Origin of the sequence: Limimaricola variabilis, assembly GCF_014195545.1 — a bacterium.
GTDB classification, from domain to species: domain Bacteria; phylum Pseudomonadota; class Alphaproteobacteria; order Rhodobacterales; family Rhodobacteraceae; genus Limimaricola; species Limimaricola variabilis.
Genome location: NZ_JACIBX010000009.1, coordinates 111,753 through 168,330, shown reverse-complemented (window position 1 = coordinate 168,330; position 56,578 = coordinate 111,753). Strand labels below are relative to the sequence as shown.

At 68.5% G+C, this 56,578-nt stretch carries 50 protein-coding genes (1 of these 50 running past the window's edge); 15 read left to right on the top strand and 35 right to left on the bottom strand.

The features are described from left to right. Positions 1 to 80: 80 nt before the first annotated feature. The 4 genes from FHS00_RS12795 to FHS00_RS12780 form a co-directional block, all read right to left on the bottom strand. A complete protein-coding gene (locus FHS00_RS12795) occupies positions 81 to 863 on the bottom strand; it encodes a gamma-glutamyl-gamma-aminobutyrate hydrolase family protein (protein WP_183474297.1) in 783 nt (260 codons plus the stop codon). Between the two features lie 126 nt (positions 864 to 989). Then, positions 990 to 1,418: a GlcG/HbpS family heme-binding protein gene (locus FHS00_RS12790; RefSeq protein ID WP_183474294.1), complete on the bottom strand. Its 429-nt coding sequence runs from the start codon at positions 1,416 to 1,418 to the stop codon at positions 990 to 992. After that, the gene (locus tag FHS00_RS12785) at positions 1,418 to 3,586 is read right to left on the bottom strand and encodes a malate synthase G (protein WP_183474293.1); all 2,169 of its coding nucleotides are present in this window, start codon (positions 3,584 to 3,586) and stop codon (positions 1,418 to 1,420) included. The genes FHS00_RS12790 and FHS00_RS12785 overlap by 1 nt, the downstream gene beginning before the upstream one ends. Before the next feature lie 135 nt (positions 3,587 to 3,721). Next, positions 3,722 to 3,979 carry a hypothetical protein gene (locus FHS00_RS12780; RefSeq protein ID WP_183474291.1) on the bottom strand — a complete coding sequence of 86 codons (258 nt, stop codon included), beginning with the start codon at positions 3,977 to 3,979 and terminating at the stop codon, positions 3,722 to 3,724. Between the two features lie 122 nt (positions 3,980 to 4,101). Between FHS00_RS12780 and pepN the strand changes: the two genes are divergently transcribed. The 3 genes from pepN (at position 4,102) to FHS00_RS12765 (ending at position 8,330) form a co-directional block, all read left to right on the top strand. After that, a complete protein-coding gene (gene pepN, locus FHS00_RS12775; protein ID WP_183474289.1) occupies positions 4,102 to 6,654 on the top strand; it encodes an aminopeptidase N in 2,553 nt (850 codons plus the stop codon). A 91-nt stretch (positions 6,655 to 6,745) separates the two neighbouring features. Then, positions 6,746 to 7,306 carry a type 1 glutamine amidotransferase domain-containing protein gene (locus FHS00_RS12770; RefSeq protein WP_183474285.1) on the top strand — a complete coding sequence of 187 codons (561 nt, stop codon included), beginning with the start codon at positions 6,746 to 6,748 and terminating at the stop codon, positions 7,304 to 7,306. A 160-nt stretch (positions 7,307 to 7,466) separates the two neighbouring features. After that, entirely contained in the window at positions 7,467 to 8,330 is an 864-nt protein-coding gene (locus FHS00_RS12765; protein WP_183474283.1) for a lysophospholipid acyltransferase family protein, read from the top strand. Between the two features lie 3 nt (positions 8,331 to 8,333). On the opposite strand, the gene FHS00_RS12760 is transcribed toward FHS00_RS12765, so the two are convergent. Together FHS00_RS12760 and FHS00_RS12755 are read right to left on the bottom strand one after the other, a co-directional pair. Further along, complete coding sequence (locus tag FHS00_RS12760; RefSeq protein WP_246391301.1) at positions 8,334 to 9,140, bottom strand: transglycosylase SLT domain-containing protein; 807 nt, start codon at positions 9,138 to 9,140, stop codon at positions 8,334 to 8,336. 155 nt (positions 9,141 to 9,295) lie between these two features. Continuing rightward, positions 9,296 to 9,955 carry a transglycosylase SLT domain-containing protein gene (locus FHS00_RS12755; protein ID WP_183474279.1) on the bottom strand — a complete coding sequence of 220 codons (660 nt, stop codon included), beginning with the start codon at positions 9,953 to 9,955 and terminating at the stop codon, positions 9,296 to 9,298. A 222-nt stretch (positions 9,956 to 10,177) separates the two neighbouring features. Here FHS00_RS12755 and gatB point away from each other — a divergent pair, with 222 nt between their 5' ends. The 3 genes from gatB (at position 10,178) to FHS00_RS12740 (ending at position 12,885) form a co-directional block, all read left to right on the top strand. Further along, positions 10,178 to 11,701 (top strand): Asp-tRNA(Asn)/Glu-tRNA(Gln) amidotransferase subunit GatB, encoded by a 1,524-nt coding sequence (gene gatB / locus FHS00_RS12750; RefSeq protein WP_183474277.1) that lies wholly within the window; start codon positions 10,178 to 10,180, stop codon positions 11,699 to 11,701. 20 nt (positions 11,702 to 11,721) lie between these two features. Next, entirely contained in the window at positions 11,722 to 12,132 is a 411-nt protein-coding gene (locus FHS00_RS12745; RefSeq protein WP_183474275.1) for a DUF4177 domain-containing protein, read from the top strand. Between the two features lie 105 nt (positions 12,133 to 12,237). After that, positions 12,238 to 12,885: a J domain-containing protein gene (locus FHS00_RS12740; RefSeq protein ID WP_183474273.1), complete on the top strand. Its 648-nt coding sequence runs from the start codon at positions 12,238 to 12,240 to the stop codon at positions 12,883 to 12,885. A gap of 70 nt (positions 12,886 to 12,955) precedes the next feature. Here the strand turns inward: FHS00_RS12740 and FHS00_RS12735 are convergent, their stop codons facing one another. Both FHS00_RS12735 and FHS00_RS12730 read right to left on the bottom strand, forming a co-directional pair. After that, a complete protein-coding gene (locus FHS00_RS12735) occupies positions 12,956 to 13,648 on the bottom strand; it encodes an anti-sigma factor (protein WP_183474270.1) in 693 nt (230 codons plus the stop codon). Continuing rightward, the gene (locus tag FHS00_RS12730; protein WP_183474267.1) at positions 13,645 to 14,199 is read right to left on the bottom strand and encodes a sigma-70 family RNA polymerase sigma factor; all 555 of its coding nucleotides are present in this window, start codon (positions 14,197 to 14,199) and stop codon (positions 13,645 to 13,647) included. Before FHS00_RS12730 ends, FHS00_RS12735 begins: the two co-directional genes overlap by 4 nt. A gap of 172 nt (positions 14,200 to 14,371) precedes the next feature. On the opposite strand from FHS00_RS12730, the gene cobS reads away from it, so the two are divergent. From cobS to FHS00_RS12705, 5 genes are all read left to right on the top strand, one after another. Next, positions 14,372 to 15,358: a cobaltochelatase subunit CobS gene (gene cobS, locus FHS00_RS12725; protein WP_183474264.1), complete on the top strand. Its 987-nt coding sequence runs from the start codon at positions 14,372 to 14,374 to the stop codon at positions 15,356 to 15,358. Between the two features lie 2 nt (positions 15,359 to 15,360). Continuing rightward, a complete protein-coding gene (locus FHS00_RS12720) occupies positions 15,361 to 16,068 on the top strand; it encodes an aspartate/glutamate racemase family protein (RefSeq protein WP_246391299.1) in 708 nt (235 codons plus the stop codon). 76 nt (positions 16,069 to 16,144) lie between these two features. Next, complete coding sequence (cobT, locus tag FHS00_RS12715; protein WP_183474259.1) at positions 16,145 to 18,013, top strand: cobaltochelatase subunit CobT; 1,869 nt, start codon at positions 16,145 to 16,147, stop codon at positions 18,011 to 18,013. Further along, on the top strand, positions 18,013 to 19,830 hold the full coding sequence (locus tag FHS00_RS12710) for an aminopeptidase P family protein (RefSeq protein ID WP_183474243.1): 1,818 nt from the start codon (positions 18,013 to 18,015) through the stop codon (positions 19,828 to 19,830). The genes cobT and FHS00_RS12710 overlap by 1 nt, the downstream gene beginning before the upstream one ends. A gap of 30 nt (positions 19,831 to 19,860) precedes the next feature. Next, positions 19,861 to 20,202: a DUF427 domain-containing protein gene (locus FHS00_RS12705; RefSeq protein ID WP_183474240.1), complete on the top strand. Its 342-nt coding sequence runs from the start codon at positions 19,861 to 19,863 to the stop codon at positions 20,200 to 20,202. A gap of 9 nt (positions 20,203 to 20,211) precedes the next feature. On the opposite strand, the gene FHS00_RS12700 is transcribed toward FHS00_RS12705, so the two are convergent. The 13 genes from FHS00_RS12700 to FHS00_RS12640 form a co-directional block, all read right to left on the bottom strand. Next, entirely contained in the window at positions 20,212 to 21,891 is a 1,680-nt protein-coding gene (locus FHS00_RS12700; protein ID WP_183474237.1) for a chloride channel protein, read from the bottom strand. A gap of 375 nt (positions 21,892 to 22,266) precedes the next feature. After that, a complete protein-coding gene (gene recN, locus FHS00_RS12695) occupies positions 22,267 to 23,940 on the bottom strand; it encodes a DNA repair protein RecN (protein WP_183474234.1) in 1,674 nt (557 codons plus the stop codon). A 38-nt stretch (positions 23,941 to 23,978) separates the two neighbouring features. Continuing rightward, complete coding sequence (locus FHS00_RS12690; RefSeq protein WP_183474335.1) at positions 23,979 to 24,821, bottom strand: outer membrane protein assembly factor BamD; 843 nt, start codon at positions 24,819 to 24,821, stop codon at positions 23,979 to 23,981. Positions 24,822 to 24,967: 146 nt separating this feature from the next. Next, positions 24,968 to 25,903 (bottom strand): UDP-3-O-acyl-N-acetylglucosamine deacetylase, encoded by a 936-nt coding sequence (gene lpxC, locus FHS00_RS12685; RefSeq protein WP_183474231.1) that lies wholly within the window; start codon positions 25,901 to 25,903, stop codon positions 24,968 to 24,970. Between the two features lie 192 nt (positions 25,904 to 26,095). Next, positions 26,096 to 27,796, bottom strand: a complete 1,701-nt coding sequence (gene ftsZ / locus FHS00_RS12680; RefSeq protein ID WP_183474229.1) for a cell division protein FtsZ — start codon at positions 27,794 to 27,796, stop codon at positions 26,096 to 26,098. Between the two features lie 178 nt (positions 27,797 to 27,974). After that, positions 27,975 to 29,303, bottom strand: a complete 1,329-nt coding sequence (gene ftsA / locus FHS00_RS12675) for a cell division protein FtsA (RefSeq protein ID WP_183474226.1) — start codon at positions 29,301 to 29,303, stop codon at positions 27,975 to 27,977. Between the two features lie 24 nt (positions 29,304 to 29,327). Beyond that, positions 29,328 to 30,215 (bottom strand): cell division protein FtsQ/DivIB, encoded by an 888-nt coding sequence (locus tag FHS00_RS12670; protein ID WP_183474222.1) that lies wholly within the window; start codon positions 30,213 to 30,215, stop codon positions 29,328 to 29,330. Further along, the gene (locus FHS00_RS12665) at positions 30,203 to 31,117 is read right to left on the bottom strand and encodes a D-alanine--D-alanine ligase (RefSeq protein WP_183474219.1); all 915 of its coding nucleotides are present in this window, start codon (positions 31,115 to 31,117) and stop codon (positions 30,203 to 30,205) included. Before FHS00_RS12665 ends, FHS00_RS12670 begins: the two co-directional genes overlap by 13 nt. A gap of 97 nt (positions 31,118 to 31,214) precedes the next feature. Beyond that, a complete protein-coding gene (murB, locus tag FHS00_RS12660; RefSeq protein ID WP_183474216.1) occupies positions 31,215 to 32,144 on the bottom strand; it encodes a UDP-N-acetylmuramate dehydrogenase in 930 nt (309 codons plus the stop codon). Next, positions 32,141 to 32,377: a DUF2484 family protein gene (locus FHS00_RS12655; protein WP_183474213.1), complete on the bottom strand. Its 237-nt coding sequence runs from the start codon at positions 32,375 to 32,377 to the stop codon at positions 32,141 to 32,143. Before FHS00_RS12655 ends, murB begins: the two co-directional genes overlap by 4 nt. Beyond that, the gene (gene murC, locus FHS00_RS12650; protein ID WP_183474211.1) at positions 32,374 to 33,777 is read right to left on the bottom strand and encodes a UDP-N-acetylmuramate--L-alanine ligase; all 1,404 of its coding nucleotides are present in this window, start codon (positions 33,775 to 33,777) and stop codon (positions 32,374 to 32,376) included. The genes FHS00_RS12655 and murC overlap by 4 nt, the downstream gene beginning before the upstream one ends. Before the next feature lie 17 nt (positions 33,778 to 33,794). Beyond that, complete coding sequence (locus tag FHS00_RS12645; protein ID WP_183474207.1) at positions 33,795 to 34,901, bottom strand: UDP-N-acetylglucosamine--N-acetylmuramyl-(pentapeptide) pyrophosphoryl-undecaprenol N-acetylglucosamine transferase; 1,107 nt, start codon at positions 34,899 to 34,901, stop codon at positions 33,795 to 33,797. Next, complete coding sequence (locus tag FHS00_RS12640) at positions 34,901 to 36,067, bottom strand: peptidoglycan glycosyltransferase FtsW (RefSeq protein ID WP_183474204.1); 1,167 nt, start codon at positions 36,065 to 36,067, stop codon at positions 34,901 to 34,903. The genes FHS00_RS12645 and FHS00_RS12640 overlap by 1 nt, the downstream gene beginning before the upstream one ends. 152 nt (positions 36,068 to 36,219) lie before the next feature. Here FHS00_RS12640 and FHS00_RS12635 point away from each other — a divergent pair, with 152 nt between their 5' ends. After that, positions 36,220 to 37,410, top strand: a complete 1,191-nt coding sequence (locus tag FHS00_RS12635) for a BaiN/RdsA family NAD(P)/FAD-dependent oxidoreductase (protein ID WP_183474201.1) — start codon at positions 36,220 to 36,222, stop codon at positions 37,408 to 37,410. 48 nt (positions 37,411 to 37,458) lie between these two features. Here FHS00_RS12635 and murD read toward each other — a convergent pair whose 3' ends face one another. From murD to FHS00_RS12590, 9 genes are all read right to left on the bottom strand, one after another. Beyond that, entirely contained in the window at positions 37,459 to 38,856 is a 1,398-nt protein-coding gene (murD, locus tag FHS00_RS12630) for a UDP-N-acetylmuramoyl-L-alanine--D-glutamate ligase (protein ID WP_183474198.1), read from the bottom strand. An 18-nt stretch (positions 38,857 to 38,874) separates the two neighbouring features. Further along, positions 38,875 to 39,957 carry a phospho-N-acetylmuramoyl-pentapeptide-transferase gene (gene mraY, locus FHS00_RS12625; RefSeq protein ID WP_183474195.1) on the bottom strand — a complete coding sequence of 361 codons (1,083 nt, stop codon included), beginning with the start codon at positions 39,955 to 39,957 and terminating at the stop codon, positions 38,875 to 38,877. A 5-nt stretch (positions 39,958 to 39,962) separates the two neighbouring features. Next, positions 39,963 to 41,405: a UDP-N-acetylmuramoyl-tripeptide--D-alanyl-D-alanine ligase gene (locus tag FHS00_RS12620; RefSeq protein ID WP_183474192.1), complete on the bottom strand. Its 1,443-nt coding sequence runs from the start codon at positions 41,403 to 41,405 to the stop codon at positions 39,963 to 39,965. Continuing rightward, entirely contained in the window at positions 41,402 to 42,904 is a 1,503-nt protein-coding gene (locus FHS00_RS12615) for a UDP-N-acetylmuramoyl-L-alanyl-D-glutamate--2,6-diaminopimelate ligase (protein ID WP_183474189.1), read from the bottom strand. Before FHS00_RS12615 ends, FHS00_RS12620 begins: the two co-directional genes overlap by 4 nt. 16 nt (positions 42,905 to 42,920) lie before the next feature. Next, positions 42,921 to 44,705, bottom strand: coding sequence for a peptidoglycan D,D-transpeptidase FtsI family protein (locus FHS00_RS12610; protein ID WP_183474186.1), 1,785 nt, complete (start codon positions 44,703 to 44,705; stop codon positions 42,921 to 42,923). Next, entirely contained in the window at positions 44,702 to 45,061 is a 360-nt protein-coding gene (ftsL, locus tag FHS00_RS12605; protein ID WP_183474183.1) for a cell division protein FtsL, read from the bottom strand. The genes FHS00_RS12610 and ftsL overlap by 4 nt, the downstream gene beginning before the upstream one ends. Beyond that, positions 45,058 to 46,032 carry a 16S rRNA (cytosine(1402)-N(4))-methyltransferase RsmH gene (gene rsmH / locus FHS00_RS12600; protein ID WP_183474180.1) on the bottom strand — a complete coding sequence of 325 codons (975 nt, stop codon included), beginning with the start codon at positions 46,030 to 46,032 and terminating at the stop codon, positions 45,058 to 45,060. The genes ftsL and rsmH overlap by 4 nt, the downstream gene beginning before the upstream one ends. 4 nt (positions 46,033 to 46,036) lie before the next feature. After that, positions 46,037 to 46,531: a cell division/cell wall cluster transcriptional repressor MraZ gene (locus FHS00_RS12595; protein ID WP_183474177.1), complete on the bottom strand. Its 495-nt coding sequence runs from the start codon at positions 46,529 to 46,531 to the stop codon at positions 46,037 to 46,039. Between the two features lie 683 nt (positions 46,532 to 47,214). After that, a complete protein-coding gene (locus tag FHS00_RS12590; RefSeq protein WP_183474174.1) occupies positions 47,215 to 48,312 on the bottom strand; it encodes an Mrp/NBP35 family ATP-binding protein in 1,098 nt (365 codons plus the stop codon). A 318-nt stretch (positions 48,313 to 48,630) separates the two neighbouring features. Between FHS00_RS12590 and FHS00_RS12585 the strand changes: the two genes are divergently transcribed. After that, positions 48,631 to 48,840: a DUF1127 domain-containing protein gene (locus tag FHS00_RS12585; protein ID WP_183474171.1), complete on the top strand. Its 210-nt coding sequence runs from the start codon at positions 48,631 to 48,633 to the stop codon at positions 48,838 to 48,840. A gap of 804 nt (positions 48,841 to 49,644) precedes the next feature. Then, entirely contained in the window at positions 49,645 to 50,250 is a 606-nt protein-coding gene (locus FHS00_RS12580; RefSeq protein ID WP_183474168.1) for a LysE family translocator, read from the top strand. Between the two features lie 69 nt (positions 50,251 to 50,319). Here FHS00_RS12580 and FHS00_RS12575 read toward each other — a convergent pair whose 3' ends face one another. From FHS00_RS12575 to mgtE, 5 genes are all read right to left on the bottom strand, one after another. Then, positions 50,320 to 51,069 carry a YebC/PmpR family DNA-binding transcriptional regulator gene (locus tag FHS00_RS12575; protein WP_183474165.1) on the bottom strand — a complete coding sequence of 250 codons (750 nt, stop codon included), beginning with the start codon at positions 51,067 to 51,069 and terminating at the stop codon, positions 50,320 to 50,322. A gap of 73 nt (positions 51,070 to 51,142) precedes the next feature. After that, a complete protein-coding gene (locus FHS00_RS12570) occupies positions 51,143 to 52,921 on the bottom strand; it encodes an SLC13 family permease (RefSeq protein ID WP_183474162.1) in 1,779 nt (592 codons plus the stop codon). A gap of 38 nt (positions 52,922 to 52,959) precedes the next feature. Then, positions 52,960 to 53,793, bottom strand: coding sequence for a TIGR00282 family metallophosphoesterase (locus FHS00_RS12565; RefSeq protein WP_183474159.1), 834 nt, complete (start codon positions 53,791 to 53,793; stop codon positions 52,960 to 52,962). A gap of 136 nt (positions 53,794 to 53,929) precedes the next feature. Beyond that, complete coding sequence (locus tag FHS00_RS12560) at positions 53,930 to 54,487, bottom strand: 5-formyltetrahydrofolate cyclo-ligase (protein WP_183474156.1); 558 nt, start codon at positions 54,485 to 54,487, stop codon at positions 53,930 to 53,932. Further along, a complete protein-coding gene (gene mgtE / locus FHS00_RS12555; RefSeq protein WP_183474153.1) occupies positions 54,484 to 55,872 on the bottom strand; it encodes a magnesium transporter in 1,389 nt (462 codons plus the stop codon). Before mgtE ends, FHS00_RS12560 begins: the two co-directional genes overlap by 4 nt. 110 nt (positions 55,873 to 55,982) lie before the next feature. Here mgtE and guaD point away from each other — a divergent pair, with 110 nt between their 5' ends. Beyond that, positions 55,983 to 56,578, top strand: the 5' end (the start) of a protein-coding gene (gene guaD / locus FHS00_RS12550) for a guanine deaminase (RefSeq protein WP_183474150.1). It continues 694 nt past the right edge of the window; the window shows 596 of its 1,290 coding nt (coding positions 1-596); its start codon is at positions 55,983 to 55,985; its stop codon lies beyond the right edge, outside the window.

Here is a 56,578-nt window from a genome sequence, read left to right as displayed (position 1 = left end):
AAGAAACGCACCCTAAGCGCGCCTCCCCTTCACCATTCCTGAAATACGCAAATCCCCCGGCCACCGCCGGGCACAAGGCCTCAGGCGCTGCGCCGCGCCGATGTCGCGGGCTGCTTGCGCGCGGCCCAGTCGCGGGCCGCCTCGCCGAAGGCCTCGAACAGCGGACGCGACACCGGGTCGTCGCCGCCCTTCCATTCGGGATGCCATTGCACCGCCATGGTGAAGCCCGGCGCGCCTTCGACATAGAGTGCCTCGGGCGTGCCGTCGGGGGCGTGGCCGTCGATCACGATGCGGCGGCCGGGGCGGTTCACCCCCTGCCCGTGCAGCGTGTTGGTCAACACCTCGCGCGCGCCGAAGAGCCGATGGAACGGGCCGCCCTCGGTCAGCGTCACGACGTGGCGAAGCGCGAACTTCTCCTCGAGCGTGCCGTCGGGCGGCATGCGGTGATTGGTGCGCCCCGGCAGGTCGCGGATCTCCGGGTGCAGCGAGCCGCCCATCGCCACGTTCACCTCCTGGAAACCGCGACAGATGCCGAGGAAGGGCTGCCCACGCTCGACGCAGGCGCGCACCAGCGGCAGGGTGATCGCGTCGCGCGAACGGTCGAACGCCCCATGCGCGGGGGTCTCCGGCTCGCCGTATTCATCGGGATGCACATTGGGCCGCCCACCGGTGAGCAGGAAGCCGTCGCAGACCTCCAGCAGTTCCTCGACCGAGACCAGCTTGGGGTCGGCGGGGATCACCAGCGGCAGCCCGCCCGCGACCTGTGACACGGCCGAGGAATTCATCGCGCCGCCGCCATGGGTGACGTAATGGCCGTCGATGACGTGGTTGTTGCCGATGATGCCGATGACGGGACGGGTCATGATCGCTCCGGTTGCTGCCCCTTACAGATATACAGCCGAACCCTTCGTGAAAAGCATCGCGCGGCCCGGGAGACCCGGGCCGCGCGCACATTCGCCGTCAATCACGGCACAATCGAGCGGTGACGCTCAGGCGTCGCCCTTGAGCCCTGCTGCGGCGATCCCCGCCAGCGCCGCTTCGGCGTCGTTGTCGGAGGTATCGCCGGTCACGCCGACCGCACCCAGCACGGTACCGTCCTCGCCGCGCACGATCACGCCGCCCGGGACCGGCACGACCTTGCCGCCGAAGGCGCCGTTGGCGGCGGTCATGAAGTAGTGCTGCGCCTCGGCGCGGGCCATCTGCGCCGAGCCGGGCATGCCCAGCATCACCGCGCCATAGGCCTTGCCCTCGGCGATCGCGTAACGGCCGGGCGAGGCCCCGTCCTCGCGCTCGAAGGCGAGCGGGTGGCCGCCGGCGTCGAGCACGATCACCGACATGGGCTTGAGCCCCATCTCATGCGCCTTGGCGAGGGTTTCGCGGATGATGGTGCGGGCGGCGTCGATGTTGAGCTTGGTCATCAGACGTTCTCCATGTTCTTCAGTTCGAGGCGACGGCGGTGCAGCACCGGCTCGGTGTAGCCGGAGGGCTGCTTGCGGCCTTCGAAGACGAGGTCGCAGGCCGCCTGGAAGGCGAGGCTGTCGAAATGCGGCGCCATCGGCTTGTAGGCCGGATCGCCCTCGTTCTGCCGGTCCACCACTTCGGCCATCTTCTTCATGGCCGTCATCACCTGCTCCTCGGAGACGACGCCATGATGCAGCCAATTGGCCAGCGCCTGGGACGAGATCCGGCAGGTCGCGCGGTCCTCCATCAGGCCGACATCGTTGATGTCCGGCACCTTGGAGCAGCCGACGCCCTGATCGATCCAGCGCACCACGTAGCCGAGGATGCCCTGGGCGTTGTTCTCGATCTCGCGGGTGACCTCGGCGTCATCGAAGTTGCGCCCCGTCGCCAGCGGGATCGTCAGCAGATCCTCGAGCGTGCCACGCGCACCGCCCTTGGCGATCTCCTCCTGCCGCGCCAGCACGTCGACATGGTGGTAATGCGTGGCATGCAGCGTCGCCGCGGTCGGCGACGGCACCCAGGCGCAGGTGGCGCCGGCCTTGGGGTGACCGATCTTCTGGTCGAGCATGTCGGCCATCCGGTCGGGCATCGCCCACATCCCCTTGCCGATCTGTGCCTTCCCCTTGAGGCCGCAAGCCAGGCCGATATCGACGTTGCGGTCCTCATAGGCCTGGATCCAGGCCGAGGACTTCATCTCGCCCTTGGGCACCATCGGCCCGGCTTCCATCGAGGTGTGGATCTCGTCGCCGGTGCGGTCGAGGAAACCGGTGTTGATGAAGGCCACGCGGTTCTTCGCGGCGCGGATGCATTCCTTGAGGTTGGCCGAGGTGCGGCGCTCCTCGTCCATGATGCCGAGCTTGACCGTGTATTGTGGCAGGCCGAGCATCTTCTCGACGGCGGTGAACATCTCGTCCGAGAGACGCACCTCGTCGGGGCCGTGCATCTTGGGCTTCACGATGTAGACCGAGCCACGGGTCGAGTTGCGCGGCCCTTCGTCCTTGTTGAGGTCGTGCATGGCGATCAGCACCGTGATCACCGCGTCCATCAGGCCTTCGGAGATCTCGCGCTCGTCATCCTTGCCGACGATCGCCGGGTTGGTCATCAGGTGGCCGACATTGCGCACCAGCATCAGCGAGCGGCCCTTGACCGTGCGGGTCGAGCCGTCGGGCGCGGTGTATTCCCGGTCGCCTTCCATGCGGCGGGTCATCTCTTCGCCGCCCTTCTGGAAGGTGGCCTGCAGCGTGCCCTGCATCAGGCCGAGCCAGTTGCGATAGGCTAGGACCTTGTCCTCGGCATCGACCGCGGCCACCGAATCCTCGCAGTCCATGATGGTCGAAACGGCGCTCTCAAGGCGGATGTCGGAGATCCCGGCGCGGTCGGAGCCGCCGATCTGGCTCGACGGATCGACCACGATCTCGATCAGCAGGCCGTTCTTCTCCAGCAGCACGCGCAGATCCGCACCGTCGCCGGTGCTCGAGCCCGCGAACTGCTCGGGCTCCTTGAGACCGTGCTCGGCGTCGCCCTTGCAGCCGACCAGCGTGCCACCCTTGACCTCGAGCCGGTCGATCTCGGCCCAGGAGGTGCCGTCGAGCGGCGCGACCTCGTCGAGATGCTTGCGGCCCCAGGCGATCACCTCAGCGCCACGCGCCTCGTCATACCCCTTGCCCTGCGGCAGGCAGCCCAGCGCGTCAGTGCCGTAAAGCGCGTCATAGAGGCTGCCCCAGCGGGCGTTGGCGGCGTTGAGCGCAAACCGCGCATTGGTGATCGGCACGACGAGCTGCGGGCCCGGCGTATGGGCGATCTCGGGATCGGTGTTCTCGGTGCCGATCTCGAAATCGTCGCCCTCCGGCACGAGATAGCCGATCCCCTTGAGCATCTCGCGATACTCGGCCGGGTCGATCGGCTTGCCCTTGCGGGTCTGGTGCCAGGCGTCGATCTCGGCCTGCATCTTGGCCCGTACCGACAGCGCGTCGCGGATGCGCGGACCGAATTCCTGCGCCAGCGCGGCGAAGCCCTTCCAGAACTCGTCCGCGTCGATCCCCGTGCCCGGCAGCGCCTCTTCCTTGATGAATTCCACCAGCTCGGGGGCCACCATCAGCCCATGCTTGTCGATCCTCTCGGCCATCCGCCGTCTCCTCCTCAAACTGCGTTGCGCAATGGCTAGTCGATCCCCGCGGGAGCGGCAACTAGAAGCCTGTTGCATAAAAGGGGCGCGTGGCCCCGGCCCGCGCCCCCTTGCCTTTCCGTCGGGCGGCTCCGCTTATTGCTGTTCGGCGGTGCCCACGCTGTCGTTGATCTGCTCGGGCGCACCGACGATGTCTTCGCTTTCGGTCTCGACCTCGCCGCTGCCCACGGCTTCCACGGTGCTTTCGGCCTCGGGCTCGTTGCCCTGGCCGAAGCCGAGGAAGACCAGCAGCAGGATCAGAAGTACGCCGAACACTGCCACGATGGCCATGCCGGTCAGCGGTCCCTTGTGGCGTTTTTCCTGTTTCTCGACGTCTGTATGCGGGGCGGACATGGTGTCTCTCCTTGGCTGGGTGCCGTGCGGGCATCGACCCGACGGCGCGGGGCGCGCTTGAAGGCCCCCTGTCGTGGCCCTAACGTCCCGCCTGCCCCGAAGGTTCAGCGAAAGGTTTCGGCATGACGCAGCATGACCCCCGCACCGTGTTTTTGCGGGATTACACGCCGCCCGCCTATCTGGTGGAGGAGGTTCGGCTGACCTTCCGCCTCGCGCCGCACGCGACGCGGGTGCTCTCGGAAATCCAATTCCGCCCCAACCCCGACGCGGCGGATCGCGACTTCTTCCTGCATGGCGAACAGCTGAAACTGATCTCCGCCCATGTCGATGGCGCCCCGGTCACGCCCGAACTGGTCGAGGGCGGCCTCAGGCTCGACGCGCCCGATGCGGCTTTCACCTTCGAAGCCGAGGTCGAGATCGACCCCGAGAACAACACCGCGCTCGAGGGGCTCTACCGCTCGAACGGCATGTATTGCACGCAGTGCGAGGCCGAGGGCTTTCGCAAGATCACCTTCTATCCCGACCGCCCCGACGTGATGGCGCCGTTCCACGTGCGCATCGAGAGCGACCTGCCGGTGCTGCTGTCGAACGGCAATGAGGTGGCGCGCGGCGAGGGCTTTGCCGAATGGTACGATCCCTGGCCCAAGCCGTCCTATCTCTTCGCCCTCGTGGCCGGCGACCTCGTCGCCCATGCCGACAGCTTCACCACCCAATCGGGGCGCGAGGTCGCGCTCAATGTCTGGGTGCGCGAGGCCGACATCGACAAATGCGCTTTCGCGATGGAGGCGCTCAAGAAATCCATGAAATGGGACGAGGAGGTCTATGGCCGCGAATACGACCTCGACCTGTTCAACATCGTCGCGGTGGACGATTTCAACATGGGCGCGATGGAGAACAAGGGGCTGAACATCTTCAACTCCTCGGCCGTGCTCGCCTCCCCCGAAACCGCGACCGATGCCGATTTCGAGCGGATCGAGGCGATCATCGCGCATGAATACTTCCACAACTGGACCGGCAACCGCGTCACCTGCCGCGACTGGTTCCAGCTCTGCCTGAAGGAAGGCCTCACGGTGTTCCGCGACCAGCAGTTCACCGGCGACATGCGTTCGCATCCGGTGAAACGCATCGACGACGCGATGCTGCTGCGCTCGGCCCAGTTCCGCGAGGATAACGGCCCGCTCGCCCACCCCGTCCGGCCCGAGAGCTTCGTCGAGATCAACAACTTCTACACCGTCACCGTCTATGAGAAGGGCGCCGAGATCGTCGGCATGCTCAAGCGGCTTGTGGGGGACGAGGGCTACAGGAAGGCGCTCGACCTCTATTTCGAGCGCCATGACGGCCAGGCGGTGACGATCGAGGACTGGCTGAAAGCCTTCGAGGACGCCACCGGCCGGGACCTGTCGCAATTCGCGCGCTGGTATCATCAGGCCGGCACGCCGCGCGTGCATGTGGCCGAGGATTATGCCGACGGCACCTACACCCTGACGCTCCGACAGGAGACGCCGCCCACCCCCGGTCAGGACGACAAGGCGCCGGTGGTGATCCCGGTCGCGGTGGGCCTTTTGAACCCGAATGGCGACGAGGTGGTCGCGACGCGGGTGCTGGAGCTGAGCGAGGCCGAGCAGAGCTTTGCCTTCGAGGGGCTCTCCACCCGGCCGGTGGCGTCGATCCTGCGTGGCTTCTCCGCCCCGGTGATCCTGCGCCACGAGCAGTCCCACGAGACCCGCGCCTTCCTGCTGGCGCATGACACCGACCCGTTCAACAAATGGGAGGCGGGGCGCGACCTCGCTCGGACCGGCCTGCTGGCGATGATCCTGGACGGCGCCGGGCCGGATGCGGGTTATGTCGACGCGCTGGGCCAGGCGGTCTCCGACGAGGCGCTCGATCCGGCCTTCCGCGCGCGCCTGCTGGCCCTGCCGGGCGAGGACGAACTGGCGCAGGCAATCTTCGAGACCGGGACCGCACCGGACCCGACCGCGATCCACGCGGCGCGCGAAGCGCTGCGTCGGGCCATCGCGGAGCGGCTCGGCGACACGCTGTCGCGGCTCTACGAGACGCATCAGGTCACTGGCCCCTACAGCCCCGAGGCCAAGGATGCGGGCCGCCGGGCGCTCACCAATGCCGCCCTGTCGCTGCTGACGCTCACGCAGGGCGGCGACCGGGCGCGGGCGCAGTACCGCGCCGCCGACAACATGACCCAGCAGATCGCGGCGCTGGGCGCGTTGCTGGTTATCGGCGAGGGCGAAGCCGAACTGAAGGCCTTCGAGGAGCAGTGGCACCACGAGCGGCTGGTGATGAACAAATGGTTCGGCCTGCAGGTGGCCGCCGCCCGCCCCGAAGAGACCGCCGCCACCGCGGAGGCGTTGTCGCGCCACCCGGCCTTCGACTGGAAGAACCCCAACCGTTTCCGTGCCGTATTCGGCGCGCTTGCGGGCAACGCGGCGGGCTTCCACGACCCTTCGGGCGCGGGCTACAGGCTGCTCGCCGACTGGCTGCTGAAGCTCGACCCGCTCAACCCGCAGACCACCGCCCGGATGACGCAGGCCTTCTCGACCTGGAAGCGCTACGACGAAGACCGCAAGCGCCTGATCCGGGCCGAACTGGAGCGGATCGCGGGCGCACAGGGGCTCAGCCGCGACACCTCCGAGATGGTCGGGCGGATGCTGGCCGACTGACGGTGACGTGAGGGGGCGTCCCGGAACGCCCCCTCCCTCCTCTCGGTTTGGGCCTCGAAGAATTCGAGCCGAGAACCGCAAGGAGACGGGCATGACCGATATCAAAGACGCGAAGATCCTGATCATCGCCACCGATGGTTTCGAGAAATCCGAGCTGGAGGTGCCGCGCGACAAGCTGCGCGACGCCGGCGCCACGGTGCATGTGGCAAGCCCCGACGGAACCGCGATCACGAGCTGGGACGAGACCGATTGGGGCCCCGAGGCCGCGGTCGACCTGAAGATCGCGGACGCTAAGGCCGAGGACTATCATGCCATCGTGCTGCCGGGCGGCCAGATCAACCCCGACAAGCTGCGCACCGTGCCCGAAGCGGTGCAGCTGGTGAAGGACTTCACCCGCTCCGGCAAGATCGTCGCCGCCATCTGCCACGGGCCCTGGCTTTTGATCGAAGCCGACGTCGTGCGCGGACGCGCGGTGACGAGCTATCACTCGATCCGCACCGACCTGAAGAACGCGGGCGCCAATGTCGTGGACAAGGAAGTGGCTACAGATCAGGGCATCGTGACGAGCCGCAACCCCGGCGATCTCGACGCCTTCGTGGCCAAGATCATCGAGGAAATCCGCGAAGGCCGTCACGAGAGGCAGGCCGCGTGACGACGTCGCGAGGGGCCGTGGCGAACCGGCGTCACGGCCCCGTTTCGGGCCCGGCGCAGGGCCGCCGCTTTCGCGACGATCCGGTCCCCGTCATTGCCAAAACGACCATGATGCCTCAAATGTCACGGAACCGCCGTGTGGGAATGGGTATTGAGGCTCCATGAAAGACCGCATCGACCCGCTGATCGCCGAACGTGCGCCTTGGATGTTCCGGCGGTCGCCCCTGATCCGGCCGTTGCGCGGTCTTCTCCATCTCGCTCTGAGCTATGACCGCACCGTGTCCATCGGCACGCGGCTGCAGGACGAGCCGACCCCCCGGATCATGGGGGAGATGGGCGACATGCTGGCGCGGCACCTGACGGTGAATGGCCTCGACAACATTCCCCGGCACGGTCCGGCGTTGATCGTTGCCAACCATCCCACCGGCATCGCCGACGGGATCATGCTCTACCATGTGCTCAAGACGATCCGGCCCGACCTCTTCATCTATGCCAATGGCGACATCCTGCGTGTGTTGCCGCAGATGGCGGACCTGATCGTGCCGGTCGAGTGGCGCAAGGAAAAGCGCAGCCACGCCAAGACCAAGGTGACGATGGACCTGACCCGTCAGGCCGTCGAGGACGGACGGCTCGGCGTGATCTTCCCTTCGGGGCGGTTGGCCAAGCGTCGCGGTCTGCGGCTGCACGAGCGGCCCTGGATGGCGTCGGCGGCGATGCTGGCGCGCAAGTACGACCTGCCGGTGATCCCGGTCAACATACGCGCCCGCAATTCGGCGCTGTTCTACCTGTTCGACCTGATCCACCCGACTTTGCGTGACATCACGCTGTTCCACGAGATGCTCAACAAGGACCGTCAGCCCTATGTCGTGACGGTCGGCGAGGAGATATCTCCGGCGGCGCTTCCAGCCAAGTCCGAGGAAGGCATCGAGATGCTGCGCAAGGCGACCTTGGCGCTGGGCGGCCGCGATGCGCCGACGGTGAGCCTCGTGCGAGCGACGCGACCGCTGCTGCGGACCCGCGCCTGAGCTTCAGGCCGGTCGCGCCTTGGGCCGCGGCACCCGCGCCAGCGGCGCTGGCCGACAGTAACTCTGCGAACGCGTCCATGCCGCCATTTCAGCGCGCATGGCGGGCTTGGTCATCGGCCCCCAATCGGCAGCGATCCCGGCCCGGCGGCCGCCGCTCAGCGCGACGGCGTTGTCCCGCTTGACGGTGCGGGCCATGATCCGGGCGGCGCAGCTCAGGTTGCGGACCGGGTCGCGCAGCGCCGCGCCGTCCCAAGCGACGCAGCCGTATCCACGTGCGGTCCCGGGCAGGATCTGCAGCAGCCCGTGATAGAGCCCGCCCCCACCGACCGCGTCGGCCCGGTGCCGGCTCTCGAAGCGCGACAGCGCCGACATCACCCCGACCCAGAAGGCGCGACGCATCCGCGGCGGGTTGGCCGCGTAGGCCGGGCACCAATCGGCGATGTCGGCGGGCACGACTTCGGCCAGTTCAGCCGCCGGTCCTCGCAGCGCGGCCATCAGCCCACGGGTCCACAGCCCCGTCCCCTCGCGCCCGTCCCAGCGCGCCGCCGGCAGAAACGGGTCGCGCGCACGGGGCCGCAGGGTGGCTGCGCTGGACGGCGCGGGTGCGGCCAGCGTCACGGGCCGTGGCATCGGTCGCAATGTCGCGGCAGGCAGGGGATCGCCAAGCGTGTCCGGCGCCGCCGGCACGGCGAGGTCAGGGATGGCGGGACCGGTCTCGGGCGGGTTCGGAGTGGGGCGCGCCGGCGCCTTTTCGGACGCGAGGTGCACGGCCGGGCCCGACGGCTCGGCATGGACCGACGGACCCGGCATCACGGCCATCCAACCCCCCAGGATCGTCAGTGCCACGAGCATGGGGCGATAACTGCACCGTGGCGCGGCCACGATGCAACGCGAAAACGACGATATGCCGCGAGGTTGGCGCCGGTCGCAGCCGGCCTGTGTCGCGGCTGCGACAGCCACCCGTCTCAGCCGGCCTTGGCGGGGTCACCCGCCTGCGCGGACTGGCGCGGCTGGCAATAGCTCTGGCTGCGGGTCCAGGCCGCCATCTCGTTGCGCTTGCGCGCCGAGTGGAACGGGCCCCAGTCGGCGGCGAGACCGCGCATGCCGGCGGCGACGACGCCGTCGCGGCGCACCGTGCGGGCGGCGATCCGCACCGCGCAGGACAGGTTGGCGACGCCGTCCTTGAGCGCCGAGCCGCTGCCCGCCGCGCAGCCATAGCTGCGCGCGGTCGCGGGCGCGATCTGCACCAGACCGAACCACTTGCCACCGCCGCCGACGGCCGCGGGGTTCCAAGTGCTCTCGTGCTTGGCCAGCGCCGACAGCATTCCCGCCCAGAAGGCGGCGCGCTCATCCTCGGAGGCCTGGACGTAGCCGGGGCACCATGTCGCGATGTCGCCGGGCACCTGGCTCAAGAGCGGCGCCCCATGCGCCTTGAGTGCCGCGAGGGTCGCATCGGTCCACTGCGCGCTCTCGGGCCGGTGGTCCCAGGCCATCACCGGCATCGCGGCGGGCGCGGCGGCAACGGGTTCTTCGGGCTCGGGCAGCTGGGCGCAGGCGGCGGCAAGGCTCAGCGCGGCGATCGGCACGAGACGGCGCAAACGCGCAGAAACACGTTTCTGGAACATATTCAGAATTGATCCGTTGTGGCAGCAACTGGAACGATCTGCGTCGCGGCGCGACGCGCTGTCGAGGCTACTCGACCCATCCCCATGATTTGAGCGGGATATCGCCCATCGCCTGCACCGTTCCGCGCATCCCGCGCCGTGATGCCCGCCCGGCCGTCACCCTTGAAGACGGCCCCGTTCGCGCCTAATCAGGCCCCGACAACGGTGCAAGGAGAGGCGTCCATGCTGGACCTGACTTACGAGGCCCCCGCCCCCAAGGTGATCGCGGGTGCCACGGGCGACTGGGAGCTGGTGATCGGCCTCGAGGTGCACGCGCAGGTCGCCACCCGCGCCAAGCTGTTCTCCGGCGCTTCGACCGAGTTCGGCGCCGAGCCCAATTCCAACGTTTCCTTCATCGACGCGGGCATGCCGGGCATGCTGCCGGTGATCAACGAGGGCTGCGTGGCGCAAGCGGTGCGCACCGGTCTCGGCCTCAAAGCGGAGATCAATCTGCGCTCGGCCTTCGACCGCAAGAACTACTTCTATCCGGACCTGCCGCAGGGCTACCAGATCAGCCAGCTCTACCACCCGATCGTCGGCGAGGGTGAGGTGATCGTCGAGATGGGCGCGGGCGTCGCCCGCCGCGTGCGCATCGAGCGCATCCATCTCGAGCAGGATGCCGGCAAGTCGATCCACGACATGGACCCGCACATGTCCTTCGTCGACCTCAACCGCACCGGCGTGGCGCTGATGGAGATCGTCAGCCGTCCCGACATCCGTGGCCCCGAAGAAGCCGCCGCCTATGTCGGCAAGCTGCGGCAGATCCTGCGCTATCTCGGGACCTGCGACGGCAACATGCAGAACGGCAACCTGCGCGCCGACGTGAACGTCTCGGTCTGCCGTCCCGGCGACTACGAGAAATACCAGGAAACGCAGGATTTCTCGCATCTGGGCACCCGCTGCGAGATCAAGAACATGAACTCCATGCGCTTCATCCAGGCGGCGATCGACTTCGAGGCGCGACGCCAGATCGCCATCCTCGAGGATGGCGGCAGCGTCGTGCAGGAGACGCGCCTCTACGATCCGGACAAGAACGAGACCCGGTCGATGCGCTCCAAGGAAGAGGCGCATGACTACCGCTACTTCCCCGACCCCGACCTGCTGCCGCTTGAGATCGAGCAGGCCTGGGTGGACGACATCAAGGCGCATCTCCCCGAGCTGCCCGACGCCAAGAAGGCGCGCTTCATGGCCGATATGGGCCTGTCGGATTACGATGCGGGCGTGCTGACGGCGGAACTCGCCAACGCCGTCTATTTCGAGGCGGTGGTGAACCATCTCGATAGCGCCAAGGATGGCAAGCTCGCCGCGAACTGGGTCATCAACGAGCTGTTCGGACGGCTCAAGAAGGACGATCTGGGCATCGAGCAAAGCCCGGTCAGCCCGGCGCAGCTCGGCGACATCGTCGCGCTGATCGCCAAGGGCGACATCTCGGGCAAGATCGCCAAGGACCTGTTCGAGATCGTCTATACCGAGGGCGGCGAGCCGGCGAAGATCGTCGAGGAACGCGGCATGAAGCAGGTCACCGACACCGGCGCCATCGAGGCGGCGGTCGAAGAGATCATCGCCGCCAACCCGGCGCAGGTCGAGAAGGCCAAGCAGAATCCCAAGCTTGCGGGCTGGTTCGTCGGCCAGGTCATGAAGGCCACCGGCGGCAAGGCGAACCCCGCCGCCGTCAACCAGATCGTCACCGCCAAGCTCGGGCTCTGAGCCCGCCACAGGAGAGCGCCATGACCGCTTACGAATACCGCGTCGTCCCCGCGCCCAAGCGCGGCGTCAAGGAACGCGGCCTCAAGACCGGTGAGGACCGCTATGCCCACGCCCTGCAGGGCACGATCAACGAGATGGGTGCGAAGGGCTGGGAGTACCTGCGCGCCGAGACCCTGCCCTGCGAGGAGCGCCAGGGCTTCCGGGGCCGCAGCACGGTCTATCACTCGGTGCTGGTGTTCCGCCGCGGCGCCGCCGCCCAGCCGGCGGCCACCCCGGTCGCGGCCGAGCCGATGGCGCAGCCCCAGGCCCCGGGGCTGAGCGCCAGCCGCAGCGAGACGCCCGCCGCCGCCCGCCCGGTTGCCTCCGGCCGCGAGGCGCAGGAGATTCCCGACCGTCCAGCGCCGCCTGTCACGGCCGATCGCGGAGAATAATCCCGGCGGAGCCGCGCCGAGGGGGCGGAAAATGCCCGCCGCCCCTTCAATCTCCGGCTCCTTGGACTAAACTGCCGCGTCCGACTCGATAGGATGAGGCAGAGCATGGCGAAGAACGACCCCTTCGGTTTCGATATGTCCGTATCGGCATCGAAGAAGAAAAACCCGCGCGGCAGACGCGGGATGTCCGGTGCCTTCGAGACATCGACGCGGGTCTGCGACCACCCGGGATGCGAGGAGGCGGGCAAGTACCGGGCTCCTAAATCTCCCGACGTGCTCGACGACTATTTCTGGTTCTGCAAGGAGCATGTGCGCGAGTACAATCTCAAGTGGAACTTCTTCGACGGCTCCACCGAGGCGGAATACGCCGAGCAGGTCGACAATGACCGAGTTTGGGGCCGCTCCACCAAGCCCTTCGGCAAGCGCAGCGAAGAGCAGCGCGCCTGGGCGCGTCTCGGCGTCGACGACCCGCACCAGGTGCTCGGCGAGAACGCCACCCGCAATCCCGGCCGCAACGCCGCCCAGCAGGGGCATACCCGCCGCCTGCCGGCGACCGAGCGCCGCGCGCTCGAGGTGCTCGACGCCAAGGACAGCTGGTCGAAGGCGGAGATCCGCAAGTCCTACAAGGCGCTGATCAAGGTTCTGCACCCGGACATGAACGGCGGTGACCGCTCCCAGGAGGAGCAGCTTTCCGAAGTGGTCTGGGCCTGGGATCAGATCAAAGACAGCAAGTCGTTCCGCGACAAGGACTGAGTGCGAGAGAGATACCGGCGCCGCTCCTGCGGCAGCCGGGATCTCGCATGAGCCCAAGGGATGTGACCGGTCAGAGGGTCGTGACAGGTCCCGCCGCCAGGACAGGGCCGGTGGGCCCCGCCGCGGGCGAGCCGCCCGCGGGCTCGTCCGAAACGGCCAGCACCGCCTGCATGAGCAATGGCCGCAGCTCTTCGGGCACGCTCACGCGCCCCTCGCGGTCTTCGGGCAACAGGCCGAGCGAGACAGGCGCCGCCTCGCCCGCGATCAGCCACAACTCCAGCGACCGCCCGGGCGCCGCCTCGCCGCTCGGCCGCGAGACGCGCAGCGCGTCCGGCTCGGACGGGTCGTAGGCCACCTGCACCACGAGGCTGCGATCCTCGGCCACGATCTCGGCATGCAGCCCCGGCCCCACCGGGTCGGGACGCAGGAGATCGAGATTGGTCACCACCGCGTAGGTACCAGCCGCCAGCGCCGCCGCCGTCAGTGCCGGCCACAGCCCGAGCCGGCGCAGCAGGCTCTCGCGTCTAGCGCCGAAAAGCCGCCTCTCGATCGCCTGCCTGAGCCGCGCGGGCGGCGCCGCAGGCGCTACCTCGTCGGCCAGCGCCGCGAAATCCTCCGCCCAGGCGGCATGGGCGTCGCGATAGGCGGCATCCGTCTCCAGCCGCCTTTCGGCCCGCGCCAATTCCTCGCCTTCCAGCAGCCCGAGCACGTGCTCCGCGGCCAGCAGGCGATCCTCTTCGTGCTGATCTCCTGCCCCGGTCATCGCGTCAGGCACTCCTTCAGGCGCAACAGGCTGCGCCGCAGCCATGTCCGCATCGTGTTGAGCGGGACGTCGAAGCGCGCGGCGAGGTCCGCGTAGCTCTCTCCCGCCAGATAGGCGCCGCGCACGGCTGCCGCGCGATCGGGCTCCAGCTCGGTCAGGCAGCCCTCGATCCGGACCCGTTCCGATCCGGCCACGGCCAGCGCCTCCGGCCCCGGCGCCGCGTCGGCCAGATCCGCCGCCTCGGCCATGTCGCCCCCCGCACGCCGCTCTGCGCGGCGCCGCGTCCGCAGCCGGTCGATGGCATGGTTGCGGGCGATGGTAATGAGCCAAGTCATCGGGCTCAGCCCGTTCACCTGATAGCGCCCCGCATTGTGCCACACCTTCACATAAATCTCCTGCAGCGCGTCCTCGGCCTCGGCGCGATTGTCCAAGACACGCAGGCAGATGCCGAAGAGTTTCGCCGAAGTGGCGTCGTAGAGCGCGCCGAAGGCGGCGCGGTCGCCCAGCGCGACACGGGCGATCATCGCCTCGATCTCGGTCAGGCGCGACATGATGATGCTGATCCCCCCTGCGTTCGGTTGCAGACAATGACGCCGCGCCCTGAAAAGGCAAGCAGCCCCCGGCCGATGGTCGCAGCCTGCGGCCCTTGAACCCCGCCGCGCGATGCTCCATCACTTGGCGCGACCGCAGACAGGGCCCATGCCCGCACGCGAAAGGATCATCATGGCCGACGCCCAGACCGACCCCAATGCCCGCCCGACCGAGGAGATCGATATCCGCGAGACCTTCGGCTTCGACAGCGCCATGAAGGTCAAGGGCTTCGCCGAGCGCTCCGACCGGGTGCCCGACATCGATCCCACCTACAAGTTCGACCCGGACACCACCCGGGCCATCCTCGCAGGCTTCGGCCACAACCGCCGGGTCATGGTGCAGGGCTATCACGGCACCGGCAAATCGACCCATATCGAGCAGGTCGCCGCCCGCCTCAACTGGCCCTGCGTGCGCGTCAACCTCGACAGCCACATCAGCCGCATCGACCTCATCGGCAAGGACGCGATCAAGCTCAAGGACGGCAAGCAGATCACCGAGTTCGCCGAGGGCATCCTGCCCTGGGCGCTGCGCCACCCCTGCGCCATCGTGTTCGACGAATACGACGCGGGCCGCGCCGACGTGATGTTCGTGATCCAACGGGTGCTGGAGACCGACGGCAAGCTGACGCTGATGGACCAGAACCAGGTGCTGACGCCGAACCCCTTCTTCCGGCTCTTCGCCACCGCCAACACGGTCGGCCTCGGCGACACCACCGGCCTCTACCACGGCACCCAGCAGATCAACCAGGCGCAGATGGACCGCTGGAGCCTGGTGGCGACGCTGAACTATCTCAGCCATGACGCCGAGGCGGCGATCGTCCTGTCGAAGGCACCGCATTACAACACCGCTGAGGGCCGCCAGCAGGTGAGCCAGATGGTCACCGTGGCCGATCTCACCCGCACCGCCTTCATGAATGGCGACCTGTCGACGGTGATGAGTCCGCGCACGGTCATCAACTGGGCCCAGAACGCCGAGATCTTCCGCGACGTGGGCTATGCCTTCCGCCTGTCGTTCCTGAACAAGTGCGACGAGCTGGAGCGGCAGACCGTGGCCGAGTTCTACCAGCGCTGCTTCGACGAGGAGCTGCCCGAGAGCGCGGTGAGCACCGCCGGACGCTGAGAATGGGGGCCGGGCTGCATATCGGCCTGATCGGCGGCATCGGCCCGGCGGCCACTATCGTCTATTACCAGCGGCTTTGCGACGCGATGCGCGCGCGAGGCGCCCCGTTGGAGCTGACGGTGGTGCAGGCCGACATCCACGCCCTGATCGAGAACAACCTCGCCGATCGACGGCAGGAGCAGGCCGAGATCTATGCCCGGCTGATCGACCGGCTCGCGGCCGCCGGCGCGGATTGCGCCGTCATCACTTCTCTCGGTGGGCATTTCTGCTTCGAGGAGACGCGCGCCCTCTCCGCCCTGCCGCTGGTCTCGGCGGTCGCCCCGCTCGACACCTTCTTCGCCGCCGAGGGGTTGTCGCGGGTTGGATTGCTGGGCACCCGCGTGGTGATGCGCACCCGCCTCTATGGCCAGCTCGAGCGCACGCAGGCCGTCGCCCTGGACGACGAGATCGACCGCCTCGGCCAGCTCTATCAGGATCTCGCCGTCGCCGGGCGCTGCGACACGGCCACTCGGACGGCGCTGATCGAGGCCGGGCGGCGCATGGTCGACGAACAGGGCGCCGAGGCGATCGTGCTCGCAGGCACCGACCTGAATCTCGTCTTCGACGGGCAGGATCCGGGCTATCGTGTGATCGATGCGCTCGATGTGCATGTGGCGCTGCTGGCCGATCTCGCCTCCGGGGCCCGCGGCCTCGACAGCCTGCGCGACTAGGCCCGGCCGCGCCCTACCTCGAGGGCCGGGTCCCCCGGCCCTTGCCGCCCTGCCACTCAGGTGAAATATCTCTGTCATGAGCCCCAAGTCCGACAACCCCGCCGATCCGTTCAAGAAGGCCCTGACCGAGGCGACCAAGGTCATGGCCGACGACCGCGAGCTCAATGTCAGCTTCTCGGTCGATCCGCCGGGCCTGTCACCGGATAGCCTGCGCCTGCCGCAGGTGAGCCGCCGGATGACCGCCGAGGAGGTGCTGCTGGCGCGCGGGACCGCCGACGCGCTGGCGCTGCGCCACCGCTACCACGACGCCGCCGTCAACGCGCGTTACCAGCCGCAGGCCGGGATCGCGCGCGATCTCTATGACGCGATGGAGGGTGCGCGGGTCGAGGCGGTGGGCGCCAAGCGCATGCCCGGCACCGCCGGCAACATCGACGCCAAGATCGGTGCCGAGGCGCGGCGCAAGGGCTACGACCAGATCCGCGACAAAGCCGACGCGCCGCTCGCCGTCGCCGCGGGCTACCTGATCCGCCATCTCGCCACCGGGCGCGACCTGCCCGGCGGCGCCGACAATGTCATGGAGCTGTGGCGTGGCTTCATCGAGGAGATGGGCGGCGACCGGCTGGAGGGGCTGACCGAGGCGCTGCACGACCAGAAGAGCTTCGCCCGCTTCACGCGCGAACTGATCCGCGACCTCGGCTATGGCGACCAGCTCGGCGACGATCCTGACATGGAGGATCCCGACCAGGAGGACGAAGCCTCCGAGGAGGAGGACGACCAGCAGCCGGATTCGACCGGCGAGGACGAGGATCAGGAAGAGGGCGAGTCCTCTCCCGAGCAGAGCCAGGACCAGCAGCAGGACCAGAGCCAGGCCCAGGTCTCGATGGACGAGCAGGCCGAGGCCGAGGATGCCGAGGAACAGGAGATGCCCGAGGGCGAGGCGCCGCAGGACCCGCCGCCCCCCGCGATCTCGGATGCCGACCCGAACTACACCGTCTTCGAGACCCGGCATGACGAGGAGATCGGCGCCGAGGATCTGGCTGAGCCGGCCGAGCTGGAGCGGCTGCGCGCCTATCTCGACCAGCAGCTCGACCCGCTCAAGGGCGCGGTGAGCCGTCTTGCCAACAAGCTGCAGCGCCGGTTGCAAGCGCAGCAGAACCGCTCTTGGGAGTTCGACCGCGAGGAAGGCATCCTCGATGCGGGCCGCCTCGCCCGCGTCGTCGCCAACCCCACCACGCCGCTCTCATTCAAGGTCGAGAAGGATACCGAGTTCCGCGACACCGTGGTGACGCTGCTGATCGACAACTCGGGCTCGATGCGTGGACGGCCGATCTCGATCGCCGCGATCTGTGCCGACGTGCTCGCCCGCACGCTCGAGCGCTGCCAGGTGAAGGTCGAGATCCTCGGCTTCACCACCCGCGCCTGGAAGGGCGGGCAGAGCCGCGAGGACTGGCTCGCCGCCGGACGCCCGCCCCTGCCCGGCCGTCTGAACGATCTGCGCCACATCGTCTACAAGCGCGCCGACGCGCCCTGGCGCCGCACCCGCGACAATCTCGGGCTGATGATGAAGGAAGGGCTGCTGAAGGAGAACATCGACGGCGAGGCGCTCGAATGGGCACATCGACGGCTGCTGGCGCGGCGCGAGGCGCGCAAGGTGCTGATGGTGATCTCGGACGGCGCGCCGGTCGATGACAGCACTCTGTCGGTGAACCCTGCCAACTATCTCGAAAAGCACCTGCGCGACGTGATCGCGATGGTCGAGAAGCGCAAGGCCGTGGAATTGGCCGCGATCGGCATCGGCCACGACGTGACGCGCTACTACGACCGCGCGGTGACGATCACCGACGTGGACCAGCTCGCCGGGGCGATGACCGAACAGCTCGCCTCGCTCTTCGATGCGGATCCGCGCAAGCGGGCCCGCGTCCTCGGAATAAACAGGGTCGTCTGATGTACCAGAACTTCGCCACCACCGCCCGCCCCGAACAGGGGCCGCCCCGGCTCGCCAAGCTGCGCGAGCGCCTGGAAGCCGTGGGCCTCGACGGCTGGATCGTGCCGCGCGGCGATACCTGGCGCGGCGAGAACGTGCGCGCGCGCGACGAGCGGCTCGCCTGGCTCACAGGCTTCACCGGCTCGGCCGGCTTCGCCGCCATCCTGCAGGACCGGGCCGGCGTCTTCATCGACGGCCGCTACAAGATCCAGATCAAAACGCAGGTCGCCCCCGACTTCACCGCCGTCGACTGGCCCGCGACCAAGCTCGCCGACTGGCTGATCGCGGCGCTGCCCGAGGGCGGCACGGTGGGCTACGACGCCTGGCTGCACACGCCAGAGGAAATCCGGGCCCTGCATGACCGGCTGCAGCCCAAGGGCATCGGCCTCAAGGCGCATGACAACCTCGTCGATGCGATCTGGGAAGACCGTCCGGCGCCGCCGCCCGCGCCCTTCTTTGCGTGGCCCGAGGAGTTCGCCGGCCGGAGCCATGCCGAGAAGCGCGCCGAGATTGCCGCTGTCTTGCGCGAGGCGGGCCAGAAATGCGTGGTCCTCACCCTGCCCGACTCGATCGCCTGGCTGCTCAACATCCGCGGCGCCGACGTGCCCTGCACTCCGGTGCCGCTGAGCTTCGCGATCCTCGACGACACCGGCCGCTGCGAGCTGTTCTGCCCGAAGGGCAAGGCGGGTGAGCTGCGCGACCATCTCGGGCCGGATGTCGACGTGCTCGACATCGACGCCTTTCTCGGGGCGCTGGGCCAGTTGTCGGGGCCGGTGCGGCTCGACCCGAAATCCGTGCCCTCCATCGTCGAGACGACGCTCAAGGGCTGGGAAACCCATATCGCCGAGGCCGAGGATCCCTGCATCCTGCCCAAGGCGCGCAAGAACGAAGCCGAGATCGCCGGCGCCCGCGAAGCGCATCTGCGCGATGGTGCGGCAGTCTGCCGCTTCCTGCACTGGCTGGAAGAAGAGGCCGAGAGCCTTGCCAACGATCCCGGCCACCGCCTGACCGAAATCGGCGTGGTCACCGCGCTCGAAGGCTTCCGGCGTGACACGAACGCGCTGCACGGTATCAGCTTCGAAACCATCGCCGGCGCGGGCGAGCATGGGGCGATCACCCATTACCGCGTCACCGAGGAGACCGACCGCGACGTGCGGACGGGCGAGCTGCTGCTCGTGGATTCGGGCGGGCAGTATCTCGACGGCACCACCGACATCACCCGAACCATCGCCATCGGCACGCCCCCCGAGGACGCCGCCGAATGCTATACCCGCGTCTTGCAGGGGATGATCGCGCTGAGCCGGGCGCGCTTTCCCAAGGGGCTCGCGGGGCGCGACCTCGACGCGCTGGCGCGTTTCCCGCTCTGGACCGCCGGGCTCGATTACGACCACGGCACCGGCCACGGCGTCGGCGCGTTCCTTTCGGTCCATGAAGGGCCGCAGCGGATCTCGCGGGCCTCTGACACCGTGCTCGAGCCGGGCATGATCCTGTCGAACGAGCCGGGCTACTACCGCGAGGGGGCCTTCGGCATCCGGATCGAGAACCTGATCGTCACCCGAACGGCCGCCGCCCTGCCCGGCGCCGATGATCGCGAGATGTACGAGTTCGAGACGCTCACCTACGTGCCCTTGGAGCGGCGACTGATCGTCGCGGAGATGCTCTCGGCCGTCGAGCGGGACTGGATCGACACCTACCACGCCGCTACAGTCGCGAAAATCGCCCCGCGCCTCGACGGCGCGGCGCGGGAATGGCTCGAAGCCGCCTGCGCGCCGCTGTGACGGCGGGCCATCCACAGGGAGCATGACGAGATGAGCGATCACATCACGATCCGCCCCGCCGAGGGCACCTGGGTGGTGCGCGCGGGCGGTGCGGTTCTGGGCGAAAGCAGCCGAGCACTCGAGCTGGTCGAGGGCGACTACCCGCCGGTGATCTACTTCCCGCGCGAGGACATCGCCATGGCCTTCCTCGAGCCGTCCAAGACCCGCTCGCACTGCCCATGGAAGGGCGATGCGCGCTATTTCAACATCATCGCCAAGAGCGGTGCGATCGAGGACGCGGTCTGGTCCTACGAGGAGCCCAAGGACGGCATGGAGCAGATCAAGGACTGCCTCGCCTTCTACAAGAACAAGGTCGCGGTCGAGCAGGTCTGACCGCCTGTCTCAGGAGTGCTCCTCGGCGGCCATCCGCGTCAGCGCGCGGTTGACCGCGCGCAGTGCATCGACCTGGAACAGAGCCCCCCACAGCTCCGGCGCGGCGTCGCCGGGGCCGAAACGGACCACTGGCACGAAGGGGCGCTGCACCGTCTCGAAGAGCGGCATCGCCTCTTCGAGCGTCGCCCCGGATTGAATGAAGACGCCCTCGGCAATCATCTCGGCGCAGGCGTCGTCGGGCGCGGCCCGCGGCGCGCCTTGTGCGCGCATCACCGTCTCGACCCGGATCGTCCCGGCGAGCCAGGCCTGCGGCCCGGCCGCGAGATGCACGCCGCGCCGCTCCAGCTGGGTCAGGAAGAACGACCGGTGGACCAGCCGCGAGGCCAACGCCGAGGACAGCGACACCGCCACCATCACCGCGAGGCCGGTCTGCCAGTCACCCGTCAGTTCGAACACGATCAGCGTGGTCGAGATCGGCGCGCCCAGCACGGCCGCCGCCACCGCCCCCATACCTGCCAGCGCGTAGAGCGTCCCCTCGCCCGAGAACTCCGGGGCGATGCCCGTGGCCACGGTCCCGAAGGCCAAGCCGGTGAGCGCCCCGATCATCAGCGACGGCGAGAACACCCCGCCGCCCATCCGTCCGGCCATCGTGATCGCCACCGCCGCCACCTTGATCACCACGAAGATCACGGCGAGGTCGAAGGCGATGTTGCCCTGCAGCGCCGCCGAGGTGGTCTCGTAGCCGACTCCGATGATGTGCGGAAAGAAGATCGCGATCAGCCCGAGGATCAGTCCGGTCGCCGCCGGGCGCAGCCGGCGCGGCAGCGACAGCCGCTCCTGGACGGCGTTACCGAGATCGTCGGCCCAGAAGATCGCTCGCATCTGGACGACAGCGACGAGGCCGCATAGCAGGCCCAACAACATGAAGGCGGGCAGTTCGACATAGAAGGCCAGCGCGTTCTTGTCCGGCAGCACGAACTCGGTGACGTCGCCCCAGATCAGCCGGCTCAGCACCGTTCCGGCGACGCTGGCGATGACGATCGGTGCGAAGGCGTGCACCGCGAAATGCCGCAGCACTACCTCGAGCGCGAAGAGCGCACCGGCGATGGGGGCGTTGAAGCTCGCCGAGACCGCCGCCGCGACGGCGCAGCCCAGAAGGTCGCGCCCGGTGATCCCGTCTGCCCGGATCCAGCTCGAGACATAGGTGGCGAAGACCGAGGCCAGATGCACGACCGGCCCTTCGCGGCCGGTGGAGCCACCCGTGGACAAGGTGATCATCGAAGCCAGCGCCGAGATCAGCCCGCGCTTGCGCTCGACCCGTCCCTCGCGCAGCGCGGCCCCCTCGATCACCTCGGCCACCGAACGCACGCGACCGTCCTCGGTGAAGCGGTCGAGCAGCAGGCCGACGACGAGGCCCCCCGCGACCGGCAGCCCCAAGAGCCAGTACCAGGGCAGCGAGGCGGCGAAGCTGTGCAGCATGGCGACGTCGTCGGTGCCGTAGAGCGCGGCCTGCAGCCATTCGATCCCGGCGCGGAAGCCGATGGCGGCCAAGCCAGAGGCCCCACCCAGCGCCAGGGCGATGAACCAGAACTGCACCTGGCTCGGCCCGTGGCTGCGCAGCAAGGCCCAGCCTCCGCGCCAGGACCGGCCCAGACGCGCGCTCAGCCGCTCCTTCTGATCGTCTTCCATGCCGCTCATGCCGGCCTGTACCCCGCCATTTCCGTTTCGCTTCTAGGGGGCTGCGCCCAAAAGGAGAAGCCGAACGGTCGCCTTCGGGCGACGCCGCATACGAGGCCTGCCCGTTTTTTCGGCCATCCTAACCGAACGGGGTATGATAAAAAGGGCAGGAACCGGCTAGGATCGTCTCATTGACCTGAGACATTAGCGACCCTCGATTAATTCCGCACGCTTCGCGCGGACATGCATTGGCCGAGATGCGGTGAGGAGCCGTAATCGGCAGGATCCCATTTCTACCCGTCCGGCCGGGCAATGCCGTATTCGGGCGATGTGACGGTTTCGGGAATCCCCCGCCGACGCATCGCCCTATTACCGTCGAGCGCCGCCTCAGGCCGCGTCGGCATCCCCCAGCAGGACACGCGCCGCGCCGCGTGCGGCATCGGTCACGGTGTCGCCCGCGAGCATCCGCGCGATCTCGTCGATCCGCGCCGGCTCGTCGAGCGGGACGACCCGCGAGGTCGTCATTTCACCGGTGGGACCGGTGCTGACGGATTTCTCGACCCGCCAGTGATGGGCGCCGAGCGCCGCGACCTGCGGCGAATGCGTCACCACCAGAACCTGCGCTCCCGAGGCCAACCGCGACAGCCGTCGTCCCACGGCGTTGGCCGTGGCCCCGCCCAGACCGCGGTCGATCTCGTCGAAGATCAGCGTCTTGCCGGCATTGTCGCCGGTCAGGCAGACCTTCAGCGCCAGCAGGAAGCGCGACAATTCACCGCCCGAAGCGATGCGCGACAGCGGCCCGGAGGGCGCGCCCGGGTTGGTGGCGACCCGAAAGCTAACTTCGTCGCGGCCCTCGGGGCCGGGATCGGTGGGGGCAACGTCGACTTCGAAGACGGCGCGGTCGAGCTTGAGCGGGGCCAGTTCCTCGGCCATCGCGCGCGCCAGGCGCCCGCCCGCCTCGACGCGGCGGGCGGTCAGCTCGGCGGCGGCCGCATCATAGGCCGCATCGGCCGCGCGCACCGCCGCCTCGAGATCGGCCATGTCGCCTTCGGAGGCGTCGAGCGCGCGCAGCCGGGCGCGCAGGGTTTCGGCGAATTCCGGCAGCTCGTCGGGCATGACCTCGTGCTTGCGCGCGAGGCCACGCAGCGCGAAGAGCCGCTCCTCGGCCGTCTCGAGCGCGCGCGGATCGACCTCCATCGCGTCGAGCGCGTCACGCACGCCGGTCTCGGCTTCGCCGAGCGCGTCGAGCGCGCGGGTGAGCGCCTCGATCGCCGGATCGAGCCGTCCCTCGGCGGCCTCGACAGCGCCGTCGAGCCAGCGCAGCGCATCCGCCACCAGCCCTTCGGCCCCTTCGCCGGCGATCACCTGATGGGCGCGCGCCATGTCGCCGCGCACCCTCTCCGCGCCCTGCATCCGACGACGCAGCGTGTCGAGCTCCGCTTCCTCGCCCGGTTGCGGGTCGAGCGCATCGAGCTCGGCCACGGCATGGCGCAGATATTCCTCTTCGGCGCGAAGGGCGGCGACCTGCTCTGCGGCGGCGTCGAGTGCCCGGCGTGCGGTGCGCCGCGCGGCCCAGGCAGCACGGGTCGCGGCGATCAGCGGCTCGGCCCCGGCGAAATCGTCTAGCATCAGACGATGGCCGCGCGGATCCAGAAGGCCCCGGTCGTCATGCTGGCCGTGCAGTTCCAGCAACTCGTCGGACAGGGCGCGCAGCACCTCGCCCGACACCCGGCGATCATTGACCCATGCGGTCTTGCGGCCGCCCTCGGTGTTGACCCGACGCAGGATGAGTTCGCCCTCGGCCTCGATCCCGGCCTCCGCCAGCACCGCGCGGGCGGGATGATCCGGTCCGACCTCGAACACCGCCGTGACCTCGCCTTGGCTCGCGCCTGCGCGCACCAGCTCGGCCCGGCCACGCCAGCCCAGAACGAAACCCAGCGAATCGAGAAGGATCGACTTGCCTGCGCCGGTCTCGCCGGTGAGGACGTTGAGGCCGGGCTGGAACTCGAGCTCCAGCCGGTCGATGATCAGCATGTCGCGAATGTCGAGCGCGCGCAGCATAGGCTTATCCCCCCGGAGCCAACGTCAGCGCGCGCATCTCAGATCCATTCACCGCGCACCAGCTGGCGGTAGATCGTGGCGAGCCAGTTGTCGCCCGCGGCCTCCACCGGCAGGCCCCGCCCGGTCAGCAGGGCATAGCTGTCGCGGTACCAGTCGGTGCCGCGGTAGTTGTAGCCCAAGATCGCGCCGGCGGTCTGCGCCTCCTGCACCAGCCCGAGCGAGAGATAGGACTCGACCAGCCGGTGCAGCGCCTCGGCGGTATGGGTGGTGGTCTGGAAATCCTCGACGACGACGCGGAAACGCCGGGCGGCGGCGGCGTAATGACCGCGCTTGAGGTAGTAGCGACCGATCTCCATCTCCTTGCCGGCAAGGTGATCGAAGGCGAGGTCGAATTTGAGCTTGGCCTCGGCGGCATAGCTGCTGTCGGGATACTGCTCGATCACCGCGCGCAGCGCTTGCAGCGCCTGGAAGGTCAGCCCCTGGTCACGGCCGATGTCGTCGATCTGGTCGTAATAGCTCAGCGCCAGCAGGTACTGCGCATAGGCCGCATCCTCGGCGGTCGGGTAGAAGTCGAGATAGCGCTGCGCGCTGGCGCGGCTCTCGTCATAGGCCCGGTCCTTGTGATGGGCGAAGGCCTGCATGATCAGACCGCGCTTGGCCCATTCGGAATAGGGATAAAGCCGCTCGATCTCACCGAAATAGAAGGCCGCGTCGTCGGCGGCGCCGCCTTCGAGGCTGGCCTCGCCCTGCTGGTAGATCTCGATGGCGCTGAGCTCCTCGAGCGCGCCGCGCTCCAGCCGGTCGCTGGGGCTGCCGCAGCCGGCCAAGAGTCCGAGGGCCAGTATCAGGCCCAAGCCGGCCCGTGTTCCGCTGCCTGCCATCCGCGCGTCCTGCATCCTGTCGGTCATCTGCCCATCCCGGGGTCCACGCCCCGTTCACGCCCCGTACCGGGGCCGCTCAGGCCTCGGTCTAGCATGAAAAAATCGGGGGCAAAATGGCTTTTCCCGAAGCCGTCCCGCCGCAGGCCTCAGGCCACTGCGGCGAAGTCCGCCGGCTTCAGGCGGCTGCCCGGCAGGCGATCGGCAAGCGCCGCGTCGCAAGTCACGACGCGCCAGGCGTCGGGACGCGCGAAGAGCGCGCGCAGCAGCCGGTTGGTCATCGCATGGCCGGCCCGGCGGCCCTCATAGACACCGAGGATCGGCAACCCGGCTGTGCCCAGATCACCCAGCGCATCGAGCATTTTGTGCCGCACCGCCTCATCGGGATGCCGCAGCCCGCCCGGGCTGAGCACGCGCGCGCCATCGACCACCACGGCGTTGTCATAGGTGCCGCCCAGAGCCAATCCCTGCGCCTGCATCGCCTCGACATCGGCGAGGCGGCAGAAGGTGCGGCTGTCGCACAACTCACGCAGGAAGGCACCGTTGGCCATGTCGAGCGTCCGGCTCTGATGGCCGATCGCCGGATCCGGGAAATCGATCTCGAAATCGATCTGCAATCCGGCGGGCTCGTCGGCGCGCTGCGGCCGCAGTCGCGCCAGCGCGGCGCCCTGCTCTACCTCGACGGGGCTCAGCACCTCGATCGCGCGGAGCGGCGCGTCGAGCCGGCGCAGACCGGCGGCGAGGATCGCACGAGCAAATCCCGCGGCGCTGCCATCGAGGATCGGCACTTCGGGTCCGTCGATCTCGATCAGCGCATTATGCACGCCGCAACCGACCAGCGCCGCCATCAGATGCTCGATGGTCGACACCGACACGCCGGCCGCGTTGACCAGCCGGGTGTTGAGCGGGGAGATCTCCACATGGTCCCAGCGGGCGGGCAGGATCGCGTCGCGATCGGTCACGTCGACACGGCGGAAGACGATGCCATGATCCGCCGGAGCCGGCTGCAGCGAGAGCCGCACCGGACGCCCCGAATGGAGGCCTGTACCGGCAAAGCCGGTTTTGGTGATCATCGTCGTCTGCACGTCTTTCTGCCCGGATCCATTTCGGATTTCGTTGCCCGTGACCTAAGTCCTTATGGCGATGGTCACAATTCACTCTTTGCGACAGCGTGAAACATGTGACCCCGAGCCCGCATCGGCGGCGATTTGGCAAGCAAAAACAAAGGGCCGCCCCGAAGGGCGGCCCTTTTCACGCATAACGGCTATGCGTTGGGTTCAGTTCGCCTGACGGCGCAGGAAGGCCGGGATCTCGATGCGCTCCTGCTCGGGATCGGTCTCGCCGTCATCCGACCAGTTCGGCGCTTGGCGCGGACCGGAAGGCTGCTGCGGCTGCGGACGCTGGGCCTGCGGCTGCTGACGCGGTTGCGGCGCCTGAGCGGCACCCGCCTCGCCCTGGCCGGTCATCCGGTTGATCAGCGAGTTGATGCCGAAGCGCGGCTGCTGCTGGCGGTCGGCCTCGGAGGCGCGGGCCGGAGCGGCCGGGCTGCGCGGCTCGGCGCGCGGCATCTCGGGCTGAGCCTGACGCGGCTGGCCCTGCGAAGCGGCGCGCAGACGCGCCATGTCGCCAGCGGAGTTGCCGCCCTGACGCGGCGCGGGCGCCACGAAGCTCTCGGGCTCGGCCTGCGGCGCCTCACGGCGCGGCTCGTAGGCCGGCGGCGGCAGGTCGTCGTCGCGCTGCGGCTGGAAGCGGCTCTCCTCGCGCGGGGCAGGACGACGGGTGTCGAAGCCCTCGGAGTAGTCCTCTTCCTGCTCATAGGTAGGCTCGGGCTCGCGGCGCGCCTGCGGCTGGGCCTCGCGGCGCGGCGCCGGGGCCTGAGCGCGGGCGGGCTGCTGCGGCGCTTCGCGGCGCGGCGGCACCGGGGCGGCGGGCGCCTCTTCCTCGGCCGAGACGCGCTCGCGCAGCGGTTCGCTCATCTTGCGGCGCGGCACCGGCACTTCCTCGGGCTTGACCATCGCGTCGATGCCGGTGGCGACCACCGAGACGCGCATCCGGCCTTCCATGCCGGTGTCGAGCGTCGAGCCGACGATGATGTTGGCCTCGGGATCCACCTTTTCGCGGATCTTGTTCGCCGCTTCGTCCAGTTCGAACAGGGTGAGGTCGTAGCCGCCGGTGATGTTGATGAGCACGCCGCGCGCGCCCTCGAGGCTGATCTCGTCCAGCAGCGGGTTGGCGATCGCCTTCTCGGCGGCCTGCACGGCGCGATCTTCGCCATCGGCTTCGCCGGTGCCCATCATCGCCTTGCCCATCTCGTCCATCACCGCGCGCACGTCGGCGAAGTCGAGGTTGATCAGGCCCGGCCGCACCATCAGGTCGGTCACGCCCTTCACACCCTGGTAGAGCACGTCGTCGGCGAGCGCGAAGGCCTCGGTGAAGGTGGTGTTCTCGTTGGCGAGCCGGAACAGGTTCTGGTTCGGAATGATGATCAGGGTGTCGACCACCTTCTGCAGCGCCTCGACGCCGGCCTCGGCCTGCTTCATGCGCTTGCCGCCCTCGAACTGGAACGGCTTGGTGACGACACCGACGGTCAGCACGCCGAGCTCGCGCGCAGCCTGGGCGATGATCGGCGCCGCACCGGTGCCGGTGCCGCCGCCCATGCCGGCGGTGATGAAGCACATATGCGCGCCCGCGAGGTGGTCGACGATCTCCTCGATCGATTCCTCGGCCGCGGCGGCGCCGACGGTCGGCCGGGCCCCGGCGCCGAGGCCCTCGGTGACCTTCACGCCCATCTGGATCTTGGAGTGGGCGCGCGACTGCTGCAGCGCCTGCGCGTCGGTGTTGGCGACCACGAACTCGACCCCGTCGAGTTCCTTCTCGATCATGTTGTTGACCGCGTTGCCACCAGCGCCGCCCACGCCGAAGACGGTGATCCGGGGCTTGAGATCTTCCTGCCCCGGCAGAGAGAGGTTGAGTGCCATCGCTGTCTGCCTGTCCTGAATCTGGCCCGTCCCGCCGGGCGTTTTTGCCACTATTCGGCCAAACTACCCGCGCGCGCGCGCAGCGTCACGGGGAAACTCGGGCGTTCTTACTTATTTTCGGCGCCTTCCGCAGCGTCGATTCCCGGCCTTTCGGGCTGGTAAGCGACATCTTGCCGGATCACCAGTTGTCCTTGAACCACTTGAAGGCACGCTTGAAGGAGCGCGCCGGGTGTTTCTCGGCGGGCACGTCGAAATCCCACCATTCGTCCTGCGGATGCGCGGCGAAGAGGCACAGTCCGACCGAGCCCGCGAAGGCCGGCCCGGTGGCCGCCTGCGGCAGCCCCTGCACCCTGAGCGGCCGGCCGAGCCGGACCTGCTGGCCGAGGATCCGCGTCGCCAGCCCGTCGAGGCCGGGGATCTGGCTGCCGCCGCCGGTGAGCACGATCTGCTGGGAGGGCAGATGTTCGAAGCCCGCCGCGTCGAGCCGCTGGCGCACCTCCTCGAGGATCTCCTCGACGCGGGGCCGCATGATGCCGATCAGCTCGGCCCGGCTGACGGTGCGGCGGTCATGCTCCCAGTCGCCGGTATCGCCACCGATCTCGATCATCTCGCGGTCGTCCATGCCGGTGGCGACGACGCCGCCATAGAAGGTCTTGATCCGCTCGGCGGTGGCCATCGGCACCTGCAGGCCCATGGAGATGTCCGAGGTGACGTGATCGCCGCCCATCCGCACCGAATCGGCGTAGATCATGTGCTTGCGGATGAAGACCGAGATGCCGGTCGAGCCGCCGCCCATGTCGATGCAGGCAGCGCCCAGCTCCTGCTCGTCTTCGACCAGCGAGGAGATCCCCGACACGTAGGCCGAGGACGCCAGACCCGCGACTTCGAGATCGCAGCGCTTGATGCAGTAGAGCAGGTTCTCGATCGCGGTCGCGTCAACCGTGAGCAGGTGCATGTCGGTGGTCAGCCGCTGGCCGATCTGGCCGCGCGGATCGGCTAGACCCGAGCGGTGGTCGAGCGCGAAGTTCACCGGCTGGGCGTGCAGCACCTCGCGGCCATCGCCGTAATCGGGCATCTCGCAGGCCGCGAGCACCCGGCCGATATCGCCCTCGGTGACCTGCCCGGCCTCGATCTCGACCTCGCCGTCGAGCCCATAGCTGCGCGGCCGCGCCCCCGACAGCGTGGCGATTACGTGGTCGACCCGGACCCCGGCCATCTTCTGAGCCGCCTGCACCGCCGTGCGGATCGCGCGCTCGGTCTCGGCCATCGCCGCGACCTCTCCGAAAGACACGCCGCGCGAGCGGGTGGTGGCGGCGCCGATGATGCGGAAATTGGACTGACCGGCCATGGAGCCCACGCCCTCGAGCGCCGGGGCATCACCGTCGAAACGCAGCACCAGACAGGCGATCTTGGACGTGCCGACGTCAAGAATGGCGATAACGCCCCGTTGCATCGCCGCCTTGCGCATGTGCCGCATTGCCCGCTGCGTCTGGTAGAGCTGCCCCATCTGTCCGTCCCCGCTCCGTAATCGTTAATTGTTCTCGCTGACGCGGCGGAGCCGCACCAGTGCCTGCTCGGTCAGCCTTATGGTCGGCCGATCCTCATTTCGGACGTCGACCGCCGCGATATCGCGGTCGAGCATGTCCTCTGCCTCATCAAGCGCCATCACCCGCTCCAGCGCCGGGACCGGGTCCTCGGCGGGCAGCAGGATGCGCTGGTCGCGGTCGAGCACCAGATCCCAGCGCCGCTCACCCATCCGCACCAGACCACGGATTCGCGGCGCCACCGGTGCGGCGGCGGCGAAGAGCGCCAGCGCCTCGTCGATCTTTTCGCGGGCACCGTCGCCCGCGATCAGCGGCAGGTCGGAGCGGTCGGAACGCTGCGCGATCATGCCGGTCATCACGCCCTCGGCGTCGACCAGCCGCAGCCCGTCGACATAGCGCCAGACCGCGACCGGCACCCGCTGGGTCACCACGATCTCGAGCGTGCCGCCCGGGCGCACCCGCACCGTCGCGTCCGCCACCGCCGTCAACTCGCGGATCCGGGTGCGGATCTCGGGCAGGTCGAGGTCGAAGGAGGACACCGGCATGGTCTCGGGGAGAAAGGCCTTGATCGCGGCGGCGAGCGCCGGCTCGGCGCCTTCGATCTCGACGGCGCCGACCATGAATTCGGGGCGCTGCTGCACCATCGCCTTGACCCGGTCGACCTGGGCGGCAAAAGCCGTGCGGTTGTCGGCCTGGCCGAACCAGATGCCGCCGATCAACGCGACGAACAGCGCCGGCAGGCCGAAGCGCATCCCGATCCGGAAGGCCGGGGTGAGCATCAGCCGCTGGTAGCGATAGCCCCAGCGGGTCGGCGCCGGGTCGCGGCGCACGCCGTGGGCGGGGGGACGGCGGAACAGGCGGTTCAGCGGTCGCACGAGGCGTCCTCCACCAGCCAGCGGCACAGATCCGGAAAGCTGATCCCGACCTTCGCCGCCTGCTCGGGCGCGAGCGAGGTCGGGGTCATGCCGGGCTGGGTGTTGGTCTCGAGCAGCACCAGCCCGTCGAGCCCTTTAGTCTCGTCCCAGCGGAAATCGGTCCGTGTGAGCCCGCGGCAGCCAAGCGCGCGATGCGCCCGCAACGCGTAGTCGAGGCAGGCTTCGAATATCTCGGAGGGGATCTCGGCAGGCACGACGTGGCGCGAGCCGCCGGTCTTGTACTTGGCGTCGTAGTCGTACCAGCCGCTCGTCACGATGTCGGTCACGGTGAGCGCGCGCTCGCCCATCACGGTGGTGGTCAGCTCGCGTCCCGGCAGGAAGGCCTCGACCATCACGATCTCGGGCATGTCGTCGGAGAGCGTCGGCGGCTGGTTCGTGCCCTCGGGCACGATATAGACCCCGACGCTGGAGCCCTCGTTGTAGGGCTTCACCACATAGGGCGGCGGCATGACATGCGCGGCCATGACCTCGGCCTTGGTGGCCAGTCGGCTCTCGGCGACCGGCAGGCCCTCGGCGCGGAAGGCGGCCTTGGTCGCTTCCTTGTCCATGGCCAATGCCGAGGCCAGCACGCCGGAATGGGTATAGGGAACGCCCAGCCATTCCAGCAGGCCCTGGACGCAGCCATCCTCGCCACGCCGGCCATGCAGCGCGTTGAAGACGACGTCGGGGGCGTGCTGGCGCAGTTGCGCGGGCAGGTCGGGGCCGGCATCGACCTCGATCACCTCGTAACCCGCCTGCCGCAAGGCCGTCGCGCATTCGCGCCCGCTCGACAGCGACACCTCGCGCTCGGCCGAGGGTCCGCCCATCAATACGACGACCTTGGGATGTGTCCCGCTCGACATTCCCAAACTGCCCCATTCGCGCGCCGCTGACCGACGCGTCATTGTTTCGGCCCATTACGGACCTCCCCCGCTTCGCGAGGGTCTCGTTATTCGCTTGTCACGCGGCCGGATCGCCGATCCGCATGATTTCCCATTCTAGCGTCAGGCCGGAATGATCGTAAACCCTTTTCCGGACCCGCTCGCCCAGCCCCTCCAACTCGGCCGCTGTAGCGTCACCGGAATTAGTGAGGAAGTTCGGATGCTTGTCGTTCATCACCGCGCCGCCCAACCGGGCGCCGCGCAGACCGGCATCCTCGATCACCTTCCACGCCTTGAGCTCGTGGCTGTCATCGGCCCGCCCGGTTGATGACAATCCTGCTGGATTGCGGAAGGTCGATCCGGCGGTGCGGTCCTTGGTCGGCTGGCTGGCATCGCGCCGCTCGATCTGCTCGGCCATCCGCGCCTCGAGCGCCTCCGGCTCGCCTTTGGGCGCGTCGAACACCGCCTCGACGATCACCGCCCCCTCGGGCAGATGGCTGGAACGGTAGGCCAGCTCCAGCGCGGAGGCCGGCAGCACCTCTTCGCGGCCGTCGCGGTGAATCACCGTCACCTCGCGAAGCGCGTCGGCGACATAGGCGCCGTAGCAGCCTGCATTCATGCGCACCGCGCCACCGATCGCACCGGGAATGGTGCGCAGGAAGGTGAGATCGCGCCCCGCAGCAGCAGCCTTGCGCGCGACATGCGCGTCGAGCGCGGCGGCGCCCGCGGTGATGGTACCATCCGCTGCGATCTCGATCCCGTTGAAGCCGCGGCCGAGCCGGATCACCACGCCCCGCACCCCGCCGTCGCGGACGATCAGGTTGGAGCCGACTCCCATCGGGAAGACCGGAACCGAAGGGTCGAGATCGCGCAGAAAGGCCGCGAGATCCTCGCGATCGGCCGGCTGGAACAGCCAGTCGGCCGGGCCACCGACGCGCAGCCAAGTCAGGTCGGCCAGCGGCCGGTCCGGCGTCAGCCGTCCACGCACTTCGGGAAGCGCCGCCATCATGCCCGCTCCGTCGTCAGCCGCCAGCGCAGCATCGCGGCACCCAGAGCGAACAGCGCCACGCCCGCGACCGGGCCCAGTGCGAAGGTCGTCCAGCCGAGCAATGGCACGCCGGTCGCCACCAGAGCGGCGCTGCGACCATGGCGGCCGTCCTGCGCCGGCCGCATCGCCAGAATATTGGCCGCGATCAGCCAGAGTGCTGCCATCGCCAGCGGCCAGAGCTGCGCGCCGCTCACCCGCCCTGCTCCAGTCTTGCGGGCAGCGCCCCGGCCCAGGCGCTGATCGTGCCGGCGCCGAGGCAGACCACGATGTCGCCCGGCCGCGCCTGCTCGCGCACCAGCCGCGCCAGATCCTCCTCGGAGGTGACGGCGCTGGCATGGCGGTGGCCGTGCCGGATCAGCCCGGCGACGAGGTCGTCGCGCCCCGCCCCGTCGATCGGCTGTTCACCGGCGGCGTAGATGTCGGAGATCCCGACCACGTCGGCATCGTTGAAACAGGTGCAGAAATCCTCGAACAGCGAGGCGAGCCGTGTGTAGCGGTGCGGCTGGTGCACGGCGATCACACGCCCCTCGCTGGCCTGTCGGGCCGCGCGCAGGACGGCGGCAATCTCGACCGGATGATGGCCGTAATCGTCGATGATCGCGACGCCGTTCCACTCGCCCACCTTGGTGAAGCGGCGGTTGACCCCGCCGAAGGCGGCGAGCGCGGCGCGGATCTCTTCGCGCTTCATCCCCAGATGACGGGCCACGGCGACCGCGGCCAGGGCATTCGACACGTTGTGGTCGCCCGGCATCGGCAGGGTGCAGCCCTCGATCACCATGTCCTCGGCCCGCAGCACGATATCGAAATGCGCGACGCCGGCATTGTAGGTCAGGTTGGCGGCGCGCACATCGGCCTGCGCGTTGAAGCCGAAGGTGGTGACACGGCGGTCGGTGATCTTGCCGACCAGCGCCTGCACCTCGGGGTGGTCGGTGCAGCAGACCGCGAGCCCGTAGAACGGGATGTTCGAGACGAAGTCGAGGAAACCTTTCCGGAGCCCCTCGATCGAGCCCCAGTGATCCATGTGCTCGGGGTCGATATTGGTAACGATGGCGATCGTCGCGGGCAGCCGGTTGAAGGTGCCGTCGCTCTCGTCGGCCTCGACCACCATCCACTCGCCCTGCCCCATCCGGGCGTTGGAGCCATAGGCGTGGATGATGCCGCCATTGACCACGGTGGGGTCGAAATGGCCGGCGTCGAGCAGCGTTGCCACCATGGTGGTCGTGGTCGTCTTGCCATGGGTGCCACCGACGGCGACGTTCGAGCGCAGCCGCATCAGCTCGGCCAGCATCTCGGCCCGGCGCACGACGGGCAGACCGCGGCGGCGCGCCTCGTCGAGCTCTGGATTACCCGGCTTGATCGCCGAGGAGATCACCACCACCTGCGCGCCGTCGAGGTTCTCGCCTGACTGGCCAATGAAGACCCGTGCGCCCAGCCCTTCGAGCCGCTCGGTGATCTTCGAGCCTTTCAGATCCGAGCCTTGGATCGTGTAGCCTTGGTTGAGCAGCACCTCGGCGATACCGGACATGCCGATACCCCCGATGCCGACGAAGTGGATCGGTCCGACATCGAGCGGCAATTTCGTCGCAGCGTTCATGACCTGTGTCCCGTCCATCAAGAATTCGTGCCCTTCTGTTCATCCGCGAGGCGTTCGACAACCCCCGCAAGCCGCTCCGCCGCGTCCGCCACTCCGACCGAGCGCGCCGCATGCGCCATACGCATCGCGCCCTCGCCGTCGCTCAGAACCCGCGCCACCTGCTCGGACAGCGCTTCGACGTGAAACCGGCTCTCCGGGAACATGATCGCCGCGCCCGCTTCGACAAGCCCCCGCGCGTTCGCCGTCTGATGATCGGCGGCGGCGGCGGCATAGGGCACGAGAATCGCGGGGCGTCCGATCACACTCAGATCGGCGACGGTCGAGGCGCCGGAACGGCAGATCACCAGCTGCGCCTCGCTCATTCGGGTCGGCACGTCGGCGAAAAAGGTCTGGACGTCGGCGTCGATGCCCTCGTCCGCGTAATAGGTCGAGACGCGCTGGACGTCCTCTTCGCGGGCCTGATGGCTGACCCGGACTCGGCGACGCAACTCGCCCGGCAGGTTCGCGATCGCCGGCGGCACGACATCGCTGAGGATCCGCGCCCCCTGGCTGCCGCCGATCACCAGCACCGACATCGGGTAATCGCCCGGCGGGATATAGGCCGCACCGGCGCGCTCGATCACCGCACTGCGTACCGGGTTGCCGGTATGGATCGCCTCGACGCCCTGCGGCAGTTCGGTCGGCCAGGTGCCGCAGGCCACAGCGTGGACACGGCGCGCGAACAGCGCGTTGACACGGCCCAGCACGCCGTTCTGCTCGTGGATCATGCGCGGCAGGCCCAGCATGGTCGCGGCCGAGAGCGCCGGGATCGACGGGTAGCCGCCGAAACCCACCACCATGGCCGGGCGGTCGCGCATCATCCGGCTCACCGCCGCGGCCACGCCGCCACCGATCCTGATCGGCGCAAGCGCCTTGGCCGTCAGCCCGCCGCGCGCGAAGGTGGCCGAACCGACCTGCTCGATCTCGACCGCGCGCGGAAAACCTTGGGTGTAGCGTGCACCGCGCGCATCGGTGGACAGCTTCACCCGCCAGCCGCGGGTCAGCATCAGCTCGGCCAGCGCCTGGGCGGGGAACATGTGCCCGCCGGTGCCGCCGGCGGCGATCACGAGAAGCGGTCCCGCCATCAGCGGCTCCGCCGCAACAGGATGTCGCCGATGCCGCCTTGCGGACGGGTGCGGGTGAAGGCCAGCAGCATGCCCAGCGCGATGCCGGAGGCGATCACAGAGGAGCCGCCATAGCTCACGAAGGGCAGCGTCATGCCCTTGGCCGGCAGCAGCCGGACCGCCACGCCCATGTTGATCATCGCCTGCACGCCGAAAGCGCAAGCAAGGCCGGTCCCGGCGAGCCGGATGAAGGTGTCGCGCTCTTTCATCAGCCGCAGCAGGGAGCGGACGACGATGGTCGCATAGAGGAGGATGATCGCGATCACGCAGATCAGCCCGTATTCCTCGGCGGCCACAGCGATGATGAAGTCGGTATGCGCGTCGGGCAGCGACCACTTCACCTGGCCCTCGCCGACGCCGACGCCGAAGAAGCCGCCTTCGCGGATCGCGTTGGTGGCGTAGCCGAGCTGGGTGTTGGGGTCGACCTCGGCGGCAAGGAAGCCGTCGATGCGGCGAGCGAAGTGTTCGGAGCTGTTATAGGCCAGCGTGCCGCCGGCGACGACCGCGCCGGCGAGGCCGAGAAGCAGCACCATCGGCGCGCCGCCGACGAAATACATCACGCCCCACGAAAACAGCACCAGCGCCGCCTGCCCGAAGTCGGGCTGCAGCGCAAGGAACATGACGATGGTGAAGGCCAGTGCAAAGGACCACAGCCGGCCCGGAGGGCCCGACGGCTCCATCCCGGCGGCCATGAACCAGGCGGCGACCACGACAAAGCCGGGCTTGAGGAACTCCGACGGCTGAACCGAGGCAAAGCCGAAGGAATACCAGCGCACCGCGCCCTTGCCGAAATCCGTGCCGAAGATCGGCAGCAGCGCCAGCGCGACGAAGGCCCCGAGGAAGCCCACCACCGCGAGACGGCGCACTAGGTAGGGCTTCATCATCGAGATGCCGAGCATCACGGCGAGCGAAAGCACCCCGAAGAAGGCCTGGCGGCTGACGTAGTAGAACGGATCGAGCCCGTTGCGTGACGCGAGCGGCGGCGAGGCCGCGAGGCCCAGCAAAAGGCCGATCGCGAACAGCAACAGGATGCAGGACATGGTCCAGACATCGATAGTGCGCCACCAGCGCGGGAGAATCGGATCGACGGTCCTGACCGGGACCGCGCCATGCACCATTTCGGTCATGAACCTGCTGCCTGATTGCCTCTGCCCTGCCCGCTTGAGCGGGTCTATACGAGAGACTAGCGTGGATGGCCCGGATTGACCATGAAAATAACGTCCAGTGATTTTCGCACCAAGGGTTGAGCCCGTGGCCGAAAAGCGGCAGGTCGCGAGACATGGAGTCCCTTCGACATATCAACACCCTGATCCTCGGTGCCGGCGCCGCTGGCCTGTTCGCGGCGATCCACGCGGGCGGCAACACGCTGGTCATCGATCACGCGCGCAACCCCGGCGAGAAGATCCGAATCTCCGGCGGCGGGCGCTGCAACTTCACCAACACGCGCACCGCGCCCGAATGCTTTCTCGGGGCCAACCCGCATTTCCACAAATCGGCGCTGGCCCGCTATACGCCGTGGGACTTCCTCGACCTCGTGCAACGGCACGGCATTGCCTGGCATGAGAAGACGCTGGGGCAGCTGTTCTGCGACGGTCGGGCCACGCAGATCGTCGCGATGCTGGTGGAGGAGGCCCGCGCCGCTGGTGCCACCCTGTCGCTGGAGACCTCACTCGTGAAGATCGACCGGGACGAGAGCGGTTTCCACGCGGTGATCGAGCGCGGCGGCCGCCGCGAGACGATCCGCGCGGCCCGGGTCGTCGTGGCCACCGGTGGCAAGTCGATTCCCAAGATGGGGGCCACGGGCCTCGCCTACCGGATCGCCGAGCAATTCGGCATCGCCGTCATCGAAACCCGCCCTGGCCTAGTGCCGCTGACCTTTCCGGACCGGTTCTCAGGGCTGTCGGGTGTGGCACTGCCGGTGCGCGCGCAGGCGCAGGGGCCCGCCTTCGACGAGGCGCTGCTCTTCACCCATCGCGGGCTCTCCGGCCCCGCGATCCTGCAGGCTTCGTCCTATTGGCGCGAGGGGGAGGAGATCCGCATCGACCTCGCCCCCGACGGGCAGCTGGCCGAGGCACTGCGCGCGGCGCGGCGCAGCGATGGCCGCAAGGCGGTGACCACCGTGCTGGCCCAGCACCTGCCCGCGCGACTGGTCAATGCCTGGGCCGCCGAGCACCCGTTGCCGGGCAACATGGCCGACCAGTCTGACCGCGCCATCGACGCGCTCTGCGAGAGTTTGCGGGACTGGCGACTGGTGCCCGCCGGGACCGAGGGCTACCGCACCGCCGAGGTGACGCTGGGCGGCGTGTCCACCGACGCGCTGTCCTCCAAGACGATGGCGGCAAAGGCGGTGCCGGGGCTGTATTTCGTGGGCGAATGCGTCGACGTCACCGGCTGGCTCGGCGGCTACAACTTCCAATGGGCTTGGGCTTCGGGCTTCGCGGCGGGCACTGCGGTCGCGCAGGGCGGCTGACCGCCCTGCCGCCCGGGGTCGCCCACTTGGGCGCGTGGCCCCGGGATCTCAGAGCCGCGCGCGCACCTGCGCGACGAAATCCTCGCCGCGCTTCTCGAAATTGTCGTACTGGTCGAAGCTCGCAGCCGCCGGTGCCAGCAGGACCGTGTCGCCTGGCTCCGCCTCGGCCATGGCGCGCTCGACCGCGACGGCCATGGTACCGCAGACCTCCGCCTCGACGCCCGAAAGCTTCACGGCGAACGCCTCGGCCTCGCGGCCGATCACATAGGCCTTCGCCACATTCGCGAGCCCCGTGCCCAAGCCGCCGAGGCCGCCTTCTTTCTCCAGCCCGCCGCAGATCCAGCGGATTCGCGGAAAGGCGGCGAGCGCCTTGGCAGCCGCGTCGACATTCGTGGCCTTGCTGTCGTTGACGAAGATCACACCGTCCTTCTCGCCCACGCGCTGCGAGCGGTGCGGCAGGCCACCATAGGAGCGCAGCGCCGCCTCGATGCCGCGCGGCCCCAGGCCGAGTGCTCGCGCCACCGCCCAGGCCGCGCAGGCGTTCTGGTGGTTATGCGCGCCCGGCAGTCCGGGGATGTCGCGCAGATCGACAGAGGCGACCTGCCGCCCCTTGCGATACTCCGCGAGGAAACCCTTGCGGGCGAAGACGTTCCAGCCCGGCCCGGTGAGCTTGCGGCCCGAGGAGATCGCGATGACACGGTCGTCCGCCAGCCCGGTGGCAAGCTGGTTGGCGAGGTAGCGCCCTTCGTTCTCGTCCACCCCGACCACGGCGCGATCCGGGCCGCCTTCGGAAAAGAGCCGGCGCTTCGCGGCGAAATAGCCGCCCGGCCCCGCGTGGCGGTCGAGATGATCGGGCGACAGGTTCGTGAGCACCGCGATGTCCGGGGTCAGCGCGCGCGCGAGCTCGGTCTGGTAGCTGGACAGCTCCAGCACCACCACCTCGCCGTCATGCGGCGGGTCGAGGTCGAGCACACCGCGCCCGATATTGCCGGCAAGCTGCGCGGGCCGCCCGTTCTCGGTCAGGATGTGATGGATCAGCGCGGAGGTGGTCGACTTGCCGTTCGAGCCGGTGACCGCGACGATGCGCGGCATGGTGTCGAACTGGTCGAAATCCTCGGTCGCGTAGCTGCGGAAGAACAGGCCGATATCGTTGTCGACCGGCACCCCCGCCTCCCAAGCGGCGGCGATGGCCGCATGCGGCGCGGGGTAGAGATGCGGGATGCCCGGCGAGGTGACGAGCAGTGACACGCCTTCATAGGCCGGGGCACGGGTCAGGTCGCGCAGCTCGATCCCCTCGGCCTCGGCGGCTTCGCGGCCTGAGGGACCGTCATCCCAAGCGACGACCTGCGCGCCACCCGCGCGCAGCGCCGCCGCCGTGGCCCGGCCCGACCGGCCGAGGCCAAGCACCGCGACGGTCTGGCCGTCCATTCCACGAACCGGGATCATGCGTGTCTCTCCGTGATGTCAGCGCAGCTTGAGCGTGGCGAGGCCGATCATCGCGAGGATCAGCGAGATGATCCAAAAGCGGATCACGATCTGCGGCTCGGACCAGCCCTTCTTCTCGTAATGGTGGTGGATCGGCGCCATCAGGAAGACCCGGCGACCGGTGCGTTTGAAATAGAGCACCTGGATGATCACCGAGAGCGCCTCGACCACGAAGAGCCCGCCGACGATGGCGAGAACGATCTCGTGCTTGGTCGCGACCGCGATGGCGCCGAGGCCCCCGCCCAGCGCGAGGCTGCCGGTGTCGCCCATGAAAACTGCCGCCGGCGGCGCGTTGTACCACAGGAAGCCGAGGCCGCCGCCGATCAGCCCCATGGCGAAGATCAGGATCTCGCCGGTGTCGGGCACGTAATGAACGCCGAGATACTCGGTGAAGTCGGTGCGGCCCACGGCATAGGCGATGACGCCGAAGGCACCGGCAGCGATCATCACCGGCATGATGGCGAGCCCGTCGAGCCCGTCGGTGAGGTTCACCGCGTTGGCCGCACCGACGATGACGATCATCGCGAACGGCACGAAGAGGATGCCGAGGTTCAGCAGCATCTCGTTATAGACCGGAAAGGCGAGTTGATGGGTCAGGTTGTCGGGGTGGTACATGGCGGCCCACCAGCCGGCGAGACCGGCGATCGCGAAGCCCAGTCCCAAGCGGACCTTGCCCGAGACGCCGTCGGTGTTCTGCTTGCGCACCTTCGCGTAATCGTCGGCAAAGCCGATCAGCGCGAAGCCCAGCGTCACGAACAGCACCATCAGCACGTAGGGGTTGTCGAGCCGCGCCCAGAGCAGCGTCGAGGTCAGCAGCGCGCCGACGATCAGCAGGCCGCCCATGGTCGGGGTGCCCGCCTTGACGAAATGTCCCTCGGGGCCGTCGGTGCGGATCGGCTGGCCCTTGCCCTGCGTGCGGCGCAGCACGTTGATCAGCGGCGGCCCGAACAGGAAGCCGAACAGCAGCGACGTCAGGAAGGCCCCGCCTGCCCGGAAGGTAATGTAGCGGAACAGGTTGAAGAAGTCGCCGCCGTCGGAGAGCAGCGTCAGCAGATAGAGCATGGGCCTCAGGCCTCCTTGTCGCCGGAGGGGTTGCGTTGCCCCAGTTTGCGGATCGCGTCAACGAGGCGGCTCACCTGGCTGCCCTTCGAGCCCTTGACCAGCACGACATCGCCGGAATCGACGAGCCTTGCCAGATCGGGCAGGAGTTCCTCGGCCCGCCCGACCCAGCGGCCGCGCCGCTCGGCCGGCAGCGCCGCGTGCAGCGCCCGCATCCGCGGGCCGACGCAATGGACCGTACGGATCGCCGCTATCGCCGGATCGTCGGCCATCGCCGCATGCATCTCGTGCTCCTGTGGACCGAGTTCCAGCATGTCGCCGAGGATCGCGATGCGCCGGCCGCGATGCACCCGCCCTACCCCGTCGCGCGGGGTCGAAGCGGCCAGCACCGCGAGCGAGGCCGAAAGCGAGGTCGGGTTGGCGTTGAAGGCGTCGTCGATCAACTCCAGCGTCTCGCCCTCGCGGGCGGGGTCGAGCACGATCGTCTCGCGCGTGCCGCGCCCGGCGGGCGGTGCCCATGCCGAGAGGTTGCAGATCGCGCGCGCGCGGTCGGCGCCCATGGCCTGGGCCACGGCGATGACGCCAAGCGCGTTGAGCATGAAGTGCCGCCCCTCGGTCGCCACCTTGAGCGCTACCTCGGTCCGCCACAGCCGGGCCCGGCCCACCGTCGCGCCGTCGCGCAGATGCGCCTCGCGCAGACGGTGATGATTGCTCACACCCGCGCCGAAGCCCACGATCCGCGCTCCGGCGGCGCGTGCTGCCGCGCGCAGGATCGGACTGGTCGGAAGATCGCCATTGACCACGGCACAGCCGCCGGGCTCCAGCCCTTCGAAGATCGCGGCCTTCTCGCGCGCGATTCCTTCGACGTTCTCGAAGGCCTCAAGATGGACGGCGGCGACGGTGGTGACCATCGCCACATGCGGCCGCGCCATGCGCGCCAGCGGCGCAATCTCGCCGGGGTGGTTCATGCCGATCTCGATCACTGCGAAATCGGTGTCGGCGGGCATCCGCGCCAGTGTCAGCGGCACGCCCCAATGATTGTTGTAGCTGGCCTCGGCGGCATGGACCTTGCCCTGCCCCTCCAGCGCGGCCCGAAGCATCTCCTTGGTCGAGGTCTTGCCGACCGAGCCGGTGATCGCCGCGACCTTGGCTTTCGTGCGGGCGCGACCGGCCATGCCCAGCCGCTCCAGCGCCGGGAGCACCTCGTCGACGATCAGCAGCGGCGCACCGGGATCTACGCCTTCGGGAATGCGGCTGACCAGCGCGGCCGCCGCCCCCTTGTCGAGCGCCTGTGCCACGAAGTCATGCCCGTCACGCGCGGCGGCGAGCGCCACGAACAGGTCGCCGGGCCGGATGGTGCGGGTGTCGATCGAGACGCCGGTGGCGGCCCAGCCGGTCGTGGCCCGGCCGCCAGTGGCTTCGGCCGCATCTGCAGCGCTCCACAATGTCATGCGTGCCCCTCCAGCGCGGCCACGGCGACCGAGGCCTGCTCGGCGTCATCGAATGGCAGGATATCCTGGCCGACGATCTGGCCGGTCTCATGCCCCTTGCCGCAGATCAGGAGCGCGTCGCCGGGTCCCAGCGCGTCGACCCCGCGCAGGATCGCCTCTGCCCGGTCGCCGGTCTCGGTGACGCTTTCGGCCCCGCCCATCACGCCCCGCGCACCTTCGAGCACGGCGGCCCGAATCGAGGCAGGATCCTCCGAGCGCGGGTTGTCGTCGGTGACGATCACCGCGTCGGCATGATGCGCCGCCGCCGCGCCCATCAGCGGTCGCTTGGTGCGATCGCGGTCGCCGCCGGCGCCGACGATGGCGATGATCCGCCCCATCACATGCGGGCGCAGCGCCTTGAGCGCGGTTTCGATCGCGTCAGGCGTATGGGCATAGTCGACGAAGATCGTGGCGCCGTTGTCGCGTTGCGCGGCAAGCTGCATTCGGCCGCGCACGGTGGTCAGCTCTGGCAGTGCGCGGAACACCTCGTCGGGATCCTCGCCCGCGCCGATCACCAGCGCCGCGGCGAGCAGGACGTTCTCGGCCTGAAAGCCGCCGACGAGATCGAGCCGGCACATCCGTGCCACCCCCTGCCAAGCGAATCGCAGCTCCTGCCCAGTGGCGTCGAAGCGCTGGGCCAGCAGCCGCAGCCGCGCGCCCTCGCCCCGCCCGACGCCGATCACTTCCTGGCCACGCGCAGCGCCACGGCGGGCAATCTCGGCACCCTTCGCATCGTCGAGATTGGTGGCGACCACCCCCTCTTCGGGGAGCACCCGCTCGAACAGCGCCAGCTTGGCTTCGAAATAGGCCTCGAAGCTGTGATGGTAGTCGAGATGGTCCTGGCTGAAATTGGTAAAGCCCGCCGCCGCCGGGATCACCCCGTCGAGCCGGTGCTGATCGAGCCCGTGGGAGGAAGCTTCCATCGCCACATGGGTGACACCCTCGCGCGCGGCCTGCGCCAGCGCCCGGTGCAGGGTGATTGGATCCGGCGTGGTATGGCGGAGCGGGTAGGTCCAGGCGCCCTCGACCCCGGTCGTGCCGAGATTGACCGCGCGGCGGCCCAGCGCCATCCAGATCATCCGGGCGAATGTCGAGACGGAGGTCTTACCGTTGGTGCCGGTGACCGCGACGATGGTCTCGGGTGCCGCTCCGAACCAGAGCGCGGCGGCCCGCGCCAGGGCCTGGCGCGGCTCCTCGGCCACCACCAGCGCGACATCCGATCCGGCCAGCGTGGGCGCGGCGATGCGTGCGCCCTCCGCATCGGTGAGGATCGCAGACGCGCCCTTTTCGAGCGCGGTCTCGATGAAGCCCGCACCATGCGCGACGCTGCCGGGCAGCGCCGCGAAGAGATGGCCCTCGCGGACTTCGCGGCTGTCCGCCGTCAGCCCGGTCAGCCGCGCTTCGCGGCCACCCTGGGCCGTCAGCCCCAATTCGGCCAGCGTGGCCTGTTTGCCGTCCATGTCAGCCCCTCGCAGCCTAGTTCGCAGCGAGCGATATACCCTCGAAGGGCGCACCTTCAACCTGCGGCCTGACACCCAGCAGCGGCGCGGTCCGCCGGATCATCTCCGCGGCCACCGGAACGGCCGTCCAGCCGGCGGTGCGGCGCGGGATCGAACCGGTGGTTTCCACGGGTTCGTCGAAGGTCACGACGAAGACGTATTTCGGATCGGAGGCCGGAAACATGCCGGCGAAGGTGGAGATCACCTTGTCCTTGTAATAGCCGCCGCCGTTTTCCTTGGGCTTGTCGGCGGTGCCGGTCTTGCCACCGACCTCGTAGCCGTCGACATCGCCGAGGCTCGCGGTGCCGCGGCTCACCACGGCGCGCAGCATGGCGCGGGTGGCGGCGGCGGTCTGTTCGCTCACCACCCGTTCACCGGGGGCCCGGTTCGCCTTGTGCAGCAGCGTCGGCGTGACCTTGAGACCGCCATTCGCCAGCGTCGCGTAACCCGCGGCGAGGTGCAGCGGCGTGACCGAGAGGCCGTGGCCATAGGAGATCGTCATGGTCGAGATCTCCGACCACTGGGCGGGCAGCAGGGGCTTGCCGGTCGGCGCCTCGATCATCTCGACTGCCGTAGGCTCGAGCATGCCGAGCTTGCCGAGGAATTCCTTCTGCTTCTCGGCGCCGAACATCAGCGCGATGCGCGAGGTGCCGATGTTGGAGCTTTCGACGATCACGTCTGTGGCCGAGAGCTGCGGGCCGTAATCGTGGAAATCGCGGATTCGGAACCGGCCCCAAGTCATGGGGCCCTTGGTGTCGATCATGGTCGAAGGCTGGATCAGCCCCATCTCGAGCCCCTGCGCGACCGCGAAGATCTTGAAGACCGAGCCAAGCTCGTAGACGCCCTGCACCATGCGATTGAACAGCGGGCTGTCGGCGGGCGAGCCCTTGGTCAGCGGCCGGGGCCGGTTGTTCGGATCGAAATCCGGTAGGCTCGCCATGGCGACGATCTCGCCGGTCTTGGCCTCCATCAACACGGCAGCAGCGCCACGGGCATTGAGCAGATTCATGCCGCCCAGCAGCACCTCCTCCACCGCGGATTGCACGGTAAGGTCCAGGGACAACCGCAACGGCGCGCCCTCGTTGGCCGGGTCGCGGAGGTAGGCATCGAATCGGCGCTCCACCCCGGCCACACCGATCACCTCTGCCGAAGAGACGCCCTCGCGGCCGTAGCTCGCGCCGCCGAGGATATGTGACGCGATCGGCCCGTTGGGATAGATCCGCATTTCGCGCGGGCCGAACAGCAGGCCGGGATCGCCGATGTCATGCACCGCCTGCCGCTGCTCGGGGCTGATCTGCTTGCGGATCCACATGAACTTGCGGGGACCGGTGAAGTCCTCGAGCAGTTCCTGTTCGTCCAGCTCGGGGAAGATCCGCACCAGCTCGGCGGCCGAGCGGACCGGGTCGATCATCTGCGGCGGCTGGGCGTAGAGGGCATAGGTGTCGAGGTTGGTGGCGAGGATCCGCCCCTCGCGGTCGATGATGTCGGCGCGCTGGGCGATAATCGGGTTGCCCGAGGCCGAGGCGCGCGGCTCTTCGGCAGGGGCGCCGGCCATGCCGGCCATCTTCACGCCGATCGCGCCGAAGGCCAGCAGGAAGAAGCCGCCCATCACCAAGAGGCGCCCTTCGGCGCGGCTCCTCGCCCGGTCGCGGACTTCCTCGTGACGGAGCCGGAGGTTTTCGCGTTCGATCGCGTCCGGATTCTCGCCGCGTTCGCGGGCCTTGAGGATACGCGCCAGCGGGCGCAGCGGCCGTCGGATCACAGCGGTTCCTCGTCGGTGTTCATGAAGGCCGAGGACACCTCGACCGGGTTCATGATCGGCGGCAGCATCTCCGGCGGGAAGCCGACCTGCTGGACATGGCCGAAAGCCTCCGGCCGCAGCGGCAGCAGGCCGAGCCGGTCGAAGTTCAGGTCGGCGAGATCGCGCAGCCGGTCGGGACGGTTGAGATAGGCCCATTCGGCGTTGAGCATGCCCAGCCGCGCATGCGCCGCACCGATCTTGGCGTAGAGCTGCCGAACCTCACGCAGGGATTGCTGCGTGGCGTAGTTCTCCTGGTAGGCCCAGAACCCCAGAGCGACGACGGCCAAGGCCGAAAACACGTAGATCACGCCCCTCATCGGCGTTTCTCCCCCTTGTCCAGAACGGGCATTCCCAGCGCGGCCGGTTCGGCCCGACCCGCCGGGGCATCGGTGCGCCGCGCGATCCTGAGCCGCGCCGAGCGGGCGCGCGGATTGACGGCGAGTTCATCATCATCGGCGGCCACCGCCTTGCGTCCCACCAGCTCGAAGGCCGGCGGCGGGCCCTCGACCTCCGGGGCGAAGCGGTTGGCGTTGCCGGTGGCGCCGGATCGCAGTTGCATGAAGCGCTTGACCATCCGGTCCTCGACCGAATGGAAGGTCACCACGCCCAGGAGACCGCCGGGCTTGAGCGCGCGCTCGGCGGCGGCGAGCCCCTCGAACAGCTCGTCATACTCTTCGTTCACCGCGATCCTGAGCGCCTGGAAGCTGCGCGTGGCGGGGTGACTCTGACCCGGCTTCTGACGCGGCAGACAGGATTTCACGATCTCGGCGAGTTGCAGCGTCGTCGTGACGGGGCGCGCGGCGATGATCGCGCGAGCGATGCGGCGGCTCTGCCGCTCCTCGCCATAGAGGAACAGGATGCGGGCCAGATGCGCCTCGTCGGCCTCGTTGACCAGATCGGCGGCGGAGGGGCCGTCGCGCCCCATGCGCATGTCGAGCGGGCCGTCCTTCTGGAAGGAGAACCCCCGCTCGGCCTGATCGATCTGCATCGAGGACACGCCCAGATCAAGCACGACGCCGTCGAGCGGCTCGCCCGCCAGCGCGTCGAGCTGTGAGAACCGTCCCTCGCGCATCTGCAGCCGGTCGCCATACTGCCCGGCCCAGGCTTGGGCCATCTCGAAGGTCGAGGGATCGCGATCCACCGCGAAGACCTTGTCGGCCCCCGCGTCCAGGAGCGCCCGGGTATAGCCACCGGCCCCAAAGGTGCCGTCCAGCCAGATGCCTTTGATCGGCGCCAGCGCGGCGATCAGCGGACGCAGCAGGACCGGGATATGCGGCGCGTCGGTCATAGGCTCAGAGCCCCTCTACCAGGCTCAGCGGATCGAAACCTTCGGGCAGCTCTTCGAGCCAATCGGTGACCTCCTGGCCCACGGTCTGCTCGAAGGTGTCGGCCTTCCAGATCTCGAAATAGTCGCCCACGCCCATGAACAAGACCTCGCCCTGCTCCAGCCCGAGCTTGCGGCGCTGGCGGATCGGCATGACGATGCGGCCGTCGCGGTCGACCTCGAGCTTCATCGACTGGCCGAGATAGAGCCGGCTCACCATCTGCTTTTGCTTGGAGCCCACGGGCATGGCGCGGATCTGCGCGGCGATGCGGTCGAACTCCTCGACCGAATAGACCCGCAGATTGTCTTTAAGATGATCGCCGAACTGCAGGTAAAGCTTGGGAGAAAGTCCTTCGGTCCAGTCCGGGTCGCCGGCCTCGAGCACGCGGCGGAAGTCAGCCGGGATGGACATGCGCCCTTTCCCGTCGATCTTCTGCGGATACTCTCCGGTAAACCCCAGCACGCTGTCCGCGACCCTCGTTCCTGCCCGCCCAGGTCGTCAGACCCGTGATACGAAAACGGCGGATCGAGCTGCTGCCACTGCTCGATCCGCCGCATCGTCCCGTTTCCGGGATGTCCGATCGCGCGCGCCACCTGGGGGGATGTCTGCTCGCTCGCGCGCCGGATCTCTTGTTAGAAAACAGCGGGTTGCCTGTATGAACCTGCTCTATTTTGCCGATGGGGTCTTGGGTGCCCCTAGTCCGTCTGTCCACCGTTTCCTTGGCCATAGGGATGCCATGGGAATTCATGGGAGGCAACAAATTTCCGGGCCAAATTGGCGCTTGTCGGGAGTGTTGTTTCTCAACCGCACCGCCATTGTCACGATTCGGTCACCCCATGAACACACCATCTAGATGCGAAGACCGAGACTCATCAATATATGGGGATGTGATGAAGGTGAGGTGGGGCCACCATTTCCCGGACCCACCCGAAAGAGACCGCACAAGGTGCGGGCCCAACTTCACCATCAGATTCACCATCAGAACGTCGAAATCAGGGAAAAGTTCCGCCGGTTGTGGATAAGGCCGGGGATAAGCCGTTCCAACTAGTCGAATCGATTGTCACGATTCGGGAATGAAACGAGCGTCCCAGGAATTCCCGGGACGCGCCGGAGCGGGATCCCATCGGATCCCACCCCGCGATTGTTCAGGCCATTCCCCCCGCGACGAGGCCGCGGGCGATCTGGAGGTAGGCCTCGGCCATCGGCCCTTCGCCGACCGCGACCGGGCGACCCGAATCCCCGGCAAGCCGGGTATCGAGATCGATCGGCAGGCTGCCCAACAGCGGCACTCCGATCCGCTCGGCCTCGCGACCCACGCCGCCATGGCCGAATATATGCGCCTCGTGGCCGCATTCGGGACATATATAAAGAGACATGTTCTCGATCAGCCCGAGCACCGGCGTCTTGAGCGTGTTGAACATGTCGATCGCCTTGCGCGCATCGAGCAGGGCGACGTCCTGCGGGGTCGAGACGACCAGAGCGCCGGTCAGGTGGGTGCGCTGGCACAAGGTTAGCTGCACGTCGCCGGTACCCGGCGGCAGATCGACGATCAGCACGTCGAGCTCGCCCCAGGCGACCTGACCGATCAGCTGCTGCAGCGCGCCCATCAGCATCGGCCCGCGCCAGACCACCGCCTTGTCGGGATCGAGCATTAACCCGATCGACATCATCGTGACGCCATGGGCGACCAGCGGCTCGATCGTCTTGCCGTCCGGCGAGCCCGGGCGCTTGGACACACCCATCATGCGCGGCTGCGAGGGCCCGTAGATGTCTGCGTCGAGCAGGCCGACGCGTCGCCCCTCCCGGGCCAGCGCCACGGCGAGGTTCGAGGCCACGGTCGATTTCCCGACCCCGCCCTTTCCCGACCCGACCGCGAGGATCCGGTCGATCCCCGCCACCCGCTGCGGACCGCTTTGGCCCGGCGCCTGCGGCGTGGGATGGCGGCCGATCTTCAGCGAGGGCGCCTCGCCCGCGGGACGCGCGGCGGGGGCAGCCGGACCATGGGCGGTCAGCACGACGCTGACCGACTCGACCCCGGGCAGCGCCGCTACCACGGATTCGGCGGCGCGGCGCACTGGCTCCAAGTCGCGCGCGGTCGCGGCATCGGGCGCCTCGAGCACGAAACGCACCCGCCCCCCATCTATTCCCAGCGCCCGCACCATGTCGCGCGACACCGGATCGCCGCCGCCGGGAAGGCCGATGCGGCGCAGTTCATCGAGGATCTGGTCGCGGGTCACTGTCATCTCGGGTCCAATTCCTTGTGTTTCGTCAGGCCTCTGCCCGATCGCCGCGCAAGACTCGCGCTTTGCCGCCCAAAGCGCAAGCAGCCCCAGAAAAGCCACAATTCCCCTAGGGAAGCCCATGTTTTCATGAAACTTTTACCATGCATTCGCTGCATAGCAGCATTGCCGATGCGAGGGATTGTGCATCCGCAGCATGCGCCTATTTTGATCCTCGAAGACGCAATACGGCGGCTTCGACGACCGGTCCCGCAAATCTGGGATCGACCAGAGCAGTAGAGACCGGCCCCGAACGGGCCCTGAATGAAAGAGGTATGCGACATGGCATACACGACCGAAACCCGCAGCGCTGGCCTGGGCCAGCGCATCGCCGCCTTCCGCGCCACTCTGGCCGACCGTGTGGCGAAGAACAAGATCTATCGCGCGACCTACAACGAGCTGCAGGCGCTGAGCGACCGTGACCTCGCCGATCTCGGCCTGAGCCGCTCGATGATCAAGCGCGTGGCGATCGAGGCCTCCGAGGCCAAGTAAGTTTCCCGCTTCCCGACCGGTTCCTCCTCCTCCCTGAACCGGTCGCGAGCAGCGGCATCGCCCCTCCTCCTCCCTGGGCGATCCGCAACGAGGCGACGGCATCTCCTCCTCCCTGATGCCGTCGCCTTGACGAACACCGAGATACGGGCCGCTCCCTCCTCCTCCCTGGGGCGCGCGCGTAGATCAGACCGGCCGGGCCCTCCTCCTCCCCGGCCCTCGCCGGTCGCACACCACGGGCGCTTCTCCTCCTCCCTTGGAGCGCACGCGGACCAAAGAGCGGCGGGGCTCCCTGCCCCGTCGCTCGCAGGAATTCGAATACGGGCCGCCCCCTCCTCCTCCCTGGGGTGCGCACGTAGATCAGACCGGCCGGGCCCTACTCCTCCCTGGCCCTCGCCGGTCGACCGAGACGCGCGGTGCCCCTCCTCCTCCCTGGGTGCCTCGTGGATCTGAGCGGCGGGGCTCTCCTCCTCCCTGCCCCGCCGCTCGCAGACATTCGAATACGGGCCGTTCCCTCCTCCTCCCTGGAACGGCGCGCATCAGACCGGCGGGGTCCTCCTCCTCCCTGACCCCGCCGGTCGCACAGGATACGGATGCCCCTCCTCCCATACAGGCATCCGTTGCATGGACCGGCCGGGCCCTCTTCCTCCCTGGCTCCGCCGGTCGACAGAGACGGACACGGGTTCTCCTCCTCCTCCCTGAGGACCCGCGGACCGGAACAGACGGCGGCGCCCCTCCTCCTCCCTGGGCGTCGCCGTTTCTCGTTTTGGGACTTTCCATTCTCCCCGACGCGTGCAGATTGACGGCATGACCTCGCTCGCGCTCCTGCCCGCCCTGATGGGCTTCGCCCTCGTGACCCTGTTCACGCCGGGGCCGAACAACTTCATGCTGATGGCCTCGGGCGCCAATTTCGGGCTGCGCCGCTCGGTGCCGCACATGGCGGGCGTGGCGCTGGGCTTCGCCGCCATGGCCGGACTCGTAGGCCTCGGACTTGCACGGGTCTTCGAGCTGTGGCCGGCGCTGACCACCGTGCTGCGGATCGCCTCGATCGGCTTCCTGCTCTGGCTGGCTTGGAAGATCGCCACGGCGGCGCCGAAATCGGCCGACGCGCCCGAGACCGAGGGTCGTCCCCTCACCTTCATTCAGGCAGCGGCGTTCCAATGGGTGAACCCCAAGGCCTGGGCGATGTCGGTGACGGCAACCAGCGCCTATGTCGGGGATGCCGGGCTCTGGGGTGTGGCGCTGGTGGTGGCGGTCTTCGCCGTGATGGGCACGGTCTCGGCCGGGCTATGGACCGTGCTCGGGACTTCGCTGCGGCGCCTGCTGTCGCAGCCCCGCCGTCTCAGGATCTTCAACGTCACGATGGCGGCGCTGCTGGTCGCCACGCTCTGGCCGATCCTCGCGGCGCTCTGACGAGAAACGCCGGAGACCCATCTGGGTCCCCGGCGTCGCGGTCGTTTCTGTCAACGTGAGCCCTAGGCCTCAGCCTTCGGCATAGGCCTGCATCACCTCATCGGAAGCATCGACATTGGTGGTGACGGTCTGCACGTCGTCGTCATCCTCGAGCGTCTCGACCAGTTTCATCAGCTTCGCAAATTCCTCGGCGCCGAGCGGCGTGCGGTTCTGCGGCTTCCAGATCAGCTTGCTGGTCTCGCTCTCGCCGAGCGAGGCCTCGAGGGCCGTCGCGACCTCGTTGAGATCGGTGTCGGCGCAATAGATCCAGTGGCCGTCCTCGTCGCTTTCGACATCCTCGGCGCCCGCCTCGATCGCGGCCATCATCACCGTGTCGGCGTCGCCGACCTCGGGCTTGTAGAAGATCTCGCCCTTGCGATCGAACATGAAGGAAACCGAGCCGGTCTCGCCAAGGTTGCCGCCGCTCTTGCCGAAGGTCGAGCGCACGTTCGAGACGGTCCGGTTGCGGTTGTCGGTCATCGCCTCGACGATGACGGCGACGCCGCCGGGGCCGTAGCCCTCGTAGCGGATCTCGTCATAGCTCTCCGCGTCGCCGCCTTGGGACTTCTTGATGGCGCGGTCGATCACGTCCTTGGGAACCGAGACCGACTTGGCCTCCTTGACCGCCATGCGCAGGCGCGGGTTCTTGTCGGGATCGGGGTCACCCATCTTGGCGGCGACGGTGATCTCCTTGGAGAGCTTCGAGAACAGCTTGGAGCGCGCGGCGTCCTGCCGCCCCTTGCGGTGCTGGATGTTGGCCCATTTGGAATGGCCGGCCATGGCGGGGCTCCTGTCGTGAATGCGAGAACCGGGTCTCTATATGCCAGCCCCCGCGAAGGGGGCAAGCGCAGCGTCACAGCGGAAAGAACAGCGGGATCACGATCGCCGCGGTCAGCGCCGTCAACACGTTGAGCGGCACGCCGATCCGAAGGAAGTCGGTGAACTTGTAGCCGCCGGGACCATAGACCAGCGTGTTGGTCTGGTAGCCGATCGGCGTGGCGAAGCTGGCGCTCGCGCCAAACATCACCGCCACCACCAGCGGCCGCGGATCGACGCCCAGCGCCTGCCCCAGACCGATCGCCACCGGGGTGAGGATCACCGCCACCGCGTTGTTGGACACGATTTCGGTCAGCACCGAGGCCAGCAGGTAGACGACCAGCACCAGCGCCCAGCTCGGCATGTGCTGCAGCACCGGCGTCAGCCACTCAACCAGGAGCGCCACCGCGCCGGAATGATCGAGCCCGGCTCCCACCGCGAGCATGCCAAAGATCAGCGCCAGCAACCTTCCGTCGATGAAGCCGAAGGCCTCGTCGGCGTCGATACACCGCGTCAGCAGCACCACCGCGACGCCGAGAAAGCTCATCACCGCGATGTTGGCGACACCGATCGCCGACAGCCCGACGATGCCGAACAGAACGGCGAGCACGATCGGCGCGTGGCTGCGCCGGTAGGCCCGCTCGGTCGGCTGGGCGACGTTGACGAGGTTCATGTCCGTAGCGAGACGCTGGATGTCAGCCATCGCGCCTTCGAGCAGCAGCGTATCGCCGATCCGAACCACGAGATCGTCAATCTGGCGGCCGATATTGCGGTCGCGGCGATGCACCGCCAGCGTATAGACGCCGTAGCGACGGCGCAGTCGCAGATCGCCCAGCTTGCGCCCGACCATCCGGCAGTCGGGGGTGATCAGCACCTCGACCGTGGTGGTCTCGACCGCCGAGACCTGATCGACGCGGCGCAGGCTCTTATTGGCCTGCAGCGAGAGAAGCTCGGTCATCGCGGTCCGCAGCACCACCCGGTCGCCGACCTGCAGCGTGACGCCGGTGAGGTCGCGCCGCAGCGAGGCGTCGCCGCGCACCACGTCGATCAGCCGCACGCCGTCGCGCTTGAACAGCTGCACGTCGGTGACCTCGCGGCCGATCAGGTTGCTGTCGGGCGGGATCACCGCTTCGGTGAAGAAACGCATCTTCGACTTGTTCGACAGCAGCCCGGCCATCGAGTCGCGGTCGGGCAGCAACTTGCGCCCGAACAGACCGAGATAGGTGACCGCCACGGCTGCCATGATCAGCCCCGGCCCGGTGATCTCGAAGATACCGAAGGGCTTCATCCCGGTGGCCTGCACCACGCCGTCGACCAGCAGGTTCGTCGAGGTGCCGATCAGCGTCAGCATCCCGCCGAAGATCGCGAAGTAGCTGAGCGGGATCAGCAGCTTTGACGGCTGATGCCCCATCTGCCCCGACAACTTCACGAAGATCGGGATCATCACCACGACGATCGGCGTGTTGTTGATGAAGGCCGACATCGCCAGCACGGTGAAGGTCAGCGTGATCAGCGTCGTCTTGGGGCGTTGCTCGACATGGCGGGCGGCCTGGGCCGAGAGCCAGTCGAGCGCGCCGGTGCGCACCAGCGCCCCAACCACGACGAAAAGCGCGGCGATGGTCCAGGGCGCGGGGTTGGCAAAGATGCTGATCGCGGTGGATTCGGGCAGGATGCCCAGCACCAGCATCAGCACGGCCCCGGTGATCGCCACCACTTCGACCGGGTAGAACTCGCGCAGGAAGGCGAGGAACATCGCCAGCACGATCAACATCGCCGCGATGGCCTCGGCGTCCGGCGACAGGGAAATTCCGAACATTTCAGAACCTTTCTACGACCACGGATGTGGCCGGAACTCTACTGCCCCGCGGTTGCTGCCGCGGGTCCGCACTGAGACAGCCGCCCCCCCTGACGGACCATCTCGACCCGGGTGGCGAGGCCGGTCCGGTCGTCGGTCTCCACGTAGAGACCGGCTAGCGTGACCTCCTGCATCGCCGGGGTGAAGCGTCCTCCCGGCATGCCGGTGACGAAGCGCCTGAGCGGCTCGTCCTTCTGCATGCCGATGACGCTGTCGTAATCGCCGCACATCCCGGCATCCGACTGAAAGGCGGTGCCGCGCGGCAGGATCTGCACATCGGCGGTGGGCACGTGGGTATGGGTGCCGACCACGACGCTCGCGCGGCCATCGCAGTAATGGCCGACGCCCATCTTCTCGCTCGTCGCCTCGCAATGGATGTCGATCAGGCTCGCCGCGACCGCGCCGCCGGGCGGATGCGCCCGCAGCACCGGGTCGAGCGCCGAGAACGGGTCGTCATAGGGGCGGCTCATGAAGACCTGCCCCAGCACCTGCGCCACCAGCACCTTGCGGCCGCGCGTCGCCTCGAACACCCGCGCGCCGGTGCCGGGCGCGGATTTCGAGTAGTTCAGGGGACGGATGATGCGCGGCTCGGTCTCGCAGAAGCGCATCATCTCCTTCTGATCGAAGGCATGATCGCCCAGCGTGATGACGTCCGCGCCGGCCTCAAGGATGCCCTTGGCATGCTCCGGCGACAGACCCCGCCCACCGGTGGCGTTCTCGCCATTGACCACCACGAAATCGAGCCGCCAGTCGCGACGCAGGTTCGGCAGGCGCTCGGCCACCGCCTGTCGTCCGCCACGTCCCATCACATCGCCAAGGAATAATATTCTCATTCCGCAGGTGTTAGGGGGGGCATCCGTAAAGGGCAAGCGCAGCGTTGCGGCGCGTCGCAGCGTCTCCGGCGCCCCCTGTCGGACCGCCCGATCCGTGGCCGTGCCTGCCTTCGGAACGCCCGTTCCCCGGCCGCATTCAGCCCGGAACGACGATCCCGGTTTCGGTCACGATCAGGTCCAGCGGCTGGTCGGTCGGCTCGATCGGAATTTCCACGGCCTCCTGCGCCGCGAAGGCGAAACCGACCGCTGTCACCGATCCAAGCGCGCGCAGCCGGGCCAGGGTCCGGTCGTAGAAGCCGCCGCCATAGCCCAGCCGGTGCCCCTGACGGTCGAAGGCCACCAGCGGCACGATGACGATTCGCGGCTCGATCCAGTCACCCGAGACCGGCACCTGCGCGCCGAAGCGGCCCGGCTCGAGCGCGCAGCCCGGCCGCCATTCGCGAAACCGCAGCGGCAGTCCCGGCCCGTCGATCACCGGCACGCCGACGCGCGCCGTCTCGGCCGCCGCCGCCATGGCAGGCAGCGGGTCGATCTCGGTGCGCATCGGCATGTAGCCCGCGACATCGAGCCCCGGATGCGCGCGCAGCCATCGTGCGAGATGCACCGCCTGCGGCCCCTCGACGCGGTAGGCCGCGGCGCGACGCGCGAAGGCCGCTTCGCGCGCCGCCCGCTTGCGCGCCGCCAGATCGCTCACAGCAGGATCACCGAGGCGAGGCCGAGGAAAGCGAAGAAGCCCACCACGTCGGTCACCGTGGTCACGAAGGTGCCCGAGGCCAGCGCCGGGTCGATCCCGAACCGATCGAGCACCACCGGCACCACCACCCCCGACAGCCCGGCCACGACGAGGTTGATGACCATGGCGACGGCGATCACCGCACCGAGCATCGGCGACCCGAACCACAACAGGCCGACCACGCCCATGACCAGCGCGAAGGCGAGGCCATTGATCAGCCCCACCGCCACCTCGCGGCGGATCACCCGCCAGACATTCGACGTGGTGAGGTCGCGCGTCGCGATGGCGCGCACCGCGACGGTGAGCGACTGGGTGCCCGCATTGCCGCCCATTGAGGCGACGATCGGCATGAGGACGGCAAGCGCCACCAGCCCGGCGATGGTCTCCTCGAAGAGCGAGATCACGAGCGAGGCGATGATCGCCGTGCCGAGGTTCACCGCGAGCCAAGGCAGACGCTGCTTGGTCGTCTCGCGCACCGAATCCGACAGCTCGCTTTCGCCGCCGACGCCGGCGAGGCGCAGGATGTCCTCCTCGTGCTCCTCGTCGAGTACGTTCATCGCGTCGTCGATGGTGATGACCCCGACCAGCCGGTCGTCGTCATCGACCACCGGGGCCGAGATCAGGTGGTACTGGTTGAAGGCATAGGCAACCGCGCCCTCGTCATCCTCGACATGGAAGGTGCGGAAGCTCTCCTCGGTGATGTCGCGCAACGGCGTGGCCCGCGGCTTGGACAGGAGCCTGCCGATCTGCACGTAGCCCACCGGCTTCATGCGCGGATCGACCAGCATGACGTGGTAGAACTGGTCGGGCAGCGTCTCGGAGCGGCGCAGGAAGTCGATCGCCTCGCCCACGGTCCAGTGCTCGGGCGCGCGCACCACCTCGACCTGCATCAGTCGGCCGGCGGATTCCTCCGGATAGGCGAGCGCCTTCTCGACCGCGATCCGGTCGGTGGCGGCCAGCGCGTCGAGCACGGCCGCCTGCTGGTCCTCGTCGAGATACTCGACAAGGTCGACCACGTCGTCGGATTCGAGCTCGCGCACCGCCTCGGCCAGCTCGGTCGGCGCGAGGCTCTGGATGATCTCCTCGCGCAGATTGTCGTCGAGCTCGGAGAGGATCTCCCCGTCCATCCCGCCCTTCCACAGTGCGAGTAGCGCGCGACGGTCGCGGCCATCGATCTGTTCGAGCAGGTCGGCGACGTCGGCCGGGTGCAGCGGATCGAGCAGCGCGTCGAGCCGCGCCGCGTCGCCTGCCTCGACCGCGTCGAGCACCTCGTCGAAGAGCCGTGCCGGCAGGCCGAAATCGTCCTCCTCGGTCTCCGGCTCCGGGCTCTCGATCTGGTCGTTCATGGCGTCTCCCGGTGTTTGCGCGGACCATAGTGATTGTTCGCGCCACGGCAACCGGAGCGCGGCCCGCTTGGCCGATTTACCTGCGCGCGCGCCGCTCCTATCGTTGGCGCATGACAAAGACATTGCATCTCGGGCAGACCCTGAGCTTCACCGGCGATCCCTTCATCGAGGGCCCCGCCGCCGCCACCCATTCGAGCCGCGGCGCGGTGCTGGTCGAGGGCGGACGCGTCTCGGCCACCGGTGAGGCCGACGCGCTGCGCGCCGCGCATCCCGAGGCGATTGTCGAGGATCACGGTGACGGCCTGATCCTGCCCGGCTTCGTCGACGCGCACATGCATTACCCGCAGACTGCGATGATCGCGAGCTGGGGCAAGCGGCTGATCGACTGGCTCAACAGCTATACCTTTCCCGAGGAAGGCAAGTTCGCCGACCGGGCCTATGCCGACGAGATCGCAGGCCGCACGCTCGATCTGGCGCTGGCGCATGGCACCACCACGCTGACCAGCTTCTGCACCATCCATCCCAGCAGCGTCGACGCCTTCTTCGAGGCCGCGCAGGCGCGCGGCATGGCGGGCTTCGCGGGCAAGACCTGCATGGACCGCAACGCCCCCGATTACCTCAGCGACACGTCGCAGAGTGCTTATGACGACAGCAAGGCGCTGCTCGAACGCTGGCACGGCAAGGGCCGCGCGACCTATGTCATCAC

What these genes read in the sequence shown, in the direction of transcription:
- recN (WP_183474234.1), bottom strand. Translation starts at nt 23,940, where the DNA reads ATGCTGCGCGCGCTCGACATTCGCGACATGCTGATCATCGACCGGCTG.
- FHS00_RS12645 (WP_183474207.1), bottom strand. Translation starts at nt 34,901, where the DNA reads ATGGCGGGACCGCTTCTCGTGATCGCCGCCGGCGGCACCGGCGGGCAC.
- murD (WP_183474198.1), bottom strand. Translation starts at nt 38,856, where the DNA reads ATGATCCCGGTTCGTGGAATGGACGGCCAGACCGTCGCGGTGCTTGGC.
- FHS00_RS12575 (WP_183474165.1), bottom strand. Translation starts at nt 51,069, where the DNA reads ATGGCCGGCCATTCCAAATGGGCCAACATCCAGCACCGCAAGGGGCGG.
- FHS00_RS12755 (WP_183474279.1), bottom strand. Translation starts at nt 9,955, where the DNA reads ATGTTCCAGAAACGTGTTTCTGCGCGTTTGCGCCGTCTCGTGCCGATC.
- FHS00_RS12590 (WP_183474174.1), bottom strand. Translation starts at nt 48,312, where the DNA reads ATGACAGTGACCCGCGACCAGATCCTCGATGAACTGCGCCGCATCGGC.
- FHS00_RS12635 (WP_183474201.1), top strand. Translation starts at nt 36,220, where the DNA reads ATGGAGTCCCTTCGACATATCAACACCCTGATCCTCGGTGCCGGCGCC.
- pepN (WP_183474289.1), top strand. Translation starts at nt 4,102, where the DNA reads ATGACGCAGCATGACCCCCGCACCGTGTTTTTGCGGGATTACACGCCG.
- murB (WP_183474216.1), bottom strand. Translation starts at nt 32,144, where the DNA reads ATGATGGCGGCGCTTCCCGAAGTGCGTGGACGGCTGACGCCGGACCGG.
- FHS00_RS12735 (WP_183474270.1), bottom strand. Translation starts at nt 13,648, where the DNA reads ATGACCGGGGCAGGAGATCAGCACGAAGAGGATCGCCTGCTGGCCGCG.
- FHS00_RS12690 (WP_183474335.1), bottom strand. Translation starts at nt 24,821, where the DNA reads ATGGCAGGCAGCGGAACACGGGCCGGCTTGGGCCTGATACTGGCCCTC.
- rsmH (WP_183474180.1), bottom strand. Translation starts at nt 46,032, where the DNA reads ATGACCGACGCGCCGCATATCCCGGTCCTGCTGCGTCCGCTGATCGCC.
- FHS00_RS12620 (WP_183474192.1), bottom strand. Translation starts at nt 41,405, where the DNA reads ATGACATTGTGGAGCGCTGCAGATGCGGCCGAAGCCACTGGCGGCCGG.
- FHS00_RS12700 (WP_183474237.1), bottom strand. Translation starts at nt 21,891, where the DNA reads ATGGAAGACGATCAGAAGGAGCGGCTGAGCGCGCGTCTGGGCCGGTCC.
- FHS00_RS12780 (WP_183474291.1), bottom strand. Translation starts at nt 3,979, where the DNA reads ATGTCCGCCCCGCATACAGACGTCGAGAAACAGGAAAAACGCCACAAG.
- FHS00_RS12765 (WP_183474283.1), top strand. Translation starts at nt 7,467, where the DNA reads ATGAAAGACCGCATCGACCCGCTGATCGCCGAACGTGCGCCTTGGATG.
- FHS00_RS12730 (WP_183474267.1), bottom strand. Translation starts at nt 14,199, where the DNA reads ATGTCGCGCCTGACCGAGATCGAGGCGATGATCGCCCGTGTCGCGCTG.
- FHS00_RS12795 (WP_183474297.1), bottom strand. Translation starts at nt 863, where the DNA reads ATGACCCGTCCCGTCATCGGCATCATCGGCAACAACCACGTCATCGAC.
- FHS00_RS12745 (WP_183474275.1), top strand. Translation starts at nt 11,722, where the DNA reads ATGACCGCTTACGAATACCGCGTCGTCCCCGCGCCCAAGCGCGGCGTC.
- FHS00_RS12565 (WP_183474159.1), bottom strand. Translation starts at nt 53,793, where the DNA reads ATGAGAATATTATTCCTTGGCGATGTGATGGGACGTGGCGGACGACAG.
- gatB (WP_183474277.1), top strand. Translation starts at nt 10,178, where the DNA reads ATGCTGGACCTGACTTACGAGGCCCCCGCCCCCAAGGTGATCGCGGGT.
- mgtE (WP_183474153.1), bottom strand. Translation starts at nt 55,872, where the DNA reads ATGAACGACCAGATCGAGAGCCCGGAGCCGGAGACCGAGGAGGACGAT.
- FHS00_RS12710 (WP_183474243.1), top strand. Translation starts at nt 18,013, where the DNA reads ATGTACCAGAACTTCGCCACCACCGCCCGCCCCGAACAGGGGCCGCCC.
- FHS00_RS12640 (WP_183474204.1), bottom strand. Translation starts at nt 36,067, where the DNA reads ATGACCGAAATGGTGCATGGCGCGGTCCCGGTCAGGACCGTCGATCCG.
- FHS00_RS12720 (WP_246391299.1), top strand. Translation starts at nt 15,361, where the DNA reads ATGGGGGCCGGGCTGCATATCGGCCTGATCGGCGGCATCGGCCCGGCG.
- FHS00_RS12665 (WP_183474219.1), bottom strand. Translation starts at nt 31,117, where the DNA reads ATGTCGAGCGGGACACATCCCAAGGTCGTCGTATTGATGGGCGGACCC.
- FHS00_RS12580 (WP_183474168.1), top strand. Translation starts at nt 49,645, where the DNA reads ATGACCTCGCTCGCGCTCCTGCCCGCCCTGATGGGCTTCGCCCTCGTG.
- FHS00_RS12760 (WP_246391301.1), bottom strand. Translation starts at nt 9,140, where the DNA reads ATGCCGGGTCCGTCGGTCCATGCCGAGCCGTCGGGCCCGGCCGTGCAC.
- cobT (WP_183474259.1), top strand. Translation starts at nt 16,145, where the DNA reads ATGAGCCCCAAGTCCGACAACCCCGCCGATCCGTTCAAGAAGGCCCTG.
- FHS00_RS12785 (WP_183474293.1), bottom strand. Translation starts at nt 3,586, where the DNA reads ATGGCCGAGAGGATCGACAAGCATGGGCTGATGGTGGCCCCCGAGCTG.
- murC (WP_183474211.1), bottom strand. Translation starts at nt 33,777, where the DNA reads ATGAACGCTGCGACGAAATTGCCGCTCGATGTCGGACCGATCCACTTC.
- FHS00_RS12790 (WP_183474294.1), bottom strand. Translation starts at nt 1,418, where the DNA reads ATGACCAAGCTCAACATCGACGCCGCCCGCACCATCATCCGCGAAACC.
- FHS00_RS12770 (WP_183474285.1), top strand. Translation starts at nt 6,746, where the DNA reads ATGACCGATATCAAAGACGCGAAGATCCTGATCATCGCCACCGATGGT.
- FHS00_RS12585 (WP_183474171.1), top strand. Translation starts at nt 48,631, where the DNA reads ATGGCATACACGACCGAAACCCGCAGCGCTGGCCTGGGCCAGCGCATC.
- FHS00_RS12705 (WP_183474240.1), top strand. Translation starts at nt 19,861, where the DNA reads ATGAGCGATCACATCACGATCCGCCCCGCCGAGGGCACCTGGGTGGTG.
- ftsZ (WP_183474229.1), bottom strand. Translation starts at nt 27,796, where the DNA reads ATGGCACTCAACCTCTCTCTGCCGGGGCAGGAAGATCTCAAGCCCCGG.
- FHS00_RS12615 (WP_183474189.1), bottom strand. Translation starts at nt 42,904, where the DNA reads ATGGACGGCAAACAGGCCACGCTGGCCGAATTGGGGCTGACGGCCCAG.
- mraY (WP_183474195.1), bottom strand. Translation starts at nt 39,957, where the DNA reads ATGCTCTATCTGCTGACGCTGCTCTCCGACGGCGGCGACTTCTTCAAC.
- FHS00_RS12570 (WP_183474162.1), bottom strand. Translation starts at nt 52,921, where the DNA reads ATGTTCGGAATTTCCCTGTCGCCGGACGCCGAGGCCATCGCGGCGATG.
- ftsL (WP_183474183.1), bottom strand. Translation starts at nt 45,061, where the DNA reads ATGAGGGGCGTGATCTACGTGTTTTCGGCCTTGGCCGTCGTCGCTCTG.
- FHS00_RS12740 (WP_183474273.1), top strand. Translation starts at nt 12,238, where the DNA reads ATGGCGAAGAACGACCCCTTCGGTTTCGATATGTCCGTATCGGCATCG.
- cobS (WP_183474264.1), top strand. Translation starts at nt 14,372, where the DNA reads ATGGCCGACGCCCAGACCGACCCCAATGCCCGCCCGACCGAGGAGATC.
- ftsA (WP_183474226.1), bottom strand. Translation starts at nt 29,303, where the DNA reads ATGGGGCAGCTCTACCAGACGCAGCGGGCAATGCGGCACATGCGCAAG.